General features: G+C 61.3%; 49 protein-coding genes and 1 other RNA gene (1 of these 50 only partly in view). 19 read left to right on the forward strand and 31 right to left on the reverse strand.

All coding sequences use genetic code 11. From position 1 onward, the window contains the following. Window positions 1–82 precede the first annotated feature (82 nt). Together fnr and BM416_RS06750 are read left to right on the forward strand one after the other, a co-directional pair. Window positions 83–817 carry a fumarate/nitrate reduction transcriptional regulator Fnr gene (gene fnr / locus BM416_RS06745; RefSeq protein WP_027603722.1) on the forward strand — a complete coding sequence of 245 codons (735 nt, stop codon included), beginning with the start codon at window positions 83–85 and terminating at the stop codon, window positions 815–817. Window positions 818–896: 79 nt separating this feature from the next. Next, window positions 897–1445 (forward strand): adenine phosphoribosyltransferase, encoded by a 549-nt coding sequence (locus BM416_RS06750; protein ID WP_027603721.1) that lies wholly within the window; start codon window positions 897–899, stop codon window positions 1443–1445. Window positions 1446–1523: 78 nt separating this feature from the next. On the opposite strand, the gene recR is transcribed toward BM416_RS06750, so the two are convergent. The 4 genes from recR to dnaX form a co-directional block, all read right to left on the reverse strand. After that, window positions 1524–2126, reverse strand: coding sequence for a recombination mediator RecR (gene recR, locus BM416_RS06755; RefSeq protein ID WP_027603720.1), 603 nt, complete (start codon window positions 2124–2126; stop codon window positions 1524–1526). A 66-nt stretch (window positions 2127–2192) separates the two neighbouring features. Continuing rightward, on the reverse strand, window positions 2193–3227 hold the full coding sequence (locus BM416_RS06760; protein WP_092486719.1) for an NADP-dependent oxidoreductase: 1035 nt from the start codon (window positions 3225–3227) through the stop codon (window positions 2193–2195). A gap of 133 nt (window positions 3228–3360) precedes the next feature. Then, window positions 3361–3699, reverse strand: a complete 339-nt coding sequence (locus BM416_RS06765; RefSeq protein ID WP_003193199.1) for a YbaB/EbfC family nucleoid-associated protein — start codon at window positions 3697–3699, stop codon at window positions 3361–3363. Window positions 3700–3742: 43 nt separating this feature from the next. Then, window positions 3743–5776: a DNA polymerase III subunit gamma/tau gene (dnaX, locus tag BM416_RS06770; RefSeq protein WP_092486721.1), complete on the reverse strand. Its 2034-nt coding sequence runs from the start codon at window positions 5774–5776 to the stop codon at window positions 3743–3745. Window positions 5777–5909: 133 nt separating this feature from the next. On the opposite strand from dnaX, the gene BM416_RS06775 reads away from it, so the two are divergent. After that, a complete protein-coding gene (locus BM416_RS06775; protein WP_092486724.1) occupies window positions 5910–6671 on the forward strand; it encodes a substrate-binding periplasmic protein in 762 nt (253 codons plus the stop codon). Window positions 6672–6725: 54 nt separating this feature from the next. Further along, window positions 6726–7097, forward strand: coding sequence for a VOC family protein (locus BM416_RS06780; RefSeq protein WP_092486727.1), 372 nt, complete (start codon window positions 6726–6728; stop codon window positions 7095–7097). Here BM416_RS06780 and BM416_RS06785 read toward each other — a convergent pair. Then, complete coding sequence (locus BM416_RS06785; RefSeq protein WP_092486730.1) at window positions 7011–7970, reverse strand: DMT family transporter; 960 nt, start codon at window positions 7968–7970, stop codon at window positions 7011–7013. The two genes, BM416_RS06780 and BM416_RS06785, sit on opposite strands and share 87 nt — an antisense overlap. 102 nt (window positions 7971–8072) lie before the next feature. Here BM416_RS06785 and BM416_RS06790 point away from each other — a divergent pair, with 102 nt between their 5' ends. Further along, complete coding sequence (locus tag BM416_RS06790; protein ID WP_065946879.1) at window positions 8073–8936, forward strand: LysR family transcriptional regulator; 864 nt, start codon at window positions 8073–8075, stop codon at window positions 8934–8936. Window positions 8937–9000: 64 nt separating this feature from the next. On the opposite strand, the gene BM416_RS06795 is transcribed toward BM416_RS06790, so the two are convergent. The 8 genes from BM416_RS06795 to BM416_RS06830 form a co-directional block, all read right to left on the reverse strand. Next, complete coding sequence (locus tag BM416_RS06795; protein ID WP_092486733.1) at window positions 9001–9591, reverse strand: hypothetical protein; 591 nt, start codon at window positions 9589–9591, stop codon at window positions 9001–9003. Between the two features lies 1 nt (window position 9592). Continuing rightward, entirely contained in the window at window positions 9593–10639 is a 1047-nt protein-coding gene (locus BM416_RS06800) for an N-acetylmuramidase family protein (protein ID WP_092486736.1), read from the reverse strand. Window positions 10640–10882: 243 nt separating this feature from the next. Next, window positions 10883–10979: signal recognition particle sRNA small type (ffs, locus tag BM416_RS06805), an RNA gene on the reverse strand. 146 nt (window positions 10980–11125) lie between these two features. Continuing rightward, window positions 11126–12292: a zinc-binding metallopeptidase family protein gene (locus BM416_RS06810; RefSeq protein ID WP_092486739.1), complete on the reverse strand. Its 1167-nt coding sequence runs from the start codon at window positions 12290–12292 to the stop codon at window positions 11126–11128. Between the two features lie 133 nt (window positions 12293–12425). Next, window positions 12426–14792, reverse strand: a complete 2367-nt coding sequence (gene ligA, locus BM416_RS06815) for an NAD-dependent DNA ligase LigA (protein ID WP_092486742.1) — start codon at window positions 14790–14792, stop codon at window positions 12426–12428. Between the two features lie 86 nt (window positions 14793–14878). Beyond that, entirely contained in the window at window positions 14879–15742 is an 864-nt protein-coding gene (zipA, locus tag BM416_RS06820; protein ID WP_092486744.1) for a cell division protein ZipA, read from the reverse strand. A gap of 259 nt (window positions 15743–16001) precedes the next feature. Further along, complete coding sequence (gene smc / locus BM416_RS06825) at window positions 16002–19490, reverse strand: chromosome segregation protein SMC (protein ID WP_092486747.1); 3489 nt, start codon at window positions 19488–19490, stop codon at window positions 16002–16004. 2 nt (window positions 19491–19492) lie between these two features. Further along, on the reverse strand, window positions 19493–20152 hold the full coding sequence (locus BM416_RS06830; RefSeq protein ID WP_092486750.1) for a GntR family transcriptional regulator: 660 nt from the start codon (window positions 20150–20152) through the stop codon (window positions 19493–19495). Window positions 20153–20432: 280 nt separating this feature from the next. Between BM416_RS06830 and xdhA the strand changes: the two genes are divergently transcribed. Genes xdhA through guaD form a run of 4 tightly spaced genes read left to right on the forward strand, consistent with a single transcriptional unit; the run spans window position 20433 to window position 26470 of the window. Next, entirely contained in the window at window positions 20433–21881 is a 1449-nt protein-coding gene (gene xdhA, locus BM416_RS06835; RefSeq protein WP_092486753.1) for a xanthine dehydrogenase small subunit, read from the forward strand. Continuing rightward, entirely contained in the window at window positions 21874–24273 is a 2400-nt protein-coding gene (xdhB, locus tag BM416_RS06840) for a xanthine dehydrogenase molybdopterin binding subunit (protein ID WP_092486755.1), read from the forward strand. The genes xdhA and xdhB overlap by 8 nt, the downstream gene beginning before the upstream one ends. Window positions 24274–24315: 42 nt before the next feature. Next, on the forward strand, window positions 24316–25158 hold the full coding sequence (xdhC, locus tag BM416_RS06845; RefSeq protein WP_092486757.1) for a xanthine dehydrogenase accessory protein XdhC: 843 nt from the start codon (window positions 24316–24318) through the stop codon (window positions 25156–25158). A 7-nt stretch (window positions 25159–25165) separates the two neighbouring features. Beyond that, window positions 25166–26470, forward strand: a complete 1305-nt coding sequence (gene guaD / locus BM416_RS06850; RefSeq protein WP_092486760.1) for a guanine deaminase — start codon at window positions 25166–25168, stop codon at window positions 26468–26470. A gap of 127 nt (window positions 26471–26597) precedes the next feature. On the opposite strand, the gene BM416_RS06855 is transcribed toward guaD, so the two are convergent. Beyond that, a complete protein-coding gene (locus BM416_RS06855; RefSeq protein ID WP_003175499.1) occupies window positions 26598–27362 on the reverse strand; it encodes a GntR family transcriptional regulator in 765 nt (254 codons plus the stop codon). 245 nt (window positions 27363–27607) lie between these two features. Here BM416_RS06855 and BM416_RS06860 point away from each other — a divergent pair, with 245 nt between their 5' ends. Then, the gene (locus tag BM416_RS06860; RefSeq protein ID WP_092486763.1) at window positions 27608–28798 is read left to right on the forward strand and encodes a benzoate/H(+) symporter BenE family transporter; all 1191 of its coding nucleotides are present in this window, start codon (window positions 27608–27610) and stop codon (window positions 28796–28798) included. A 36-nt stretch (window positions 28799–28834) separates the two neighbouring features. On the opposite strand, the gene BM416_RS06865 is transcribed toward BM416_RS06860, so the two are convergent. Beyond that, the gene (locus BM416_RS06865; RefSeq protein WP_010208515.1) at window positions 28835–29179 is read right to left on the reverse strand and encodes a YggL family protein; all 345 of its coding nucleotides are present in this window, start codon (window positions 29177–29179) and stop codon (window positions 28835–28837) included. A 237-nt stretch (window positions 29180–29416) separates the two neighbouring features. Here BM416_RS06865 and dacB point away from each other — a divergent pair, with 237 nt between their 5' ends. Continuing rightward, on the forward strand, window positions 29417–30877 hold the full coding sequence (gene dacB, locus BM416_RS06870; protein ID WP_092486766.1) for a D-alanyl-D-alanine carboxypeptidase/D-alanyl-D-alanine endopeptidase: 1461 nt from the start codon (window positions 29417–29419) through the stop codon (window positions 30875–30877). A gap of 9 nt (window positions 30878–30886) precedes the next feature. Here dacB and BM416_RS06875 read toward each other — a convergent pair whose 3' ends face one another. Beyond that, on the reverse strand, window positions 30887–33286 hold the full coding sequence (locus BM416_RS06875) for a sensor domain-containing diguanylate cyclase (protein WP_092486769.1): 2400 nt from the start codon (window positions 33284–33286) through the stop codon (window positions 30887–30889). 141 nt (window positions 33287–33427) lie between these two features. Then, a complete protein-coding gene (gene rlmKL / locus BM416_RS06880) occupies window positions 33428–35692 on the reverse strand; it encodes a bifunctional 23S rRNA (guanine(2069)-N(7))-methyltransferase RlmK/23S rRNA (guanine(2445)-N(2))-methyltransferase RlmL (RefSeq protein WP_065924769.1) in 2265 nt (754 codons plus the stop codon). Window positions 35693–36224: 532 nt separating this feature from the next. On the opposite strand from rlmKL, the gene rmf reads away from it, so the two are divergent. Further along, entirely contained in the window at window positions 36225–36440 is a 216-nt protein-coding gene (gene rmf / locus BM416_RS06885; RefSeq protein WP_002553055.1) for a ribosome modulation factor, read from the forward strand. Between the two features lie 158 nt (window positions 36441–36598). On the opposite strand, the gene BM416_RS06890 is transcribed toward rmf, so the two are convergent. The 5 genes from BM416_RS06890 to sctC all read right to left on the reverse strand — a co-directional run bounded on the left by BM416_RS06890 (window position 36599) and on the right by sctC (window position 40344). After that, window positions 36599–37618, reverse strand: a complete 1020-nt coding sequence (locus tag BM416_RS06890) for a quinone-dependent dihydroorotate dehydrogenase (protein WP_092486772.1) — start codon at window positions 37616–37618, stop codon at window positions 36599–36601. Between the two features lie 85 nt (window positions 37619–37703). After that, window positions 37704–38165, reverse strand: coding sequence for a transglycosylase SLT domain-containing protein (locus tag BM416_RS06895; RefSeq protein ID WP_092486776.1), 462 nt, complete (start codon window positions 38163–38165; stop codon window positions 37704–37706). After that, on the reverse strand, window positions 38158–38556 hold the full coding sequence (locus BM416_RS06900; RefSeq protein WP_092486779.1) for a winged helix-turn-helix domain-containing protein: 399 nt from the start codon (window positions 38554–38556) through the stop codon (window positions 38158–38160). Before BM416_RS06900 ends, BM416_RS06895 begins: the two co-directional genes overlap by 8 nt. 153 nt (window positions 38557–38709) lie before the next feature. Then, complete coding sequence (locus BM416_RS06905) at window positions 38710–38934, reverse strand: FliM/FliN family flagellar motor switch protein (RefSeq protein WP_092486782.1); 225 nt, start codon at window positions 38932–38934, stop codon at window positions 38710–38712. A 15-nt stretch (window positions 38935–38949) separates the two neighbouring features. After that, the gene (gene sctC / locus BM416_RS06910) at window positions 38950–40344 is read right to left on the reverse strand and encodes a type III secretion system outer membrane ring subunit SctC (RefSeq protein ID WP_092486934.1); all 1395 of its coding nucleotides are present in this window, start codon (window positions 40342–40344) and stop codon (window positions 38950–38952) included. Between the two features lie 306 nt (window positions 40345–40650). On the opposite strand from sctC, the gene BM416_RS06915 reads away from it, so the two are divergent. The 5 genes from BM416_RS06915 to cobA all read left to right on the forward strand — a co-directional run bounded on the left by BM416_RS06915 (window position 40651) and on the right by cobA (window position 46345). Beyond that, window positions 40651–41877 carry a CmpA/NrtA family ABC transporter substrate-binding protein gene (locus tag BM416_RS06915; RefSeq protein WP_092486785.1) on the forward strand — a complete coding sequence of 409 codons (1227 nt, stop codon included), beginning with the start codon at window positions 40651–40653 and terminating at the stop codon, window positions 41875–41877. Window positions 41878–41890: 13 nt separating this feature from the next. Continuing rightward, complete coding sequence (locus tag BM416_RS06920) at window positions 41891–42466, forward strand: ANTAR domain-containing response regulator (RefSeq protein WP_027603690.1); 576 nt, start codon at window positions 41891–41893, stop codon at window positions 42464–42466. A 227-nt stretch (window positions 42467–42693) separates the two neighbouring features. Beyond that, on the forward strand, window positions 42694–43905 hold the full coding sequence (locus BM416_RS06925; RefSeq protein WP_027603689.1) for a nitrate/nitrite transporter: 1212 nt from the start codon (window positions 42694–42696) through the stop codon (window positions 43903–43905). After that, the gene (locus tag BM416_RS06930; protein WP_092486787.1) at window positions 43905–45575 is read left to right on the forward strand and encodes a bifunctional protein-serine/threonine kinase/phosphatase; all 1671 of its coding nucleotides are present in this window, start codon (window positions 43905–43907) and stop codon (window positions 45573–45575) included. The genes BM416_RS06925 and BM416_RS06930 overlap by 1 nt, the downstream gene beginning before the upstream one ends. A 26-nt stretch (window positions 45576–45601) precedes the next feature. After that, a complete protein-coding gene (gene cobA / locus BM416_RS06935) occupies window positions 45602–46345 on the forward strand; it encodes a uroporphyrinogen-III C-methyltransferase (protein WP_092486790.1) in 744 nt (247 codons plus the stop codon). 59 nt (window positions 46346–46404) lie between these two features. On the opposite strand, the gene BM416_RS06940 is transcribed toward cobA, so the two are convergent. From BM416_RS06940 to ppsA, 8 genes are all read right to left on the reverse strand, one after another. After that, window positions 46405–47385, reverse strand: coding sequence for an OmpA family protein (locus tag BM416_RS06940; protein ID WP_027603686.1), 981 nt, complete (start codon window positions 47383–47385; stop codon window positions 46405–46407). A 107-nt stretch (window positions 47386–47492) separates the two neighbouring features. Next, entirely contained in the window at window positions 47493–48083 is a 591-nt protein-coding gene (sigX, locus tag BM416_RS06945; protein WP_003175518.1) for an RNA polymerase sigma factor SigX, read from the reverse strand. A gap of 87 nt (window positions 48084–48170) precedes the next feature. Next, a complete protein-coding gene (locus BM416_RS06950) occupies window positions 48171–48995 on the reverse strand; it encodes a mechanosensitive ion channel family protein (protein WP_003175519.1) in 825 nt (274 codons plus the stop codon). Between the two features lie 2 nt (window positions 48996–48997). Beyond that, entirely contained in the window at window positions 48998–49243 is a 246-nt protein-coding gene (locus BM416_RS06955; RefSeq protein ID WP_015885347.1) for a hypothetical protein, read from the reverse strand. A gap of 86 nt (window positions 49244–49329) precedes the next feature. Next, complete coding sequence (locus tag BM416_RS06960) at window positions 49330–50325, reverse strand: zinc transporter ZntB (RefSeq protein ID WP_027603685.1); 996 nt, start codon at window positions 50323–50325, stop codon at window positions 49330–49332. 25 nt (window positions 50326–50350) lie between these two features. Further along, complete coding sequence (gene rraA / locus BM416_RS06965; RefSeq protein ID WP_092486793.1) at window positions 50351–50842, reverse strand: ribonuclease E activity regulator RraA; 492 nt, start codon at window positions 50840–50842, stop codon at window positions 50351–50353. 188 nt (window positions 50843–51030) lie between these two features. Then, window positions 51031–52020: an alpha/beta fold hydrolase gene (locus tag BM416_RS06970; protein ID WP_092486796.1), complete on the reverse strand. Its 990-nt coding sequence runs from the start codon at window positions 52018–52020 to the stop codon at window positions 51031–51033. A gap of 104 nt (window positions 52021–52124) precedes the next feature. Then, complete coding sequence (gene ppsA, locus BM416_RS06975; RefSeq protein ID WP_027603682.1) at window positions 52125–54500, reverse strand: phosphoenolpyruvate synthase; 2376 nt, start codon at window positions 54498–54500, stop codon at window positions 52125–52127. 177 nt (window positions 54501–54677) lie between these two features. Here ppsA and BM416_RS06980 point away from each other — a divergent pair, with 177 nt between their 5' ends. Further along, the gene (locus tag BM416_RS06980) at window positions 54678–55496 is read left to right on the forward strand and encodes a posphoenolpyruvate synthetase regulatory kinase/phosphorylase PpsR (RefSeq protein WP_065940680.1); all 819 of its coding nucleotides are present in this window, start codon (window positions 54678–54680) and stop codon (window positions 55494–55496) included. Window positions 55497–55683: 187 nt separating this feature from the next. On the opposite strand, the gene BM416_RS06985 is transcribed toward BM416_RS06980, so the two are convergent. Next, window positions 55684–57108, reverse strand: a complete 1425-nt coding sequence (locus BM416_RS06985; protein ID WP_092486799.1) for an aminotransferase-like domain-containing protein — start codon at window positions 57106–57108, stop codon at window positions 55684–55686. Between the two features lie 160 nt (window positions 57109–57268). Here BM416_RS06985 and BM416_RS06990 point away from each other — a divergent pair, with 160 nt between their 5' ends. Beyond that, on the forward strand, window positions 57269–57671 hold the 5' portion of the coding sequence (locus BM416_RS06990) for a DMT family transporter (protein WP_161985727.1). Its footprint extends 491 nt past the window's final position; 403 of the gene's 894 nt are visible here — the first part of the coding sequence; its start codon is at window positions 57269–57271; its stop codon lies beyond the right edge, outside the window.

Raw genomic sequence — 57671 nt, forward strand, 5'->3', positions numbered from 1 at the left:
GTTTTTTGTACAGGCTGGCTTCACTGCCCACCAGTGCGGTACCCTTACGTCTTATGTGTGTTTTCCCACAAGGATTTAAGAAATGTCCGAGCCAGTCAAACTGCGCGCTCACAGCCAGGCTCACTGCAAGGATTGCAGCCTGGCTCCCCTCTGCCTGCCACTTTCGCTGAATCTGGAAGACATGGATGCGCTGGACGAAATCGTTAAACGCGGTCGCCCGCTGAAGAAAGGCGAGTTTCTGTTTCGCCAGGGCGACAAGTTCGATTCCGTCTATGCAGTACGTTCGGGCGCGCTGAAGACCTTCAGCCTGAGCGACAGCGGCGAAGAGCAGATCACCGGCTTCCACCTGCCCAGCGAGCTGGTCGGGTTATCGGGCATGGACACCGAGATTCACCCGGTGTCGGCCCAGGCCCTGGAAACCACGTCGGTGTGCGAAATCCCCTTCGAGCGCCTGGACGAACTGGCCCTGCAATTGCCACAACTGCGCCGTCAGTTGATGCGCGTGATGAGCCGCGAGATTCGTGACGACCAGCAGATGATGTTGCTGCTGTCGAAGAAAACCGCCGACGAGCGCATCGCCACCTTCCTGGTCAACCTGTCGGCGCGGTTCCGTGCCCGTGGTTTCTCGGCCAACCAGTTCCGCCTGAGCATGTCGCGCAACGAAATCGGCAATTACCTGGGCCTGGCAGTGGAAACCGTATCCCGTGTGTTTACCCGCTTCCAGCAGAGCGAACTGCTGGCCGCCGAAGGCAAGGAAGTGCACATCCTCGACCCGATCCAGCTGTGCGCACTCGCCGGTGGCTCCTTGGAAGGCTGATGCAGACGCTTGCGGCCGCGCCAATCGGTGAGGCCGCAGGTATACTTCGAGTCCGTTTTCCGCCCAGGACTCTTCGACGATGACTTTCGATTCGTTCGACATCAAATCCCTGATCCGCCCCGTCATCGACTTCCCCAAGCCTGGGGTGATCTTTCGTGACATCACACCGCTGTTCCAATCGCCCAAGGCCCTGCGCCTGGTGGCTGACACCTTTGCCCATCGCTATGTCGAGGCCGATTTCAGCCATATCGGCGCGATGGATGCGCGCGGCTTCCTGATCGGTTCGATCATCGCCTACCAACTGAACAAGCCGCTGATCCTGTTCCGCAAGCAGGGCAAGCTGCCGGCTGATGTGCTGTCCGAGGGTTACCAGACCGAATACGGCGAGGCCTTCCTCGAAGTGCATGCCGACAGCCTGTGCGAAGGTGATTCGGTGCTGATGTTCGATGACCTGATCGCCACGGGCGGTACCCTGATCGCGGCGGCCAACCTGGTGCGACGCATGGGGGCGAAGATCTTTGAAGCGGCGGCGATCATTGACCTGCCGGAACTGGGCGGCTCGCAACGCCTGGAAGACATGGGTATCCCGACGTTTTGCCTGACCCGCTTTGCCCTCACCGAGCGGTAACGGCTGCGTGGACTGACGCGATCAGGGGCAAGTGGATTCGCCGCACTGCCCCTCCCACATTTGATCCTGCGCTGATCGTCAGAGCGCGATCGGTTTACGACCGGCGAACGAATGCGCCAACGTGCCGCCGTCCACCAACTCCAACTCGCCACCCAGCGGCACGCCATGGGCGATGCGCGAAGTGACCAGGCCTTTGTTGCTCAGCAGTTGGGCGATGTAATGCGCGGTGGCTTCACCTTCCACGGTCGGGTTGGTGGCCAGGATCACCTCGGTAAAGGTGCCCTGCTCCTCGATACGCGCCACCAGCTGCGGAATGCCGATGGCCTCCGGACCCAGGCCATCGAGCGGCGAGAGATGGCCCTTGAGCACGAAGTAGCGTCCGCGATAACCGGTCTGCTCCACCGCGTACACATCCATCGGCCCTTCCACCACGCACAACAGCGTGTCGTCGCGGCGCGGGTCGGCGCATTGCGGGCAGAGTTCTTCTTCGGTAAGGGTACGGCACTGGCGGCAGTGGCCCACCCCGGTCATGGCCTGGCTCAGGGCCTGGGCCAACCGGGTACCGCCGCTGCGATCCCGCTCCAGCAGTTGCAGCGCCATGCGTTGGGCGGTTTTCTGGCCGACACCCGGCAACGTGCGCAGGGCATCGATCAGTTGGCGAATCAGGGGGCTGAAGCTCATGGGCGAGTGGTCCGACAAAACAACGAGACGCGGTTTATACCCGCGCCTCGGATTAGCGTCAAATGCTCAATCCTGCGCGACCCGTACCACCAACTTGCCGAAGTTGCGCCCTTCCAGCAAACCGATAAAGGCTTCGGGCGCCTGCTCCAGGCCCTCGACCACGTCTTCGCGGAACTTGATCTTGCCGTCGCGTACCCACGGCGCCATGGCGCTGAGGAACTCCGGCTGGCGGTCACCATAGTCGTCAAACACGATAAAGCCCTGGATCCGTACACGCTTGGTCAACAACGTGCGTTGCAGCGCCGGCAAGCGGTCAGGCCCGCTGGGGGCTTCATGGGCGTTATAGCCGGCGATCAGCCCGCACAGGGGGATGCGCGCCTTGGGGTTGAGCAACGGCAGCACGGCGTCGAACACCTTGCCACCGACGTTTTCGAAGTAAATGTCCACCCCCTTGAAGCAGGCCTGGGCCAAGTCGTCGGCAAACGTTGCGCTCTTGTGGTCGATGCAGGCATCAAAACCCAATTCGTCCACCACGTAGCGGCACTTCTCGGCACCGCCCGCAATCCCGATCACACGCAGGCCCTTGAGCTTGGCCACCTGGCCGACCACCGAACCCACCGCGCCGGATGCAGCCGCTACCACCAGGGTTTCTCCGGCTTTCGGCTGGCCGATGTCCATCAGGCCCATGTAGGCGGTCATGCCCGGCATGCCCAGCACCCCCAAGGCCATGGACGGGCTGGCCAGGCCATTGGGCACCGGAATCAGGTTGCGGCCGTCGGAAATGCTGTGGCTCTGCCAACCGGTGGCACCGACGACCAGATCACCCACCTCGAATTTCGGATTACGCGATTGCTCGACACGGCTGACAGCCCCGCCGGTCATCACCTCGTCGATTTCCACCGGCGCGGCGTAGGACGGTGCGTCGCTCATGCGCCCGCGCATATAAGGGTCGAGGGAGAGGTAGAGCGTCTTCAGCAGGACCTGGCCGTCTGCCAATTCCGGCAAGTTCACCCGTTCCAGGCGGAAGTTTTCCGGGGTGGGTGCGCCTTGAGGGCGTGAGACCAGGACAATGCGCTGGTTCAAAGTCGGTTCGTGAGGCATGAAGGGGCTCCTTGATCGAATCTATCGGTATAGGGTGCAGACCATGGGTGCCGCGCCAGGGTTCGATTGGATTGGCACAAACAAAAATGCCAGGCACAAGGCCTGGCATTGGAGTCTAGCTAAAGCCTGGCGATCAGAACGGCAGCTTCATGCCCGGTGGCAGTTGCATGCCGGCGGTCACGCCGGACATTTTGTCCTGGCTGTTGGCTTCGATCTTGCGCACGGCGTCGTTGACGGCCGCGGCGAACAACGCCTCGAGCATTTCCAGGTCATCTTCGCCCACGCCTGGCAATACGCTTGGGTCGATGCTCACGCGCTTGATGTCGTGACGACCGGTCATCACCACACTGACCATATCGCCACCGGCTTTACCGGTGACTTCGGCGTTGGCCAGCTCTTCCTGCATCTTGGCCATCTTTTCCTGCATCTGCTGCGCCTGCTTCATCAGGCCGGCCATGCCACCTTTCATCATGGGAATCACCTCAAAAGTACGTGGATCAATGAATAGCCCGGTGTCAGGACGCCTGGGGCACCGGGGCTTCGACAGGTTCAATTGTATCTTGGCGAACGACCGCACCGAACTGCTGCATCATTTGCTGGATGAGCGGATCGCCGTGGATCGAGTCCTCAGCCTCGCGCTGGCGGTTGATACGCCGGCGGGTCGCGGCCTGGGCCGGGGTTTCCTGCTCGGGCTTGATCAACTCGATGGCGATGGTCAGCGTGCGCCCATGGTACTGGTTCAGGGCATCGTTGAGGCGCCGCTGTTGGGTCGCGTTGAACAGGGCGCTGTGGGCCGGGTCCAGGTGCAACAGCCAGTGGTCGCCGTCGATGGCGATCAGGGTGCAGTTGGCGGCGATGCTGCCGGTCATGCCGGAAATCGGCAGTTTCGGGAACAGCTCCAGCCATTGCAGGGCCAGGCCGGTGGCCGGTGCCGCAGCAGGCTCCGCCTCGGGTTCCGGGGCCGGCTCGGCGGTGTGCTCGCTGGCCAGGTCGTCCAGGTAGCTGTAGGCCGAATCCATGTCCGGCTCGATGTAATCTTCGTCCAGCGGCGGTTCGTCGTCGAGGTCGATGCCGGGGGTTGCGGCTTCGACTTGGGCCACGGTCGGCTCGGGAACCGGGGCCGACACCCACTCGGGGGCGGCCGGTACCACGCTGTCCGGCGTCGGCGCAGGCATCGGCGTCAGCTCGGGCTGCTCACCGACGGTTTCCAGGACGGGCTCGACATAGGGCTGCTGTTCGACCTCGGCCTCAGCGTCTACCGGGTCATTCCAGGGCAGGTCGACGACAGGCTCGGGCTCGACAACCGGTTCCGGCTCAACCACCGGTGCCGGCTCAGGCGCCGGTGCAACAGGGGCAGCAACCACTGGCGCGACCACCGCCGCGCCAGCCACTGGTTTGGCGGAATCAACTGTGGCCTGGCTGATCCCCACTGGCTTTAGCGGCTGTCTCGGTGCGTCTGCCGAATCCGCCGGCCGGAAGGCCAGCATCCGCAGCAGGACCATCTCGAAGCCTCCGCGCGGGTCGGGCGCCAAAGGCAGGTCGCGACGACCGATCAGGCCCATCTGGTAGTAGAACTGCACGTCTTCGGCCGGCAACGCCTGGGCCAGGGCCAACACGCGGTCGCGGTCGCCATGGCCGTTGTCGACACCTTCCGGCAATGCCTGGGCGATGGCGACGCGGTGCAGCACATTGAGGATTTCCGAGAGCACGCCGTTCCAGTCCGGGCCTTGCTCCGACAGGTGGCGCACGGCTTCGAGCAACGCCTTGGCATCGCCCTCGATCAGCGCATGCAGCACGTCGAATACCTGGCCGTGGTCCAGGGTGCCGAGCATGGCGCGCACATCGGCGGCCATGACCTTGCCTTCACCAAAGGCAATGGCCTGGTCGGTGAGGCTCATGGCATCGCGCATCGAGCCATCGGCGGCGCGGCCCAGCAGCCACAGTGCGTCGTCTTCGAACGGTACGTTCTCGACGCCCAGCACGTGGGTCAAATGCTCCACCACGCGCTCGGGGGTCATGTTCTTCAGGGAGAACTGCAGGCACCGCGACAGGATCGTTGCAGGCAGCTTCTGCGGGTCGGTGGTGGCCAGGATGAATTTGACGTAGGGCGGCGGCTCTTCCAGGGTTTTCAACAAGGCGTTGAAGGAATGGCTGGAGAGCATGTGCACTTCGTCGATCAGGTAGACCTTGAAGCGGCCACGGCTGGGCGCGTACTGCACATTGTCGAGCAGCTCGCGGGTGTCTTCGACCTTGGTGCGGCTCGCGGCGTCGATCTCGATCAGGTCGACGAAACGCCCTTCGTCGATCTCGCGGCACACCGAGCAGGTACCGCAGGGCGTCGAGGTGATACCGGTTTCACAGTTCAGGCATTTGGCGATGATGCGCGCAATGGTGGTCTTGCCCACTCCCCGGGTACCGGTGAACAGGTAGGCGTGGTGCAGCCGCTGGCTGTCCAAGGCATTGATCAGAGCCTTGAGCACATGGGTCTGGCCGACCATTTCGCGGAACGAGCGCGGACGCCATTTACGTGCAAGAACCTGATAACTCATCGAAAACCGTCGCAACTGGGAAGCGGAAGCGGGTAATGCTAGCGGAGCAAGGGGGAAATTGCATCCGGCACGCTCGCCTAATCTGACTAAGCTCTGCTGACTGGCCCCGAAAAGGCCTGAACCCGGAGAGTGTATGCGCGTAGTCCTGGGCGCTTTATGGATGATGACCACGGCTTGCCTGGCGGCGCCTGCACCGCTGCGTTTCTCGGTTTCCGACAGTTGGGCGATGCCTATGGTGCAGGTGGAGAACGGCCGGCCTACACAGGGGATTTTGTATGATTTGATGCTGAGCCTGGCCACCCAGGTTGGCCAGCCGGCGGAATTCCACGTGCTGGCCCGCGCCCGTATCGCCACAGCCATGGGCCACGGGGATATTGATGTGCGCTGTTATGTCACCCAGGCGTGGCTCGACAACCTGTCCGGCGACTACATCTGGAGCTTGCCTTTAATGGTGCAGCGCAATGTGCTGGTCAGTGTGCGCAACCAGCCGGTGCAGGTGCTCAAGCTGACACCCCAGCCGATCGGCACGGTGCTCAACTATCGCTATGGCGCCCTCGACCCGCTGTTTGCCAACGGCCAACTCACCCGCGACGACGCCCGCAGCGAAGAACAGGTGCTGCACAAGCTGGTGGCGGGGCGATTCAACTACGCAGTGAGCAACGAATGGATCGTCGACCGTTTCAACCAGAAAATGCCAATCAGCCAGCGCTTGCACAAAGTTGCGCTGATTGAGGAGCAAAACCTCGGCTGCATCGTGCGCAACGATCCCGACGTGCCGGCCCAAAAGATCCTGCGCACCTTGCTGCGGATGAAAATGTCCGGCGAAATCGACGACATCATCAAGCTATACACTGGCGAAGACCCGGTGCCCCTGCACGCTCCTGACAAAAACTGACAGGCACTCCTTATAGACTCGGCGCCACACCACGCCCGTTCTCAAGGAGACCACATGAACCCCCTCGCCCATTACTTCCTGCTGTACGTCGACAGCCCAGCCACCAGTGCCAATTTCTACAGCCGCCTGCTGGGCAAGCCTCCGGTCGAATTGAACCCGACCTTTGCCTTGTTCATTCTGGACAACGGGGTAAAGCTCGGGCTGTGGTCGCGTCATACCGTCGAGCCGGCAGCCCGGTTCACGGGCGGTGGCGGTGAAGTGGGCTTCTCGCTGCATGACACGGCCGCCGTGGACGCGTTGCACGACCAATGGGTAGAACGGGGCGCCCTCATCCTCCAGTCACCGACGCCCATGGACTTCGGTTATACCTTCGTCGCCCAGGACCTCGACGGCCACCGCTTGCGCGTCTTCTGCCTGAACGACTGATCGCCAGCGCCCTTCCAGGCTGATGGCCGCCACGCTGGCCGGCACGATCACAGCGCCCAGCATCACCTGCACGGCAATGTGCTCGCCCAGCAACGTCGCGGCCATCACCATTGCCACCGGCGGGATCAGGTACATCGCCACCGACGCGCGGCTGACCTCCACATGCTTCAACACATACCCCCAGGCCAGATACGCCAAGGCGCTGGGGAAAATCCCGAGCACCAGCACCGCCACGTTCTCCGCCAACGGCGCCTGCACCACTGCAGCCGGCAGGCCTGGCAGGTTCACACACAGCATCAGAGTGCCGGCCCAGACCATGTAGCACGCCATGGTCAGCGGACTGTAGCGGTGGGCATAGTGCTTCTGCAGGGCGAAATACACGCTCCACGACACCGCCGCCAGCAGGATCAACAAGCCACGCGGGTCGATCTCACCCAGTCCCTGATCCCCCCAGATCACCACCAGCACGCCGAGCAGCCCCAGCAAGACGCAGCCCCAGCGCCAGGCACTGACCCGCTCCTTCAGGCAGAAAAACGCGATCAACACACTGAACAACGGCGCCGACTGCGCCAGGACGCTGGACGCCGCTGCCGTTACCCACTGCTGTCCGTAATTGATCGCAGTGTGATGCAGGAACACGCCGAAGAACCCCAGCACCAGCAACCACGGAACATCCCGCAGGCGCGGCCGGCCGATGCCCATCACCAGTGCCACACCGCCCATGAACAGCGAGGCAATCAAAAACCTTAACAACGCCAATTGGCCGGGACTGTAGCTGTGCAGCCCCATGTGCACGCCAATCGGCGAATAGGCCCAACACAGGATGACGCTGGCGATGACTAGCGTAAGCTTTACAGGTGAAGGGGCATTCATCGACGGCGTCCAGAAACCGGGAAGGAGTGCCGTCAGTCTTGGCCCGGGCAAGGCGCAGGACAATTAACCGTTTCTGACTTCTGCAATCACTGGAACTGAGCAATGGAACTGGCCCAACTGAAAATGGTGCGAGCCGTGGCACAAACCGGCAGCGTGGCCCAGGCGGCCGTGCTGCTGCATTGCGTGCCGTCCAACATCACCACGCGCATCAAGCAGCTGGAAGGCGAGCTGGGCACACCGCTGTTCATCCGGGCCGGGCGTGGACTGGCCATCAGTGCCGCCGGTGAGATTTTCCTGGATTACTGCGAGCGCATCCTGGCGCTGGTGGATGAGTCCAAACGCGCCGTGGACGCCAATGCCATTCCCCGTGGCACCTTGCGTATCGGCGCGGTGGAGTCCAGCGCCAGCGGGCGTTTGCCGCCCCTGCTGGCGGAGTATCACCGGCGCTACCCCGATGTCAGCCTGGAACTGGTGACCGGCGCCTGGGGCCCGTTGCTCGACGACCTGCAACACCACCGCCTGGATGTGGCGCTGGTGGCCGCCGGCAACAAACGCACCAAGCTCGAACACAGCGTGGTCTACAGCGAGCGCCTGGTGCTGATCGCCAGCGCGTCCAGCGCCCCCATCAGTGGCGCCGAGGACCTCGCCGGCCGCACCCTGCTGGTATGGCCACCCGGCTGCCCCTATCGCGCAGCCCTGGAAAACTGGGTCAAGCCCCATGACTTCAAGCCGACTATCGCCAGTTATGCCAGCTGGGGCACGATCATCGGCTGCGTCAGCGCGGGGATTGGCGTGGCGTTGGCGCCGGAAGGGATCCTGGCCCGCTATGAGCAGGCCAATCAGCTGGCGTCCTATCGATTTGAAGAGCTGGCGGCCGTGGATAACCTGCTGTTCTGGCACAAAGACACCCAGCGGCATCTGGCCAGGGACGCATTTGCCGAGCTGTTGCGGGAGACTTTTGGCTGACACAAATCAAAAAGGTGGAACGGACTTGCGTCCCCCCACCTTTCGATTTCAAGCGTCTGCGCAATCAGCTTTCCGGAGCGGTCAACCGTGTGTACTGATCCTGGCTGATCCAGCCACTGAACGAGCGGTCGTCGGCATTGATGAACTCGACCTGTGCCCAACCGTCCTTGAAGGCCAGCACACCGACCACATCGCGCTTGACGATATACGGACGCTTGGCGGCCTTGGCGCCTGGGGCCTTGAGCAGGTAAGCCTTGTCGGCAGACACCGTCACCAGGCCGATCCACTTTTTGCTGGCGGTCTGGGTCAGGTCCAGGCCGGTGGCAATCTCCGGCATCAGCACATTCAGGCAGCCGGGGTGCTGGCGGCCCTCTTCCACCGTCAGGGTCACGCCATCGGACGAAGGCGCCAGGCTGCCGGGATGAGCCTCGTCAAGCCACGTGGTGAGCGCCTCAGGCTTGCCTTGCAGGTAAAACGCGCAACGGCGGGTGACGCCCTCGCCCATGGCTTCCGAATAGAACCCTTCGACCTGATGCTCCGGCGTCACCGCCAGCATCAGCCCTTCGTACTTGCCCGAATGCAACGCGGCCGAACCGGCCAAGGCAGGGCCCACGGCGCACAACGACAACACACCTATCGCTAGAAAACGGATCATCCTATTTTTTCCCTTCAAGTTTTTCGTAGGCTTTTTGCATAAGGACGTCGTAGTTGCCGTAGTCCTCGCCGTTATAGTTACGCGCCATGCTGGTAAAATCCTTGGCTTTCATGGCCTTCATCAATGCCGGGCTCTTGCTGCAAAAACCGAGGAAGGCTTTTAGTTGGTTGCCGGCATTTACCTTTAATGCTGCGGCGAACTCAAACACCGTCTTGTAACCGCACGACGCGTAGTTGAAGCCCATGATCTGGAACATGCCCCACGACGCCGACATGAGTGCCGCTTCCTGGTCCAGGGCAAACGCGGTGGCCATGGTTTCCCAAGCCTTGACCTGGTCCTTGTTATTGGCCTGCCACTGTGGCCCGGCCTTTTTCTTGTAGGGGTAGGACAGCAGCGGGTGCGCCTGGTCGTAGATGTGCTTGGTGTACTTGCGAAACAAGTGCCCTTCAAACGCGATCACCGGCAACTTGGCCGGCCCGAACCCGGAACGCCCACCTGATTCCACGGTGGCGAAGGCCTTGATGATATTCACCGAAATACCGCTGCCCAACTGCGTGGCCGCATTCTGGAAGTCCGTTTCGCTGAGGGTCATGCCCCCGTCGCACGTGGCCTGGAGCATCAATTGCCGGTTACGCCGCTCGGCCTCGATCATCGCGCGCATGCGGTCCAGGTACACATTGACCGTGGCCTGCACCGCATCGCCCTGGTTGTTGCCGAATGCATTGAGAAAACTCGGTATGCGCATCGTCGGGAAGGCTTTCACCGGCACCTTCACCGCCTCTTCGATCAGGCTGTTGAACGTACGACCGGTGGGGTCGACCACGCCATCGGGATGGGCATACTTGAGGTGGCGAAACTGGTATTGGCTGATGCACTGCACCAACTGGCCATCGCATTTGCCGTTCTCGGCCAGCGGGAAACCCATCTTGGGAATGATCAGATTGAATAAATACTGGATGCACTGCACATCGGCGGGCAAGTTGCGGGCTTTACCCGGCGCACCTACCGAGGCACTGATAAGACGGGGTAACCCTTGCAGGCTTTTCATCACAGACATCCTTGTTAGTTAAAGAAGTGATGGCACTTCAATATCAATTCGGTGCCCTCGTCATACTCTGTAACAAGTGGCCGGCGGAAACTAACAAGGCGGTTTGGGGTTGTCCAGAGGGGTGTTGGAAAGTTGTGAAACAACCATCATCGACCGCGCAATAAAACATCGGCAGTTGACTGAAAACAGGTCATTTGGATTTGAATCGAAGGGGGACGGCAAGGAAGAGCGTTATGGAGGCAACCCCACCAGCCACACCCCGGCACACAATGTTCCCGCTGTGGCTGCTGCCTTCCGGCTCTGACCAGGTTCACGGGTAATCGTTGCGGGGGGACCGATGGGGTCACCATAACGACGCTGGCCTCTCGGCAAGCGGGGCCATTGTACCGATCTCATCGGAAGTTACAACCGTTGGCGAAGGATTAAAAATATGAAGGGGTTCAAGCACTTGCCATGGCCGTCAGCATCCCCTCCCACAGGGGTTCATCATTGTGCCTGCAACACCTCGTCCGCCCGGCCACCCTCTTCCTGGATCACCAGGTGGATGAAGTGCAGCTTGGCAATCACCGCCGGTGGCAGCACGAATGGGTAGAAGTCCGGCTGGCCCATGGCGCGGGACAGTTCATTGAGCATGCCGGCCAGTTCGATCCAGGCGTTGACGAAGGACAGGAATGCCACGCCGCCGGGATGTTCGGGGTCGTAGAGGGTGGTGAGGGGGAATGGCTGGTAATCCAGGTCCATCTCACGGGCGCTCATGCCAAAGCCCAGGGCGGTGTCGACGGCGTCCATCATGTGCAAGTAGTGGGCCCAGGTTTCGGCCCAGTCTTCCCAGGGGTGCATGGTGGCGTAGGCACTGACGCAGGTTTGCTGCCAGTCGGGGCGCGGGCCGTTCTGGTAGTGCTGATCGAGGGCCTCGGCGTAACTGGCGCGTTCGTCGCCGAACAGGCTGCGAAAAGGCTCCAGCCAGTGGCTGTTGGCGATCAGACGGTCCCAGTAATAGTGGCCGACCTCATGGCGAAAATGGCCCAGCAAGGTGCGATAGGGTTCGCGCATCTGCACGCGGATTTTTTCGCGGTGGGCGTCGTCGGCTTCCTTGATGTCGAGGGTGATCAGGCCGTTGGCATGCCCGGTCATGGGCGCGTTGCCTTCCAGATCGATGCCGACGAAGTCGAACGCCAGGCCGCTGTCCTCGTCGACGCTCTTGGGCACCACTTGCAGGCCCAGGCTGATCAACTGCGCCACCAGCCGACGCTTGGCGGTCTCCACCTTGCGCCAGCGCTCAGGGTTCTCCGGGATCGACAGGTCAGGGATGGTGCGGTTGAGGCTGCACGCCACGCACAGCGGTGCGGTGCTGTGGGCGGGGATCAGCCAGTTGCAGGCCGCCGCGGTGTCGAGGTTGGCGCAGCGGCGGAAGGCGCCGGCGTCGAGGTTGTCATCCTGTAGCCAGGTGCCTTCCACGGGCCCAGGCTGCAAGGAGGACAAGCGGCTTTGCTGCGCCTGATAACCCAGCAGCGCCTGGCAAGCCAGGCATTGGCTGTTGCGAAAGAACAGCGCTTGCCCGCACCGACACTGCCACACCTTGCCGTTGCGCGAGGTTTCGGCCATGAACGGTGCGGCGATGCGCGAACTGAGTTGCTCGAAGTAGCGGAACATGGCGATCTCTCCCTGGGTGACTGAGACTAGATCATCTGGGACTCAGGATCGTTCCACTTTCTTCAAGGGCGGCTTCGCAGCCCGGCGCGGGCGGTGCGACGATTCGACAAGCCCGCTCACCACCGGCGCCGCGTCAGACCGAAATGTTGTGTTTGGCCAGGAACGCGACAAAGGCCTCTTCGTCCAGCACCTTCAACCCCAGTTCGCTGGCCTTGGCCAACTTGGAGCCGGCACCCGGCCCGGCCACGACGCAATGGGTCTTGGCCGACACGGAACCGGCCACCTTGGCGCCGAGGCTTTCGAGCTTATCCTTGGCCACGTCGCGACTCATCAGCTCCAGGGAGCCGGTGAGCACCCAGGTATGCCCTGCTTCGGGCAGACCTTCAACCACCTTCTTCTCGCTCTGCCAGTGCATGCCGAAGTCCTTGAGCTGCTGCTCGATGGCCAGGGCATGGCTGGCGTTGTCCGGGTTATCGAAAAACTCGCGCACGGCCTTGGCCTGCTTCTCCGGCAGCGCCTGGCGCATGTCGAGCCAGTCCGCCTTGATCACGCCTTCCAGGCTGCCGAACTTGTCCGCAAGTTTCTGCGCGGCGCCGGGGCCGACGGAGGGTACGTGCAGCTTGTCGAGGAAGCCGCCCAAGGTGGTACTGGCGGCGAACTCGGCGCTCAGCTCGCCCTGATCCTGCAATTGCAGGCCGCATTCATCAGGCGACAGCAACGCGCCGATAACTTCCTGGTTGTGGCTGTCTTCGAAGAAACTGTGGATCTCATGGGCCACTTCCAGGCCCACATCCGGCAGGTACGTCAACACTTCCGGCAAGGCCTTCTGCACACGCTCAAGGGACGCCAGGGAGCGCGCCAGCACCTTGGCCGTCTCTTCGCCCACGTCGGGAATGCCCAGGGCGTAGATAAAGCGCGCCAGGGTCGGGGTCTTGCTGTTTTCGATGGCGGTGATCAGCTTCTTGCTGGAAATATCGGCAAAGCCTTCCAGGTCGATGATCTGCTCGTACTTGAGTTTGTAGAGGTCGGCCGGCGAACCGATGAGTTTTTCATCCACCAGTTGCTCGATGGTTTTGTCACCGAGCCCGTCGATGTCCATGGCCCGGCGCGAGACGAAATGGATAATCGCCTGCTTTAGCTGGGCACCACAGGCCAGGCGCCCGACGCAGCGGTACACCGCGCCTTCGCTGACGGTTTCCTTGCCCTTGCTGCGCTTGACCAGTTGCGTGCGCTCCACATGGGAGCCGCACACCGGGCAGCTTTCGGGGATCTGCACCGCACGGGCGTGTTCCGGGCGGCGCTCGGTGACCACGGAGACAACCTGCGGGATCACATCCCCGGCACGCCGGATGATCACGGTATCGCCGATCATCAAGCCCAGGCGCGCGACTTCATCCATGTTGTGCAGGGTGGCGTTGGACACGGTGACGCCCGCCACCTTGACCGGTTTCAAGCGCGCCACTGGGGTTACGGCGCCGGTGCGGCCGACCTGGAACTCTACGTCGAGCAACTCGGTGAGTTCTTCCATGGCCGGGAATTTGTGCGCGATGGCCCAGCGCGGTTCGCGGGCTCGGAAGCCCAGTTCACGCTGGGAGGCAATGCTGTTGACCTTGAACACCACGCCGTCGATTTCATAGGGCAGGCTGTTACGACGCTCGCCGATATCGCGGTAATAGTCCAAGCACTCCTGGATGCCATTGGCCAGTTTCAACTCATGGCTGATGGGCATGCCCCACTTCTGCAGTTGCTTCAAGTTACCGATATGGGTGTCGCTGATATCCCCGGTTACCTGGCCGATGCCGTAGCAGCAGAACTCCAGCGGACGGCTGGCGGTGATCTTCGAATCCAGCTGACGCAAGCTGCCCGCCGCCGCATTACGCGGGTTGGCGAAGGTCTTGCCGCCGACTTCCAGTTGCGAGGCGTTGAGCCGCTCGAAACCGGCCTTGGACATGAACACTTCGCCGCGCACTTCCAGGGTCGCCGGCCAGCCGCTGCCGTGCAGTTTCAACGGGATATTGCGCACGGTGCGCACGTTGACGCTGATGTCCTCGCCGGTGGTGCCGTCGCCACGGGTGGCGCCGCGTACCAATTCGCCATCCTGGTAAAGCAGGCTGACCGCCAGGCCATCCAGCTTCGGTTCGCAGCTGTATTCCACCGCCGCGCCACCGCCGAACAGATCACCCACGGGCAGGTCGAGCCCCTCGGTGACCCGGCGATCAAATTCCAGCATGGTGGTTTCATCAAACGCATTGCCCAGGCTGAGCATGGGGATCTCGTGACGCACCTGGGTGAAGGCTGACAATGCCGCACTGCCGACCCGCTGCGTCGGTGAATCACGCGTCACCAGCTCCGGATGCTCGGCCTCCAGGGCCTTGAGCTCGTGGAACAGGCGGTCGTATTCGGCGTCCGGAATGCTTGGCTCATCGAGCACGTGGTAACGGTAGTTGTGCTGATCCAGTTCAGCGCGCAGTTCGAGGATGCGGGTGTGGGCGGCGGTCATGGGTGTTCTCTCATAAAGCAAAAGAGCAGCCGAAGCTGCTCAAATGTTGGTGCGCTTATTCTAATGACAACGCTGGAAACCAATCCTCAGCGTTTCTGTGTCAGGGCGCGACGCTCGAACTCGACGATGCGCTGACGGTAGTGTTCGATGGTCTGGGCGGTCAGGACGCTGCGTTGGTCGTCCTTGAGCTCGCCGTTGAGTTCCTGGGACAGCTTGCGGGCAGCGGCCACCATCACGTCGAAGGCTTGTTTCGGGTGACGCGGGCCCGGCAGGCCGAGGAAGAAGCTCACCGCAGGGGTGCTGAACAGGTCGATGTCGTCCAGGTCGAAAGTGCCTGGCTTGACCGCGTTGGCCATGGAGAACAGCACTTCGCCGTTGCCGGCCATGCTTTCGTGGCGGTGGAAAATATCCATCTCGCCAAAGCGCAGGCCGCTTTCGAGGATGTTCTGCAACAGGGCCGGGCCCTTGAAGCCGGCGGCGTCGCGGCAGATCACGCTGATCACCAGCACTTCTTCGGCGGCAGGCTGATCGTTGACGGATTGACGCGGCGCATTCTTGCCGGCGTTTTCATCCGGGAAATCGTTATCACGGCTGCTGAAGCTCGGGCCTTCATCGACATCGAGGTTCAGGTCACCCTGATGGGGTTCGGCAACAGCTGCACTGGCGCGCTTGCCACGCTTGGACGAGGGCTCGCGGGCTTCACGCACCGGCGCACTCATCGACGGCAAGTCATGCTCGTCCAGTTGCGGCTCCTTATGGGTATCCAGCACACGGGGCGGCCCCAGCAGCTCGGCACTGCCGTCGTCGTCGGGCAAGTTGGACAGGTTGCGGTCCAGACGGAATTTGAGCTTGCCCTTGCCACCGCGCATGCGGCGCCAGCCATCAAAAAGAATACCGGCAATGACAATGATGCCGATGACGATCAGCCACTCGCGCAGACCGATTTCCATGTAATCCCGTGCCTCTAATAAAAAATGCTGAAAAATAAGGGGTTTAGCACCGTGCAAACCGCTTTAAAACGTGGCGCCAACTCTATGTTCTGACTGACGTTTTGCCCACGCATACGAAAAATTGACATTAAACTAGCACGACCAAAGATAACTTTACACCGTCTGTCAAAATGCCTTGAACAAATATGTCCATTTGCCACTTTCACTCGGCCGGTAAATCACCTGACATCGCGCTGAAAACTTTCTCTCATGCCGCAGCTCAGGATTCCACCATCGCCATCGCTTCTTCGACATCCACCGCGACCAAACGTGAACAACCCGGTTCATGCATTGTCACCCCCATCAACTGATCAGCCATTTCCATGGCGATCTTGTTGTGGGTGATATAGATGAACTGCACCGTCTGGGACATCTCCTTGACCAGTCGGGCATAGCGTCCAACGTTAGCGTCATCCAATGGTGCATCAACTTCATCGAGCATGCAGAACGGCGCCGGGTTCAACTTGAAGATGGCAAACACCAGGGCCAATGCGGTCAGGGCTTTTTCGCCGCCGGACAACAAATGGATGGTGCTGTTCTTCTTGCCCGGAGGCCGCGCCATGATCGTTACCCCTGTATCGAGTAGATCTTCGCCCGTCAGTTCCAAGTAAGCGCTGCCACCACCGAAAACTTTCGGGAATAACGCCTGTAAACCGCCATTAATCTGATCAAAGGTATCTTTGAAGCGATTACGGGTTTCCTTGTCGATCTTGCGGATCACGTTTTCCAGGGTGTCCAGGGCTTCCACCAGGTCGGCGTCCTGGGCATCCAGATAACGTTTGCGCTCGGACTGCTGCTGGTATTCATCGATGGCCGCGAGGTTGATCGCGCCCAGTCGCTGGATACGTGCGGCAATCCGTTCAAGTTCTTCCTCGGCTTCTTTCTCGCTGGCCTGGGCGTTCAAGGTATTGAGCACGCCATGCAAGTCGTAGCCGTCTTCGAGCAATTGGTCTTGCAGGGCCTTGCGGCGCACGGTGAGGGCTTGCCATTCCATGCGCTGTTGTTCGAGCTGGCCGCGAATCAGCTGGGATTGCTGCTCGGCCTGGGTCCGGCGTTTTTCCGCATCGCGCAGTTCGCGGTCGGCGTCTTCCAGGGCGATCTGTGCGGTTTTGAGTTCCTCGTCGACGGTCATGCGCTTGTCGAGCAACTCTTCAAGCTTGAGGCGCAGCTCTTCCAGCGGCGCTTCGCCCTCCTCCAGGTTGAGGCTCAGTTGCTCGCGTTTTTCGGTCAGGCGTTCGGACTGCATCTCCAGGCGTTCAAGGGCCTGGGCCGTGGACGCGTGCTGGGCCTTGAGCGAACCCAGGCGCACGGCCAACTGATGGGCGTGGTCCTTGTGCTGGCGGGCTTCCTGGCGCACGCGGTCGAGGCGCTCGCGCAGGCTGTCACGCTGGGCCAGCAGCAATTCACGCTGCTCGGTGTCCATGGCCATGCTGTCGAGGGCCTCCTGCAGCTGCAGGCGCGCTTCGCCGATCTGTTCGTGTTCGAGGGCGCGCTGCTCGCCCATCTCGGCCACTTCTTCGTCGAGGCGGGTGCGGCGCAGGGTCAGTTGCTCGGCCTTGGCTTTGCTCGCGGAAAGCTGGGCTTTCAATTCGCCTTGCTGGCGCGCTTCGTCCTGCAACAGGCGCCGCAGGTGTTCGCGGCCGGTCTCTTGCTGGCGCTGGGTGGCGCGCAGGGTTTGCAGTTCGGTTTCGAGGCTTTCCAGGGTGGCTTCGCGTTCTTCGCGCTCGGCGATCAGGTTGACGATTTCCTGGCCACGGGCCAGAACGCCGCTTTCCGCTTCACTGGCGCGGCGCACCCGCAGGAAGTGGCGGCCGACCCAGTAACCGTCGCGGCTGATCAGGCTTTCGCCGCCCGCCAGTTGACCGCGCTGGGCCAGGGCCTGTTCCAGGGACTCCACCGGCTTGACCTGGCCCAGCCACGGCGACAGGTCAATCGCCGCTTCGACCTTGTCCAGCAGGCTGCCCGGCACTCGCGTGCCATCAGCAGCAGGGCTGAGCAGACGCAGATCGCCCTGGGCAAAACCGGCCAGGTCGAAGCCGCCAAAATCATCCACTAGTACGGCTTGCAGGTCGGCGCCTAGAACGGTCTCTACCGCCAGTTCCCAACCGGCTTCAACTTTCAAGCCTTCGGCCAAGCGCGGACGCTCGGCCAGGTGCTGGTCACGCAGCCATTCGGCGGTGCCGGTGCCTGGGTCCAACGCTGCTTGCTGCAAGGCTTCAAGGGACGCCAGGCGGCCGTTAAGCCGCTGCAAATCGCCCTGGGCCTGCTGCTGGGCCTGGGTCGCCTGTTGCAGTTGCTGACGCAATTGCTCCAGGCGCTCCACTTGTTGTTCTTCGCTGGCTTCCAGCTCCTCCAGGGTCATTTCGCTTTCGGCCAGTTGCTCGCTCAGCTCCATGATCGCCGCGTCTTCCGGGTCGGCGGCAAGCAGCACGCGCTCTTCCTGCAGACGACGCTGGCGCTCGGCCAGGCGCTCCATGCTGGTTTCCAGTTGCTGGATACGCGACTGCTGCACCTCGGCCTGGCGCCGCGGTTCGGCGGATTGCAGGTTGAAGGCGTCCCACTGCTCCTGCCAGCCGTGCATGGTGGTTTCGGATTCTTCCAGCGCAGCGGCGGCCTCTTCGGCAGCGGCGTTGGTGATTTCCCGCTCGGGGGTGAGCATGTCCAGCTCTTCGCCCAACGTCAGCAGCAAGGTGCGGTCGTGGCCCAGGTGCGATTCGGTTTCCAGGCGCGCGCGTTCGGCTTCCTTCAAATCGTCCTGCAACTGACGCAGGCGCTGCTGGCCGTGCTGGATGCTTTGCTCGACCCGGGCAATATCACCGCCCACCGAATAGAAGCGGCCCTGCACCAGATTGAAGCGCTCGGACAGGTCATGGTGCCCGTCGCGCAGGCGCTCGATGGCGGCGTCGGCATTGCGCTGTTCGGCCACCAGCGCTTCAAAGCTGATTTCCTGGGTGCCGATGATCGCTTCGCGCTGGCCCACCTGATCGTTCAACGCCTGCCAGCGCAGGGCCGACAGTTGCGCCTTGAGCTGGCGCTCTTCGCCCTTGTATTCCTGATACTTCTCGGCCGCCTGGGCCTGGCGGTGCAGGCGCTCCAACTGGCGCTCCAGCTCTTCGCGCAGGTCGGTGAGGCGGGCGAGGTTTTCATGGGTGCGGCGAATACGGTTCTCGGTCTCGCGGCGGCGCTCCTTGTACTTGGAGATGCCGGCTGCTTCTTCGATAAAGTTGCGCAGGTCTTCGGGCTTGGCTTCGATCAGCTTGGAGATCATGCCCTGTTCGATGATCGAATAGCTGCGCGGGCCCAGGCCGGTGCCGAGGAAGATGTCGGTAATGTCCCGGCGTCGGCACTTGGTGCCGTTGAGGAAGTAACTGTTCTGGCTGTCGCGCGTCACCTTGCGGCGGATGGAGATTTCCGCGTAGGCCGCGTATTCGCCGATCAGGGTGCCGTCGGAGTTGTCGAACACCAGTTCGATGCTGGCCTGGCTCACCGGCTTGCGGCTGGTGGAGCCGTTGAAGATGACGTCGGTCATCGACTCGCCACGCAGGTTTTTTGCCGAGCTCTCGCCCATCACCCAGCGTACGGCGTCGATGATGTTCGACTTGCCGCAGCCATTGGGCCCGACCACTGCCGCCATGTTACTGGGGAAGTTCACCGTGGTCGGGTCGACGAAGGATTTGAACCCCGCCAGTTTGATGCACTTGAGCCGCACGTTTAGGCGTCCGCCAACGCAGCGATGACCAGCGAGCTGCTGCGCTGGCAGTAGGCCGACAGCACCTGGCGGATCTGCTCCAGGTCACGGGCGAGTACGGCGGCGAGCAGTTGCTCGAACAGCGCCAGGTACTCGCTCATGGACGCCTTGCGCTGATCCAGGGCCAGGTAATAGGCACGGTTCATCGCCGGCTGCAGGTTTTCGACGGTTTCCTGCAAATACGGGTTGTTGGCAAAGGGGTACGCGGCGCGCATCACATTGAAGCATTCTTCGACAAAGGCGCGGATGTCCTGGCGCTCGTAATTGCTCACCAGGCGCTGCTGGATCTGGACGAACGGCGCCATGTCGGCCTGGGTCTGCCAGCCCTGGGCGACCGCATTGCCAAGCAGGATATACAACTCGCTCATCAGCGTGCACAGGCTCTGCACCTTGTGCGCCGTGAGCTCGGTCACATGGGCGCCACGGCGCGGCAGGATCGCGATCAGGTGGCGGCGTTCGAGGATCAATAAAGCTTCACGCACGGAGCCACGGCTGACATTCAGCGCCAGCGTGACTTTCTGTTCCTGGATCCGCTCTCCAGGCTTGAGATCGCCGCGAATGATACGTTCGGCGAGGTGGTGAGCGATTTGCTCGGCGAGACTGTCCGGCGCCTTGAACGTCATGTTTTCCCTTCAAAATCGTCTATCGGTACAAGCGCGGCAGTGTAGCGCATTGGCCCGCTGATGGCGCTACGCCCACCGTGGCGAATTTGGCATGAAATAAGCAACGCTGAACACCCACACGCCCCCAAAAACGCCGGTTTCAGAAGACTGAACCATAATTGAAAGTGTTGTGATCGCATTTTCCTGACCTTCTGGTCAGAAAATCATTGACCGAAAAGTCAGACATGACTAGATTCGGCGCAAAGTGGTTAACAACAATAATGAGTCTGCGAGGCCTTCCGTGATCCAGTTTTTACTTAACCAGGAACTCCGTAGCGAGCACGCCCTGGACCCCAACCTGACCGTGCTCAACTATCTGCGCGAGCATGTGGGCAAACCCGGTACCAAGGAAGGCTGCGCCAGCGGCGACTGCGGTGCGTGCACGGTGGTGGTCGGCGAGTTGCACACCGACCCTCAGGGCGTTGAGCAGATCCGTTATCGCAGCCTCAATTCCTGCCTGACATTTGTATCGTCGCTGCACGGCAAGCAATTGATCAGCGTCGAAGACCTCAAGCACCAGGGCCAATTGCACAGCGTGCAACAGGCGATGGTGGAGTGCCACGGTTCGCAATGCGGCTTTTGCACCCCCGGGTTTGTGATGTCGTTGTTCGCCCTGCAAAAGAACAGCGACGCCCCCGATAGCCAGAAGGCCCACGAAGCCCTGGCCGGCAACCTGTGCCGCTGCACCGGCTATCGGCCGATCCTGGCCGCCGCCGAACAGGCCTGCTGCAACAAACCGGTAGACCAGTTCGACAGCCGCCAGGCCGAGACCATCGCCCGCCTCAAAGCCATCGCGCCGACCCAAACCGGTGAACTCAACAGCGGCGACAAACGCTGCCTGGTGCCCCTCACCGTCGCCGACCTGGCGGATCTCTACGACGCCTACCCGCAAGCCCGCCTGCTGGCCGGCGGCACCGACCTGGCGCTGGAAGTCACCCAGTTCCACCGCACCCTGCCGGTGATGATCTATGTCGGCAATATTGAAGAGATGAAGCGCATCGAGGACTTCGACGACCGCCTGGAAATCGGCGCCGCCACTGCCCTCTCCGACTGCTACACCGCGCTGCACCACGAATACCCGGATTTCGGCGACCTGCTGCACCGCTTCGCCTCCCTGCAAATCCGCAACCAGGGCACCCTCGGCGGCAATATCGGCAACGCTTCGCCGATTGGCGATTCGCCGCCGCTGTTGATCGCGCTCGGCGCGCAGATCGTGCTGTGCAAAGGCAACACGCGCCGTACGCTGGCCCTGGAAGACTACTTCATCGACTACCGCGTGACGGCGCGCCAGGACAGCGAGTTCATCGAAAAAATCATCGTACCCAAGGGCCATGCGCTGTTCCGTGCCTACAAGGTTTCCAAGCGCCTGGACGACGATATTTCCGCCGTGTGTGCGGCCTTCAACCTGAAGATCGACAACGGTGTGATCAGTGATGCCCGCGTCGCGTTCGGCGGCATGGCCGCCACGCCAAAACGCGCGAAAAACTGCGAAGCCGTGTTAGTCGGTGCCACCTGGAACGCCGCCACCGTCGAGAAAGCCTGCGCCGCCCTGGCCGAGGATTTCACCCCGCTGTCGGACTTCCGCGCCAGCAAGGAATACCGCCTGCTCAGCGCCCGGAACCTGCTGCGCAAATACTTCATCGAACTGCAAACGCCGCACATCGAGACTCGGGTGACCGCTTATGTCTAACCATCACGCCGTGGAAAAAACCCAGGCCGAACTGGCCGCGCTGTTTGCCCAGGACCTGACCTCCGGGGTCGGCCGCAGCGTCAAGCATGACAGCGCCGCCAAGCACGTGTCCGGTGAAGCGCAGTACATCGATGACCGCCTGGAATTCCCCAATCAGTTGCACCTGTATGCACGCATGTCCGACCGCGCCCACGCCCGGATCATCCGCATCGACACCGCGCCCTGCTACGCCTTCGACGGTGTACGTATCGTCATCACCCACGAAGACGTGCCGGGCCTGAAAGACATCGGCCCGCTGCTGCCCGGCGACCCCTTGCTGGCCATCGACACGGTGCAGTTCGTCGGCCAGGTGGTTTTGGCCGTGGCCGCCCGCGACCTCGACACCGCACGCAAGGCCGCGATGGCCGCCGTGATCGAATACGAAGACCTGGAGCCCGTGCTGGATGTGGTCGAGGCCTTTCGCAACAAGCATTTCGTGCTCGACAGCCACACCCACCAACGGGGTGATTCGGCCGGCGCGCTTGCGACCGCCAAGCACCGCCTCCAGGGCACCCTGCATATCGGCGGCCAGGAACACTTCTACCTGGAAACCCAGATTTCCTCGGTAATGCCCACCGAAGACGGCGGCATGATCGTCTATTGCTCCACGCAGAACCCCACCGAAGTGCAGAAGCTGGTAGCCGAAGTGCTGGGCGTGTCGATGAATAAGATCGTCGTCGATATGCGCCGCATGGGCGGCGGTTTCGGTGGCAAGGAAACCCAGGCCGCCAGCCCGGCGTGCCTGTGTGCGGTGGTGGCGCGCCTCACCGGCCAGCCGACCAAGATGCGCCTGCCGCGCGTCGAAGACATGCTGATGACCGGCAAGCGCCACCCCTTCTACATCGAATACGACGTGGGCTTCGACGACAGCGGTCGCCTGCACGGGATCAACCTGGAGCTGGCCGGTAACTGCGGCTGCTCGCCGGACCTGTCCAACTCGATCGTCGACCGCGCCATGTTCCACGCCGACAACGCGTATTACCTGGGCGATGCCACGGTGAACGGCCATCGCTGCAAGACCAACACCGCGTCCAATACCGCCTATCGCGGCTTCGGCGGCCCGCAAGGCATGGTCGCCATCGAGGACGTGATGGACGCCATCGCCCGTCATCTGGCGCTGGACCCATTGGCGGTGCGCAAGGCCAACTACTACGGCAAGACCGAGCGCAACGTCACCCACTACTACCAGACCGTCGAGCACAACATGCTCGAAGAGATGACCGCCGAACTTGAAGCCAGCAGCCAATACGCCGAGCGCCGTGAAGCGATCCGCCTGTACAACGCCCACAGCCCGATCCTGAAGAAAGGCCTGGCGCTGACGCCGGTGAAATTCGGGATCTCGTTCACGGCGAGCTTCCTGAACCAGGCCGGTGCGCTGATCCATATCTACACCGACGGCAGCATCCACCTGAACCACGGCGGCACCGAGATGGGCCAGGGCTTGAACACCAAGGTCGCACAAGTGGTGGCCGAAGTGTTCCAGGTGGACATCGACCGCGTGCAGATCACCGCCACCAACACCGACAAGGTGCCCAACACCTCGCCGACCGCCGCGTCCAGCGGTGCGGACCTGAACGGCAAGGCCGCGCAGAACGCCGCCGAAACCATCAAGCAACGCCTGGTGGAGTTTGCCGCGCGCAAGTACGACGTGAGCGAAGCGGATGTGGAATTCCATAACGGTCATGTGCGCGTGCGCGAGCAGATCCTGAGCTTTGAAGCGCTGATCCAACAGGCGTATTTCGCCCAGGTCTCGCTGTCGAGCACCGGCTTCTACAAGACCCCGAAAATCTTCTACGACCGCAGCCAGGCCCGCGGTCGGCCGTTCTACTACTTCGCCTTCGGCGCGGCGTGCTGCGAAGTGATCGTCGACACCCTGACCGGCGAATACAAGATGCTGCGCACCGACATCCTCCACGACGTGGGCGCCTCGCTGAACCCGGCCATCGACATCGGCCAGGTGGAAGGCGGCTTTATCCAAGGCATGGGCTGGCTGACCATGGAAGAGCTGGTGTGGAACAACAAGGGCAAGCTAGAGACCTGCGGCCCGGCCAGCTACAAGATCCCGGCGGTGGCCGACATGCCTTTGGATTTGCGCGTGAAGCTGGTGGAAAACCGCAAGAACCCGGAAGACACGGTGTTCCATTCCAAGGCCGTGGGCGAGCCACCGTTCATGCTCGGGATTGCCTCGTGGTGCGCGATCAAGGACGCGGTGGCGAGCCTGGCTGATTATCGCCATCAGCCGAAGATCGATGCGCCGGCGACACCGGAGCGGGTGTTGTGGGGGTGTGAGCAGATGCGCAGGTTGCAGACGGCGACAGCTGTCGAGACTGAAACTGAAATGGCTTCGCTCTAGACCGATGACGGCCGAACTGCCAACAGTAATGTTGAGGTAAACATGAACAACTGGATCAGCGCCCTCGCCGACCTGCAGAACCGGGGCGAACCCTGCGTACTGGTGACCATCATCGAAGAGCTCGGCTCCACGCCGCGCAATGCCGGTTCGAAGATGGTGATCAGTGCCGCGCAGACCTTCGACACCATCGGCGGCGGGCACCTGGAATACAAGGCCATGCAGATCGCCCGCGACATGCTCGTGCGCGGCCAGCAGAACACCCATCTGGAGCGCTTCAGCCTCGGCGCCAGCCTGGGCCAGTGCTGCGGTGGCGTCACCGTGCTGCTGTTCGAACCCATGGGCCAGGTGCAGGCGCAGATCGCGGTGTTCGGCGCCGGCCATGTCGGCCGCGCGCTGGTGCCGTTGCTGGCGAGCCTGCCGTGCCGGGTACGCTGGATCGATTCCCGCGAGCAGGAGTTTCCGGAACATATCCCCCAGGGCGTGCGTAAAATCATCAGCGAAGAGCCGGTGGACGAAATTGCCGACCTGCCGGTGGGCAGTTACTGCATCGTCATGACCCACAATCACGCGCTGGACCTGGAACTCACCGCCGCCCTGCTCAAGCGCAATGACTTTGCCTACTTCGGCCTGATCGGTTCGAAGACCAAACGCGTCAAGTTCGAACACCGCCTGCGCGATCGCGGCTTCGACGCCGCGCAGTTGCAACGCATGCGTTGCCCCATGGGCCTCAGCGAGGTGAAGGGCAAGTTGCCGGTGGAGATCGCCATTTCCATCGCCGGCGAAATCATCGCCACCTATAACGCCAGTTTCGGCCAGCACACCGCGAGCGCCGAACCCATTGCCAAACTGCTGCCGGCCTCGCGCCGCAGCCAAGCTATCAATTGAGACGACCATGCCTTTGACTCGCAAAGCCTACCGTGCCGCCCTCCTGCACAGCATCGCCGACCCCGCTGACGTTGGGATCGAAGCCTCCTACGAGTATTTCGAAGACGGCCTGCTGGTGATCGAAAACGGCCGGATCAGCGCCGTGGGCCATGCCGCCGACCTGCTGCCGAGCTTGCCTGCCGACATCGACATCACCCATTACCAGGATGCGCTGATCATCCCCGGCCTGATCGACACCCATATCCACCTGCCGCAAACCGGCATGGTCGGCGCCTATGGCGAGCAGTTGCTGGACTGGCTCAACACCTACACCTTCCCGTGCGAAAGCCAGTTCGCCGACAAGGCCCACGCCGAAGAAGTCGCAGACATTTTTATCAAGGAACTGCTGCGCAACGGCACCACCACCGCACTGGTGTTCGGCAGCGTGCATCCGCAATCGGTGAACGCATTCTTTGAGGCGGCGGAAAAACTCGACCTGCGCATGATCGCCGGCAAGGTGATGATGGACCGCAACGCTCCGGACTACCTTACCGACACCGCCGAATCCAGCTACCAGGAAAGCAAGGCGCTGATCGAGCGCTGGCACGGTAAGGGCCGCCTGCACTATGCGGTCACCCCGCGTTTTGCGCCGACCAGCACGCCGGAGCAATTGGCGCTGGCCGGGCAACTGCTGGGCGAATACCCGGACCTGTACATGCAGACGCACATCAGTGAGAACAAGCAGGAAGTCGAGTGGGTGAAGGCGCTGTTTCCGGAGCGCAATGGCTATCTGGATGTGTACGACCACTACCAGCTGCTGGGCCAGCGCTCGGTGTTTGCCCACGGCGTGCACCTGTGTGATGAGGAATGCGCGCGGTTGGCGGAGACGGGGTCGGCGGTGGCGTTCTGTCCGACCTCGAACCTCTTCCTCGGCAGCGGCCTGTTCAACCTGCCGATGGCCGAGAAACACAAGCTGAATGTCGGACTGGGCACTGATGTGGGTGGTGGCACCAGTTTCTCGCTGCTGCAAACCTTGAACGAAGCCTACAAGGTCATGCAACTGCAGGGCGCGCGGTTGAGCCCCTTCAAGTCACTGTACCTGGCTACCCTGGGCGGTGCGCGGGCGCTGCGCCTGGAAGACAAGATCGGCACGCTGCAGCCGGGCACCGATGCAGACTTTTTAGTGCTGGACTACAACGCCACGCCGCTGCTGAGCTATCGCTTGAAGCAGGCCAATAACATTGCCGAGACGTTGTTTGTGCTCATGACACTGGGGGATGATCGGACCGTGTTGCAGACCTACGCTGCCGGCCAACTCGTGCACCAACGCTGATCTGCGCCACGACACAAAACAAATGTGGGAGGAGGCTTGCTCCCGATAGCGGTGGATCAGGCACTTAATTCAGTGACTGACACTCTGCCATCGGGGGCAAGCCCCCTCCCACATTTTTTAATCGGGTTTACAGCTTGACTGAAGAACGCCCCGGCTTCTTGGTCTGCAACAGATGCGAGAACACCGCATGCAAATCATCCGACGCACTCTCTTCATCGAGGTTGAGCTTGCTGTCGATGTGATCCATGTGATGCATCATCAAGTTCACCGCCAGCGCTGCGTCCCGTGCTTCGATCGCATCGATCAGCTGGGTGTGCTCATCGTAGGAACAGTGCGAGCGGTTGCCGCTTTCGTACTGGGCGATGATCAACGAGGTCTGGGACACCAGGCTGCGCTGGAAGCTGATCAGCGGCGCGTTTTTCGCGGCTTCGGCCAGCTTGAGGTGGAATTCGCCGGAGAGGCGGATGCCCGCACCGCGATCGCCGCGGGAGAAGCTGTCGCGCTCGTCGTTGACCATCTGGCGCAGTTCGGCCAGTTGCTCGGCGGTGGCGTGCTGCACTGCCAGTTCGGTGATCGCCCGCTCTACCAGGCGCCGGGCCAGGAACACCTGGCGTGCTTCTTCCACGCTTGGGCTCGCCACCACCGCGCCACGATTGGGCCGCAGCAACACCACGCCTTCATGGGCCAGGCGCGACAGCGCGCGACGAATGATGGTGCGGCTGACGCCGAAGATTTCGCCCAGTGCCTCTTCGCTCAATTTGGTACCGGGTGCCAGGCGCTGCTCGAGGATCGCCTCGAAGATATGCGCGTAGACGATATCGTCCTGGGTTCCGCTGCGACCGGCCTTGCCGGCTCGCGGTTGTTTCTTGAGAGGTTGCAACTGTTCGTTCATGGGCACTCGGGTAGGGAGAACGGCGGCGAATTAACGGTAATACGGCAACTTTAAGGTAATACGGCAACACGGGGTCGCTGGCAAGTATCACCTAAAAACAGCGCACATTGTACACAACCCACTGCGCCAACACACTGTACGGCTGTTTGCGGTGCCGTCTGTATTGCAATGAGTCGTTACGTTTGAGTTTAGGCTTGAATCTGCGCCGTCACCGGCAAACACCCAGGTAAAAGGAACACCTCTCCATGACCGACGCCACCCAAGCGCCCTTGCGCCCGCTGGCCGACACTTCTGCCTCCGCCGTTGTCGCCGGCTTTATCGCCATGATGACCGGCTATACCAGCTCCCTGGTGCTGATGTTCCAGGCCGGCCAGGCGGCCGGCTTGACCACGGCGCAGATTTCTTCGTGGATCTGGGCGATTTCCATCGGCATGGCGGTCTGCAGCATCGGCCTGTCCCTGCGCTACCGCACGCCGATCACCATTGCCTGGTCCACCCCCGGCGCGGCGCTGTTGATCACCAGCCTGGGCGGTGTGAGTTACGGCGAGGCCATTGGTGCCTACATCACCTGCGCGGTGCTGGTGACGCTCTGCGGGCTCACCGGCAGCTTTGAAAAACTGGTCAAGCGTATCCCTGCGTCGTTGGCGGCCGCCCTGCTGGCGGGGATCCTGTTCAAGATCGGCAGCGAGATTTTCGTCGCTGCGCAGCATCGCACCGGCCTGGTACTGGGGATGTTTTTCACCTACCTGATCATCAAGCGTCTGTCGCCACGCTACGCGGTACTGGCCGCCCTGGTGATCGGTACCCTGCTGTCGGGGCTGATGGGCTTGCTGGACTTCAGCGGTTTCCACCTGGAAGTGGCGACGCCGGTGTGGACGACACCGCACTTCTCGTTGGCGGCAACCATCAGCATCGGGATTCCGTTGTTCGTGGTGGCGATGACCTCGCAGAACATGCCCGGCGTCGCCGTACTGCGGGCCGATGGCTATAACGTGGCGGCCTCGCCGCTGATCACCGCCACCGGCCTGGCCTCGCTGGTGCTGGCGCCCTTTGGCTCCCACGGCATCAACCTGGCGGCGATCAGCGCAGCGATCTGCACCGGCCCCCACGCCCATGAAGACCGTAATAAACGCTACACCGCCGCCGTATGGTGCGGGGTGTTCTACGGGATAGCCGGGGTGTTCGGCGCAACACTGGCGGCACTGTTCGCAGCCTTGCCCAAGGAACTGGTGCTGTCGATTGCGGCCTTGGCCTTGTTTGGCTCGATCATCAATGGCTTGAGTATCGCCATGAATGAGCCGAAGGAACGGGAAGCGGCGCTGATCACCTTTATGGTCACCGCGTCAGGCTTGACGTTGTTTTCCATCGGGTCGGCGTTCTGGGGGATTGTGGCGGGGGTATTGACGCTGCTGATTCTGAACTGGCGCAAGGCATAAAAAAACGGCGACCCTCAGGTCGCCGTTTTTTCAGTATCACTTAGCCGCGTTGATCGGCTTTTCCGGATACCACACGTCCAGCAGCGGGCTGACTTCAGCCTTGGTCAGCTCGGAACGGGTTTTCAGCCAGGCTTCGACGGCAGCACGCTGCTCTTCGGAGACCGAGCCACGCTTCTGCAGGCAAACCAGACCGTAGTCATCGCCGCCAACATAGCCCAGACCATTGGCTTCCATGGCTTCTTTGATGAATGCTTCGAGGAAAGCGTCGATAGCTTCTTCACTCAGGCCTTCTTTGAAGTCCAGGTTCAGTTCGAAACCCAGCTCTTGAAATTCATCAACGCACAGTTTTTTGCGCAGACGCTGGGAACGGTTAGTCGCCATTGGAACAATCCTCATAAGTAATAACGGGCGGCACTTTAGCAGTTTAAGACGACGATTGCCCGACTCTCTGGGACAGGCGGCACTTTGCTGTTAAAAAAACGCCGATTACCAGCTATCGTTCAGCTACAAGTGCCTTCACCTTGGGGCATAATGCCGACACTTTCATGACCATTGAGGGATTTTTCCTATTTACCCCTCGCCTTTTTCACCCTCCTCAGCAGTAGGGTTTTATTTCTTATGATCAAATCTTTGCGTCCATTGCTACTCGCCGGTTTTCTCCTGCCACTGGCCTTTTCCACTTCCGCTGCCCCGATCAATAACACCCTGCCGCCGAACGTCCAGCAGGCACTGGCCAAAGCCAAGCTACAAAACACTGCGCTGTCCCTGGTGATGATCCCGTTGAACGGCCCCGGCACCCCCACGGTTTTCAACGCCGACGTCTCGGTGAACCCGGCCTCGACCATGAAGCTGGTCACCACCTATGCGGCTCTGGAAATGCTCGGCCCCAACCACCAGTGGAAAACCGAGTTCTACACCGATGGCACCCTCAGCGGTGGCGTGTTGCACGGCAACCTGTACCTCAAGGGCGGCGGCGACCCCAAGCTGAATATGGAAAAACTCTGGCTGCTGATGCGCGACCTGCGGGCCAATGGCGTACAGCAAGTCACTGGCGACCTAGTGCTGGACCGCAGTTTCTTCAACCAGCCGCAGTTGCCGGAATTCAATGATGACGGCAACGACGAGAACAAACCGTTCCTGGTCAAGCCCGACGCCCTGCTGGTCAACCTCAAGGCCCTGCGCTTTGTGACCCGTAACGATTCGGGCCGCGTGCTTGTCTCGGTCGAACCGCCGATTGCCAGCATCCGCATCGACAACCAGGTCAAGACCTCCAACGCCAAGCAGTGCACCGGCGACGTACGCTACAACCCGGTCACAGGCGCCGATGGCAGCATGACGGTCACCGTCAGCGGCCAATTGGCCGATGGCTGCAGCTCGCAGACTTATCTGTCGTTGCTGGACCACGCCACCTACACCGCCGGTGCGGTACGGGCGATCTGGCAGGAACTGGGCGGCACCATCCAGGGCCGCGATATCCAGGCACCGGTGCCCAAGGATGCCAAGGTACTGGCCCGCGCCTTTTCGCCGGACCTGGCGGAAATCATCCGCGACATCAACAAATACAGTAACAACACCATGGCCCAGCAGTTGTTCCTGAGCCTGGGCGCGCAGTTCCGCAACGATGCCGACGGCGACGATGCCAAGGCCGCGCAACGGGTGGTGCGCCAGTGGCTGGCGAAGAAAGGCATCACCGCGCCACACCTGGTGATGGAGAACGGTTCGGGCCTGTCCCGTGCCGAACGGGTCAGCGCCCGCGAGATGGCCGCCATGCTGCAAGCCGCCTGGAAAAGCCCCTACGCTGCGGAATACATCAGCTCGATGCCGATCGCCGGCACCGACGGCACCATGCGCAAACGCCTGAAGACCACCGCCATGCGCGGCGAAGCCCATGTCAAGACCGGTACCTTGAATACCGTGCGCGCCATTGCCGGGTTCAGCCGCGACAACAACGGCAACACCTGGGCGGTGGTGGCGATCCTCAACGATCCGAAGCCGTGGGGTGCGTCGTCGGTGCTGGACCAGGTGCTGCTGGATCTGTACCGCCAGCCAAAACTGGCGGCGGCGGCTCCCGTCCTATAGGAGCGGGCATCAGGCCCGCGCCCTCTCGGCCTCCACCCGGTCCCTGCCCGCCTGCTTGGCCACGTACACCGCAGAGTCGGCACGCAACAACAGGCCATCAATGCCTTCATCCACCCGCCAGCTGGCCACACCAAAGCTGGCGGTGACGATGCCCACAGGCTCCATCGGCAGGTTACGCAGGGATTGCCACAACTCCATGGCCAGGCCATAAGCCTGCTCGCCATCGGTATTGGGGCACAGCACCATGAATTCCTCGCCCCCCAGGCGGCAGAACACGTCGGTGCGGCGCAGACGCTGACTGATGCGCCTGCACAACTCCTGCAACACCCCGTCGCCAACCGCATGCCCGTGCTGGTCATTGATCCGCTTGAAATGATCGATATCGAGCATGATCACCGACAGCGTCCCACTGGTTCGGTTGAGCCTCGCCATCTCGGCCCTGAGGCGGTCCTGGAAATAGCGACGGTTGTGAATCCCGGTCAGGGAATCTGTGATGGACAGCGCGCGCAGCTCCTCTTCAACCCGCTTCAAATCGGAAATGTCCGACACATAGCCATGCCACAGCGTACCGCCCCCCGGTAATTCTTCCGGGGTGGCCTCGCCGCGAATCCAGCGCAAACCCCGTTGCGGCAACTGCACCCGGTACTCTTCACGCCAGTGGCTCAACTGCAATGCCGACAGGCGAATCGAGGCCCGCACCCGTTCCGCGTCCAGCGGGTGGATTCGCTCGAAGACCTTCGTCGCATCCCGCTGCAACGCGCTGACCTCGATTTCATAGATATCGCGCATGCCGTCGCTGGCGTAGATAAAGCGCCAGTTATCCTGGGGTTCAAGGGTGAATTGGAAGATCCCCCCGGGTACGTGGGCACTGAGTTTCTTGAGCAGGCGGTCCCGCGCCGCCAGGGCCTCGTAAGCGCGTTTCTGCTCGGTGACGTCCAGGTAAATCGCGAGGTGCCCGACCCACAGACCATGGTCATCCAGCAAGACGGTGGCCAACATGTTCACAATCAGCTGACTGCCATCCTGGCGGACCAAGGTCCACTCCCGGGCTTCGTGCAGGTTGTCGGGGCTTTCCACCAGCATCGCCTGGCTCGCCGGGATACGCTTGCCCAAGGTCACACTCAGGCTCGCGGAACGTGCCTCCAGCTCCAACGCCAAGTGCAGGCTTTCCAGGGTCAGCTTGCCCACCACCTGGTCGGCCTCGTACCCCAGCATCTGCTCGGCACCGGCGTTGAAGGTGTTGATCACACCGCGCAAGTCAGTGGCAATGATCGCCACTTGGGTAGCGGCGTTGAGTACGCTGCGCAACTGGCCATGGGCACCACGTAGTTCCTGCTCACGCAAGCGCAACTGCACAGTGCGTTGCTCCACCAGTTTCAACGCACGCTGGCGCTGGCTCACCAGCACATAGAGCAAGGCGCTGAGCAGCAGGCTGAGTAGGCTACCCATGGTCAGGATCGTGGACAGCGAGGAATAGTTGGCCTGCTCGAACACCTTGCTCGGGCGCAGGCTCAGGGCGTACACATGGTCGCCCAGGGTCAGACGACGCGCGCCAGCGAGGTCGCTGTTGGCCACGGTATTGCCGGACTCGAAGAGCACGCGCTTTTGCAGGTCGGAGGTGTCGACGATCTGCATCACCAGGTTGTCCCGCTCCGCTTTGGGCAAGCCGTCGGCGACCAGCTGGCGCATGCTGATCACCGCCATCACATAACCGTATGGCTCATTTGGGGACGGCTCGGACGTGGGCAGGTGACTCACCGGCGCGACCAGTAATACACCAGTGGCATAAGCAGGCTCGACCCCCACCAACTGCATGGGTTGGGACACCGCCAGCTTGCCGCTCTTTTGCGCCCGCTCAAGGGCCGAGCGCCGCAGGGGCTGGGCCAGCAGATCAAAACCCAACGGTGTGCCCAGCAGGCTTTGGGTCTGGCTGTAGAGCACCGGCACGTATTCATCACGTTCGGGCGCCGGGGCCAACTCACCGGCCGAATTCAATTCTCGGATCACAAACGGTGCGCCCCGCTGGCGGGTCACCTCTTGTTCAAATTGACTGCGCTGCTCGCGAAGCACCCGCGGCGCCCAGGAGTAGGCCCGGGCGCGCAACAACAACGGCTGGGCAAACCCATCGAACTCTTCGCGGGATACCTCATCAGAGTTGACGAAAAACCGCCGCAGGCTGTTCAGGCGTTGTTCCTGATCCTCGAAGCGTTCCTGCAAGCGGGTGTAACGCTCGTTGACCAGCAACTGAAAGCGCTGGCGAACCTGTTGCTGATAGAGGTCGGAGGCCGCCCAGGCGACGATGGCCGTCAGCGCAAAACCTGCCAATAACACCACCAATGCCACCAGCCAAGCCGACGCCTGTTCACTGATAAAGCCTAGGATTTTCGGGCGAACGGCTTGCAACGGCATAGGCAACACTCACAACGCCAGCGTGCGGGGGGTGTCACTTTGGCTAGGCCTTAAGTTATAGCCATCGGCCCAGGGTTTGACCAGCGTAAAAAAGCCGCAAGCCCGGAATAGTCCAGGCTTGCGGCTTTTTCGTGACGGCGATCAGCGAGCGGTGATTTTCCACGCCCGGTGGATCTTCGCATTACGCGCAAAATCCGGATCGATGGTCTTGTCGCTGATTTCCTCGACCGCATAGCGTTCGCTGAGATTGTCCTCCAGCTGGAACTTGCGGAAGTTGTTCGAGAAGTACAGTACGCCACCCGGTGCCAGGCGCGCCATGGCCAGGTCGAGCAACTGCACGTGATCGCGCTGGACGTCGAAGATGCCTTCCATGCGCTTGGAGTTGGAGAAGGTCGGCGGGTCGATGAAGATCATGTCGAACTCATCGCGGCTGGCCTCCAGCCAGGCCATCACATCGCCCTGCTCCAGGCGGTTCTTGTCGGAGAAACCGTTGAGCGAGAAGTTGCGACGCGCCCAGTCCAGGTAGGTCTTGGACAGGTCGACACTGGTGGTGCTGCGCGCGCCGCCCTTGGCTGCGTGCACACTGGCGGTGGCGGTGTAGCAATACAGGTTGAGGAAACGCTTGCCGGCCGCTTCCTTCTGGATACGCATGCGCATCGGACGGTGGTCGAGGAACAGACCGGTGTCCAGGTAGTCGGTGAGGTTGACCAGCAGCTTCACGCCGCCTTCGCTGACCTCGGTGAACTTGCCCTGGGCACTCTGGCGCTCGTACTGCTTGGTACCGCTCTGGCGCTCGCGACGCTTGACCACCACGCGGCTCTTGTCGATGTTCAGCGCCTGGGGAATGGCCGCCAGGGCATCGAACATGCGGGCCGAGGCTTTTTCCGGGTCGATGGATTTTGGCGCAGCGTATTCCTGCACGTGGACCCAATCGTGGTACAGGTCGATGGCCATGGAGTATTCAGGCATATCGGCGTCGTATACGCGGTAGCAATCCACCCCTTCACGCTTGGCCCACTTGCCCAGCAGCTTGAGGTTCTTTTGCAGGCGGTTGGCGAACATCTGCCCGCCTTCGCTCAGGCGCGCCTGCTCGACCACGGGGGCCGGGGCGGGCTTGATCGGGTTGCCGTTCTTGTTGTACTGGCGCTCTTGCGGCTCGGCCGGGGCCTGGTCGTAAACGGCCTGTTCACGTTCGGCCTGGCGCTGTTCCGGGGTACGGCGCTCGCCGGTGACGAACTGATCCGGGTTGACCTTGATCAACAGCAACTTGCACGGCAATGCGCCGTTCCAGAACGAATACTGCTTGTGGCTGCGGATCCCCATGCGCTTGCCCAGGTCCGGCGCGCCGGTGAACACCGCCGCTTCCCAGCCCATGCAGGCCTGGCGCAGGCGCTCGCCGAGGTTCTGGTAGAGGTACAACAGGCTGGCTTCGTCACCCAAGCGCTCGCCGTAGGGCGGGTTGCAGATCACCAGGCCTTTCTGGTTCTGGTCCGGGCGCGGCTCGAAGGTGCCGACTTCGCCCTGGTACACCTTGATCCAGTGGCTCAGGCCGGCGCGCTCGATGTTGTTGCGGGCGGGCTGGATCAGGCGCGGGTCGGCTTCGTAGCCCCGCACCCACAACGGCGGCTTGTTCATGCCGATGGCCGCGCGTTCAGTAGCTTCGGCGTGGAGTTTTTTCCACAGCGCCGGGACGTGACCGAGCCAGGTGGTGAAGCCCCACAATTCGCGATTGAGGTTAGGTGCCATGTCGGCGGCAATCATCGCGCCTTCCACCAGGAAGGTGCCCACGCCGCACATCGGGTCAGTCAGCGCGCCGCCTTCGGCAGCAATGCGCGGCCAGCCGGCACGAATCAGGATCGCCGCCGCGAGGTTTTCCTTCAACGGCGCGGCGCCCTGCTGCAGGCGGTAGCCGCGCTGGTGCAGGCTGTGGCCGGACAGGTCGAGGGACAGGATGGCTTCGCCACGGTCCAGGCGCAGGTGGATGCGCAGGTCCGGGTTGATCTTGTCGATGGACGGGCGTTCGCCGGTCGGGGTGCGCAGCTTGTCGACGATCGCATCCTTGACCTTCAGCGCACCGAAGTGGGTGTTGTCGATGCCTGAGCCGTGACCGCTGAATTCCACCGCCAGGGTACCGTCGGAGACCATGTGATCGGCCCATTCAATATCCAGCACACCGTGGTAGAGGTCTTCGGCGTCCTTCATCGGGAAACGCTTGAGCACCAGCAACACACGGTTGGCCAGGCGCGACCAGAGGCACAGGCGATAAGCGGTTTCCATGTCGGCCATGCCGCGCACGGCCGAGGTGTGCTCGCGGGCGTCCTCAAGGCCAAGCCCGACGGCTTCCTCGATCAGCAGGCCTTCGAGGCCCTTGGGGCAGGTGAGGAAGAGTTCAAAACGGTCCGACATGGGGCATTCCAGGCTTTTCAGCAATAAGTGAACGGGCGACGCATCGCCGGCTCGGTTTTCAATCAAGCACTTTTCTTGAAGAGTGCCCGCGTGGCACGAATGTGCCGTTCCACTCCGTCTGACGGGCCTTGGAGCCTTTATTGACGGGGCAGAGAGAGAATTTGACGCAACAAAAAGAAATATTCCGACCCTTCGTCGAATAATAACCGACTGCAACCAGCGGGCATTCTCACTAAAGGATTAAACCCGTCCTCTTTGCAGGGTGCATCATAGCTGGCTTTGCCCTACAAATGGGGCGAAAAGCCATCCCAGCTTATGGCTATAGCATCGTTATCGTTACGTGCTTATGACAAAACGATCATTGAATCCATGTGACCTATTGGTTAGAACTCAACACAGGTTGGCGCCGCAACGACGCCGACACATAGGCTCGCCACGCCGGCAGCGAGCCCACCAACGGCAGAAAAACTCTGCCCGGCCTCAGACGAGGCCGAAGGATATCAAGACAGTCAACAAGTGAGGGAAACACCCTATGAGAAGACTTAAGCGTGATCCGTTGGAAAGAGCATTTTTACGCGGATATCAATATGGCGTTCATGGCAAATCCCGTGAGCTTTGCCCATTTACTCTACCGTCGGTACGCCAAGCCTGGATCAACGGCTGGCGAGAAGGACGCGGCGACAACTGGGACGGTATGACTGGCACTGCGGGAATCCACAGACTCAACGAACTTCACGCCGTCGGCTAATCAAGGGCATTTAATTCCGACACCACCTCGAATATGTAGCGACTTAACCACGCACGCCCTATCCAGGCGGCGGGCTTCGGCCCAGGGGCTCCTCTTAAGGAGCCCTTTTTATTGGCGGTGTTTTTAATGACCATTCCCCGCCCAGCGTGCATCTACTATCAGCGCAAGGCCGCAATCGCATCCACTGACTGGCGGATCAGCGCCGGGCCTTTATAAATAAAACCCGAGTACAACTGCACCAGGCTGGCGCCCGCAGCGATCTTCTCGGCGGCATGCTTGCCTTCGGTAATGCCGCCCACCGCGATGATCGGCAAACGCCCGGCCAACTCAGCAGCCAGCACCTTGACGATATGGGTGCTCTTATCACGCACTGGCGCACCCGATAGACCACCCGCTTCATCGCCATGGGCCAACCCTTCGACGCCGACACGGCTGAGGGTGGTGTTGGTCGCGATGACCGCATCCATGCCCGCATCCACCAGGGCCTGGGCCACCAGCACGGTTTCTTCGTCACTCATGTCCGGGGCGATCTTGATTGCCAGCGGCACGCGCTTGCCATGGCGCACGGCCAGGTCTTCCTGGCGTTGGCGCAGGGCTTCGAGCAGTTGCTTGAGCGAATCGCCGAACTGCAGGCTGCGCAGGCCCGGGGTGTTGGGCGAGCTGACGTTGACGGTGACATAGCTGGCGTGGGCGTAGACCTTGTCCAGGCAGATCAGGTAGTCATCCACTGCGCGCTCGACCGGCGTGTCGAAGTTCTTGCCGATATTGATACCGAGGATGCCCTTGTACTTTGCGGCCTCGACGCGCGACAGCAGATGATCGACGCCCAGGTTGTTGAACCCCATGCGATTGATGATCGCCTCGGCTTCCGGCAGGCGGAAGATACGTGGCTTGGGGTTGCCCGGTTGCGGTCGCGGCGTCACGGTGCCGATCTCCACAAAACCGAAACCCAACTGCGCGAAGCCATCGATGGCCGCACCGTTCTTGTCCAGGCCGGCGGCCAGTCCGACCGGGTTGGGGAAGTCGAGCCCCATCACCGACACCGGCATTTTCGCCGGTGCCTTGCATACCAGGCCATTGAGCCCCAGGCGGCCACCGGCGCCGATCAGGTCCAGGGACAGATCGTGGGAGGTTTCCGGGGAGAGTTTGAACAACAGCTGGCGGGCCAGGGTATACATGGGCGGGCTAGACTCGGATGGCGGCGAAAGGTGGCGGCGATTATAGCGGGGTGGCGGGGTGCACGCGAGGCGCGCCGCCCAAACGTCAGTAGCGTTGCTGTACCAGGGCCTCATAACGTGCCCAGATTTTTTCTGCATAGCGCATGCGCAACGCGTCGCGCTCAGGGCCGGAGCCGGGCCCGACATTGTAGGCCCCCACCGCCGTCCAGTTGTAGCCAAAGCGCTGGATAAACTCGGCCAGTATGGACGCCCCGACTTCCACCGACAGGCAAGGCTCACTCAACAACCTTTCCTCGGTGATACCCAGCTTGAGCAGGCGAGGCAAATGGATACTGTTTATCTGCATCAGGCCGATATCCCGTGTGCCGTTACCGTTGGCGTAGTTCATCGCATCCGGGCGAAAATCCGACTCCACGGCGGCGATAGCCTGTAGCAACTCCGGCTCGATATCGTAGCGATGGGCGGTTTCCTCCCAGCAATAGGCCAGTGCCTGATTGCCGCTCGTCACCAGGCCAAGCCACAGCAGCCGGCGCCAGAACTCAGCCATGACTGACTTGGCCACAGGCCGAACACACATGCTGCAGGGTATCCATAGGTCCGCGCCCACGCCGCTCAGCCTTCACCGGGCAGGTAAAGCGATACCCGCGACCATAGATGGTCTTGATAAAGCCTTTGTCAGCGCCAAGATGCTTGCGCAATGAATAAATGCAACGGGTCAGCGACTCCTCGGCGACCTCTCCCTGGGGCCAGGCCAACTCCAGCAAACGATCCTTGGTCATCAGTACACCGCCAGAGACCAACAACAGCCGCAAAACATGCAGCTCCTTGGGTGGCAACTGGACGTCGCTGCCGTCGCCGGTCAGGCGACCATCGCCATGCAGCGTCCACTGGGAAAAGAGCAGGGACGTCGTCGTCAACTCATCATTCACGACGGCCATATCTACCTCGACATCCGACTACTGACATTGAAGTCCTTATTTTCCAGTACAGGCTCTTGTGCCCACATCACGACTATAAAAAACCACCTTGCGGCCCACGCTAGGAAAAACCCCATACAGCCGACGCTTTTTAGCAACACCCTGTAAGACACTTCACTCACATACGTCAGGCGCTCCCCATTTATAGACCTCGTGCAACTCAACGCCCAACCGATCCTCCAGTTGCACCAACTCGCCCAATGCGAGCAACCGGCCATTAACCCGAACTTCCACGCAGTGGATGATGCCCGGCGACAATGGCAGCACCTTTCCAGCAGCAAAGGCTGCCAGGCGCCTGCGGCTGATCAGTTGTTCCTGTAGAAGAATTTCCAAATGCATGGGTCAACACCTTATTCACGGAGAGCTATCGCCACCCGGGCGTACAAACGCACGTTGCACGCGCTCGTATTGCGCTGCACTCAACGGTGGTGCACCCACGCCTGTCGCCAACGCCTTCAACTCGCTACCCGCGGCCCGGGCCTGAATGACAAACAGGCGAACCTTGGCCGAGCCGGCTGGAACGGTGCTGCGCCCCGATTCATGTGCCTCACGGCTGAACGCTCCCAGCCACAGGCGCTTGCTCTGCGCGACCCTCACCACACTGCTGGCACTCACTCGTCCGACCGCGGTCGGTTTGCCGCGCCGCCCCGCCTGGCTCAATTGTCGACCATCCTCGACATGGAGCAGCATCTCGATCTGGTTCGCTTCGGCAAAACGCGGCAGTACGCTGACCTGGGAGCCGTATTGCACGGGCTTCCAATCAGCATGGTCGGCTCCGGGAGCCGGCAGGTAGAAGGTGTGGTTATCCTGGAACACGGCCGGCACATTCTCCTGGGTGAGAATCACCGGCAACGTCATCACCCTTGCTCGCCGCCGGCGCTCCAGCGTGGCGATTTGCGCCATCACGCGGTTATCGTCCATCGGCTCCAGAATGCGCGTGGCCTGGGCCTTCCCATCCTTGTCCCAGTCAAAACCCAGCTTTTTCAGCTCGTCACGGTCCATGTCCACCATCCATAGCGAGACTTCGATAGACCGCTTGGGCGTGTCCAACTCCGCCACCAGGCGCTCGATGAACCGCAACTGCGCAGGTTTACCCTTGATCAGCAGGCTATTGGTATCCGGGTATGCGATCACCACCAGGTTCTTGTCGGCCAGCAATCCCTTCTGTTCAGAACCCAACAGGGTTTCGATCGTCGACGCGATTCCCGGCAGCGTGACCTTTTCGTCACCCATGGCATACCCACGGTCTGCCACGTGGGTGTTGAGTACCTGAACGACAGCAAACGCCTGGTTACCTACTTGTAATTCAGCACGCTCGCGATCCATCAATTGGGCCAGGCGCAAAACGTGGTCGACATAATGAGGTGGCCCGGACACATCGAATGTGCGTGCCCCGCTCACGCGCAGGGGGTAGCGCGTCTCATCAAGCCCCGAACGGCGCATGAGGCCACGAAACCGCTCGACAGATATATGCCGCAGCACCACTGCCGAACGTTTTGCCTCGCTGGCGTTGTAGAGGTAGAGCGCTTGGCCATCGCTGTACCAGATCAAGCCGTACTGCAACGCAAGCGTCTCCAGGGCGTGCAGCGGCATAGCGAGGTCAATGACCTCGCTGATGCGTATGCGCGCCACTTCACTGCTCACGACGATGGGCAGGCCCATGGGCACGGACAAGGCGGTAAAGACGGTATGCAGGCTCTCGTCCTGCGCCTGGTAGGTTTCGCCCCGGGCACCGGCACTTCCCAGCATCAGCGCGGCAAACAGCAGCCAGAGACAGGGAGTGGTTACGGAAAAGTGAGCGTACACCTTGGATTTCCTGGGCGGCCTGGCAGTAAGAAGCGGCCATACTGAGAGGCAGCCGAGTTTCAATCTTGATGAAAAGTTGACGGCTGGCGGCGCCCATCGGCCCGTGGCATGTGCCTTGCTACGGACTCTGTATCAAGGCGCGCACCAACGGCGGAGCGGGCTTACGGACAAAGGCGTCGTTACCCGCAATGGCCTTGCATCGCCATCTGAGGGAACGACGCTTTTTTGTGAAAGAAAAGGTAGGTGTTGATGAACGATTCGGTTGGCAACAGCCCGATGAACGACCCGCTGGCCTGGGTCAACGGCAGTGATGCCCCGGAAAAGAGCAGCCTTGACCTGGGTTTCATGGCCTTGAGCGATTGCGCATCCCTGGTGGTGGCGGCGACTCAGGGTTTCGCACAGCCGTATGGCTTGACCCTCAACCTCAAGCGCCAATCTTCATGGGCCAACCTGCGGGACAAACTGGTCAGCGGCGAACTGGACGCCGCCCACAGCCTGTACGGGCTGGTCTATGCCGTGCACCTGGGCATCGGCGGCGTTGCACCTACCGACATGGCAGTCTTGATGGGGCTGAACCAGAACGGCCAAAGCATCAACCTGTCCCGCAGCCTGCAACAGCAGGGAGTGGTCACTCCTGAGGCACTGGACCGCCACGTGCACCAAAGCCGAACAAAACTGACTTTCGCCCAGACCTTTCCCACAGGCACTCACGCCATGTGGTTGTACTACTGGCTGGCGAGCCAAGGCATTCATCCGCTACAGGATGTGGACAGCGTCGTGGTACCGCCCCCGCAAATGCTCGCGCACCTGCAGGCCGGGCGTATCGATGGCTTTTGCGTCGGCGAGCCCTGGTGTGCCAGTGCCGTCAAGCAAAACCAGGGCTTTACCCTGGCGACCACCCAGGCGATCTGGCCGAACCATCCGGAAAAGGTGCTCGGCTGCACCCAGGCGTTTGTCGACCAGTACCCCAACACCGCCCGCGTGCTGGTGATGGCGATCCTGGAGGCCAGCCGCTTTATCGAGCAAAACACCGAAAACCGTCGCTCCACCGCACAACTGCTCAGTGGCCGCGAGTACCTCGATGCCCCGCTCGACTGCATCGAGCCGCGCTTGCTGGGCGCCTATGACGATGGCCTGGGCAACCAATGGCAGGACCCCCACGCCCTGCGTTTTTTTGCCGATGGCGAGGTCAACCTGCCCTACCTCTGCGACGGCATGTGGTTCATGACCCAGTTTCGACGCTGGGGCCTGTTGCGCGAAGACCCTGACTACCTGGGCGTGGCGCGCCAAGTGCAACAGCTGGCGCTGTATCGTCAGGCCGCCGAGGCACTGGGCCTCGGCGACAACGGCGAGGATATGCGCAGCAGTCAACTGATCGACGGCAAGATCTGGGACGGCTCGGATCCCGCCGGCTACGCGCGCAGCTTCCGCCTGCATGCCATGGCAGACCCTACCAGCCGCCAAGCCTTGCGCTGACAGGAGGATTTCCATGCTGCGAATCCTGTTGATCAACGACACGCCGCGCAAAGTCGGCCGCCTGAGGACAGCGCTGATCGAGGCTGGCTTTGAAGTGATCGATGAATCCGGCCTGACCATCGACCTGCCTGCGCGCGTCGAAACGGTGCGCCCGGACGTCATCCTGATCGATACCGAGTCACCGGGCCGCGATGTGATGGAGCAAGTGGTACTGGTCAGCCGCGACCAGCCCCGGCCCATCGTGATGTTTACCGACGAGCACGACCCCGACGTGATGCGCCAGGCCATCAAGTCCGGGGTCAGCGCCTACATCGTCGAAGGCATTCAGGCGCAGCGCCTGCAACCGATCCTCGACGTGGCCATGGCTCGCTTCGAGAGCGACCAGGCCTTGCGCGCCCAACTCCAGGCCCGTGACCAGCAGTTGGCCGAGCGCAAGCGCATCGAGTTGGCCAAGGGCATGCTGATGAAAATGAAGGCCTGCAATGAGGAAGAGGCCTACACCCTGATGCGCCGCCAGGCCATGAGCCGCCAGCAGAAACTGATCCAGGTGGCGGAGCAGATCATCGCCATGAGTGAACTGCTCGGCTGAACACTCGAAACAACAGGTTGGCACAGGACTTGCCAAGTAATCACCACAGGTAACCAACGGCGGTTGCCCCTTCACGACAAAGACGTCGCACACCCGGTTTGCCCTCGCGAACCCGGTGGCGGCGTTTTTTTGTTTTGGCCCCGGTAGCACGGGGCCGGTGGGGCGGCCTCAGCCGGCGGCTCCATCACCAGGCCTTCTTACAAGACTCCCAACCGTTGAGGTGCGTGATGAAATCAAGCTTCTGGAAATCCGGGCACACCCCGACCCTGTTTGCCGCGTTCCTGTATTTCGACCTGAGCTTCATGGTCTGGTATTTGTTGGGCCCCCTGGCGGTGCAGATTGCCGCCGACCTGCACCTGACCACCCAACAACGCGGCCTGATGGTGGCTACGCCGATCCTGGCCGGCGCGGTGCTGCGCTTCCTGATGGGCATGCTGGCGGACAAGCTGTCGCCCAAGACCGCCGGGCTGATTGGCCAGGTGATTGTGATCGTCGCCTTGTTCAGCGCCTGGAAACTGGGTATTCACAGCTACGAACAAGCCTTGTTGCTGGGGTTGTTCCTCGGCATGGCCGGCGCGTCCTTTGCGGTGGCACTGCCGCTGGCGTCCCAATGGTACCCGGCCGAACACCAGGGCAAGGCCATGGGCATCGCCGGTGCCGGTAACTCGGGCACGGTGTTCGCGGCGTTGCTGGCCCCGGTGCTGGCGGCGGCGTTTGGCTGGAGCAATGTGTTCGGCTTTGCGCTGATTCCGCTGATCCTGACGCTGATCGTCTTCGCCTGGCTGGCACGCAATGCACCCGAGCGGCCGAAAGCCAAGTCCATGGCCGATTATTTCAAGGCCCTGGGCGACCGCGACAGCTGGTGGTTCATGTTTTTCTACAGCGTGACCTTCGGCGGTTTTATCGGCCTGGCCAGCGCCCTGCCCGGCTATTTCAACGACCAATACGGCCTGAGCCCCATGACTGCCGGTTACTACACCGCCGCCTGCGTGTTCGGTGGCAGCCTGATGCGCCCACTGGGCGGCGCCCTGGCCGACCGTTTCGGCGGAATCCGCACCTTGCTCGGCATGTACAGTGTCGCGGCGATCTGCATTGCGGCAGTGGGTTTCAACCTGCCCAGCTCCTATGCGGCACTGGCGCTCTTCGTCTGCACCATGCTCGGCCTGGGCGCGGGCAATGGCGCGGTGTTCCAGTTGGTGCCACAGCGTTTCCGGCGTGAGATCGGTGTGATGACCGGCTTGATCGGCATGGCCGGCGGCATCGGCGGTTTCGCCCTGGCCGCGGGCATGGGCGCAATCAAGCAGAGCACCGGCAGCTATCAACTGGCCTTGTGGCTGTTCGCCAGCCTGGGCGTACTGGCCTGGTTCGGCCTGCATGGCGTCAAGCGTCGCTGGAGAACCACCTGGGGTTCGGCCGCAGTGACCGCTGCGCGCGTCTGATGAGCCTGCAACTGAGCGTCGCCCATGCCAGCGCCATCGGCCCACGGGCGGAAAACCAGGATGCGCTGCGGGTCGTCACCCCCGCAGCGGAACTGGCGGCGAGCAAAGGTTACCTGTGCGCCATGGCCGACGGTGTGAGCCAGTGCGCCGACGGCGGCCTGGCCGCACGCTCGACTTTGCAGGCCCTGGCCCTGGATTACTACGCCACGCCGCAAACCTGGGGTGTGGCACAGGCATTGGAGCGCTTGCTGCTGGCGCAAAATCGCTGGTTGCAGGCCAATGGCGGCGGCCAGCCGTTGCTGACCACCCTCAGTGCCCTGGTCTTTCGCGGCCAGCGTTTCACCCTGGCGCATGTCGGTGATTGCCGGGCGTATCGCTGGCTGGACGGTGAGTTGCAGCGCATCAGCGAAGACCATGTGTGGGAACAGCCGGGCATGCAGCACGTGCTCAAGCGTGCCCTCGGCCTGGATCAGCACCTGGTGCTGGATTTTCTCGACGGTCAATTGCGCGAAGGTGAGTGCTTCCTGCTGCTCAGCGACGGCGTCTGGGCCACCCTGGGCGATCACAGCATCAGCGCGATCCTGCGCGAACAAACCGACCTGGACCTGGCGGTCACCACGCTGGTCAATGCCGCACACCTGGCGGGTAGCCAGGACAATGCCAGCGCCTTGCTGGTGCGCGTCGACACGCTGGGCGCCGCCACTCTCGGCGACGCCCTGGTGCAATTGCAGCAATGGCCCTTGCCACCGCTGCTGAAATCCGGGCAACGCTTTGAAGGCTGGCAGGTGGACAGCGTGCTGGCGCAAAGCAGGCAGTCGTTGCTGTACCGGGTGCGCGATGCCCAACAGCAACCCTGGCTGCTGAAAACCTTGCCACTGAGCCGCGACGACGACAGCGACGCCGGCCAGGCATTACTGTCGGAAGAGTGGTTTTTGCGGCGGGTAGCCGGGCGTGCCTTTCCTGAGGTGCACGCCGCCAGCGGGCGCCAGCACTTGTACTACGTCATGCGGGAATACCCGGGGCAGACCCTGGCCGAGCTGTTCCAGCACCAGGGCCCATTGCCCCTGGCGCAATGGCAGTCCGTCGCCGAGCGTTTGCTGCGCGCAGTCGGCATGCTGCACCGACGGCAGATCCTGCACCGCGACATCAAGCCGGAAAACCTGCTGCTGGGGGATGACGGTGAATTGCGCGTGCTGGATTTCGGCCTGGCCTACTGCCCCGGTCTTTCAGAGGACCGTGCCCACGCACTGCCCGGCACCCCGAGCTTTATCGCGCCCGAAGCGTTCAATGGCGACCGTCCGACAGCCCAGCAGGATTTGTACAGCGTAGGCGTCACCTTGTATTACCTGTTGACCGGGCATTACCCCTACGGGGAAATCGAAGCCTTCCAACGGCCTCGATTTGCCCAGGCTGTCAGCGCCAGCCGCTATCGCCCGGACCTCCCCGATTGGCTTCCCCTGAGCCTGGAGCGGGCCGTGGCTGCCCAGCCGGCGCATCGCTATGAAACCGCCGAGGAATGGTTGCTGGTGCTGGAACAGGCGGACCGCCATGAACTGAGCATCCGCCCCAGGCCCTTGCTGGAGCGCGAACCGTTGAAGGTCTGGCGCACCTTGGGCCTGGTCTCGATGCTGATCAATCTGATTCTTCTGTATTCACTCTTTCACAACTGACGTCAGCTCTAGACGAGGAAAAACCCATGAACGCAAAAGTCTGGCTGGTGGGCGCGGGCCCTGGCGATCCGGAGCTGTTGACCCTCAAGGCTGTACGGGCCCTGCACGAAGCCGATGTGGTACTGATCGATGACTTGGTCAACCCCGCAGTGCTGGAGCACTGCGCCGAAGCGCGGGTGATCACGGTCGGCAAACGCGGCGGCTGCCGCTCGACCCCGCAGGACTTTATCCACCGCCTGATGCTGCGTTACGCCCGCCAAGGCAAGTGCGTAGTGCGGCTGAAAGGGGGTGACCCGTGCATTTTCGGGCGAGGTGGCGAAGAAGCCGTGTGGCTGCGCGAACGCGGCGTCGAGGTAGAGTTGGTCAACGGGATCACCGCCGGGCTGGCGGGGGCAACGAATTGCGCGATTCCACTGACGCTGCGTGGCGTCAGCCGCGGTGTGACCCTGGTCACGGCCCATACCCAGGACGACAGCAGCCTTAATTGGCGCGCGTTGGCCGAGGGCGGGACGACATTGGTGGTGTATATGGGAGTGGCCAAGCTGGAGGAGATTCGCCAGCAATTGCTCGAAGGCGGGATGGCGGCAGATATGCCGGTGGCGATGATCGAGAACGCCTCACTGCCCCAACAGCGCGAATGCCGCAGTGAGCTGTCGCGGATGCATGAAGACGCACAGGCATTTGCCTTGAAGAGCCCGGCGATTCTGGTGATCGGCCATGTTGCGGCCGCCGAGCAGACGGCTTATGTCGCTGCCGCAATCAGCGCCTGAGGCAAATTCCAGGCGAAAAAAAACCCGGCCGAAGCCGGGTTTTTTCTACATCTCAGTAATTACTGAGCGGTAGCTTCAACCGACGCTTCTACGCGACGGTTAACAGCACGACCAGCTTCAGTTGCGTTGTCAGCAACTGGGCGGGATTCGCCGTAACCTACCGCGGTGATGCGGCTAGGCTGAACGCCATCTTTAACCAGGACTTGCTTAACAGCGTCAGCACGACGCTGGGACAGCTTCTGGTTGTAGGCGTCTGGACCTACGGAGTCAGTGTGACCAGCAACTTCTACGTTGGTAGCTGGGTACTGAGCCATGAAGTCAGCCAGGTTTTTCACGTCGCCGTAGCTGTTAGGCTTAACAACGGCCTTGTCGAAGTCGAACTTAACGTCCAGCTCAACACGAACAACCTGGGCAACTGGAGCTTCTGGCTCTGGAGTTGGCTCTGGAGCTGGTGCTGGGGTAGGAGCTGGAGCAGCTGCGCCAGCGTTACCGCCGAAGTTCACGCCCAGGCCAACCAGTGCGGAGTAGTCCCACTTGCCGTTGTCCAGACCGTAGTCAGCTTCAACACCGGCACGAGCGTACAGGTTGTTGGTGAAGTAGTACTTCACGCCGGTACCAACGGTAGCGAAGGTAGTCTGGTCGCGACCGCTGTGGCCGTCAGCCTGAACGTTGGTACGGCTCTGGTGACCGAAGCCGCCTTCTACGTATGGACGCAGGCTGTCTACGCCAGCTTGACCGAAGTGATACTGGGCAACCAGGCTGCCGGTATCGCCTTTGATCTTCTGGTTACCAGTACCGTCGTTCGAACGGGTGTGGTTGGTCTTGTCGTAGGACAGGTTCAAGGACAGGTCGTCGGTCAGGAAGTAACCGATGCGAGCGCCAGGATTGAAGCCGTCTTCGATGTGCTTGACGCTATCGTTGTACTGCTTCTTGTAGAACAGCTCGCCTTCAACTGCGCCTTGGCCTTGTGCCAGAACGCCGAAAGAAGTAGCGGCAATAAGAGAACCAATGGCCAAGCCCAAGGTGTTTTTCAGTTTCATCCGTTAAATCCCCATCTGGTGATTGTAAAGCAGTCCCACAAACCGGGGGACAACTCGGCGACAAGTCTAACAGAACTTGCCTACACGTAAGAGATATTTGCCACGCACTAAGTTTCAGTCTCGCCCGCAAATTTCTCACGTAATTTATCTAGAGCACGCTTGTAACGCATTTTTGTAGCACTCAAACCCATGTGCATGATGTCAGCGATTTCCTGGAACTCCAGCTCTGCGACAAATCGTAGCACCAGAATTTCCCGGTCAATCGGGTTCACATACACCAGCCAGCGATCAAGTCCGCCCTTCTCCTCGGGTGCCGGCGCCTTTTCTTCAGACGCCTCCTCAAGGGGGTCCAGACTCAAGGCGTCCATCAAGCGACGCTTTCGCCGTTCCTTCCGATACTGCGTGATGCACTCGTTGTAGGTGATGCTGTACAGCCACGTCTTGAACTTCGATTTGCCCTCGAAGTTCTTCAGGCCGTACAGCACCTTGAGCATCACTTCCTGACAGACATCATCCGCATCTCTATCGTTCCCTAAATACCTTGAACAAACGTTGAACAGAGTGCGTTGATATCTGCGCATCAATTCTTCATACGCGCGAGTTACGTGAAACAGCTCCGTGTGCGCGCGCGCGACCAACTCCTCATCAGAGAGCTCACGGGGGTCATAGCGCGTGGACAGCGTTTGGGCTTTATTCAAAACAAGTCGTGCCGACAGTCAGGTCAATGTCCGCTACAGCCCGGTCAGCCGGGCTTGCGGCGGCGTACATTAGCAGGGTTTACCGGGTTAGCGGCTACTGACCTGCTGCTCGAGGAGAATCCGATTGGACAGCGACACCAGGTCGCCGTCATCGGTCAGCACCGTCGTCTTGACTGTGCCGATCTCCTCGATTTGCCCTTCGACCTCGCCCACACGCACCTGTTGCCCAACCTGATACAACTCACGCACATAGATTCCCGCGAGAATCTGGCCGGCAATTTCCCGGCTTCCCAAGCCCATGGCCAGCGCAACGGCCAGACCAACGGTAATCAAAACGATGACGATCACGTGGTTGAGCAGGTCAGTCTTGACCTCCAACTGGCTGATCGCGACCGAAATACTGATGATGATCACCAGCCCCTGGGCGATACGCCCCAGGCCAGCGGCATAATCCAACCCCACCCCTTCAGCGGCGCCGCGCACCAGCCCGTTGGCCAGTTGAGCAAGCAAAACGCCTACGAGAAGCACCAGCGCGCCGCCGAAAACCTTCGGCAAATACAGCGCCAGCATGTCGAGCGTAGCTGAAACTCGCTCAAGTCCAAGGGATTGCGCTGCAGAAACCAGAAAAATCAGTAAAACAAACCAATAGACGATCTTGCCGATCAACGTGGAGATCGGCACTTGCAACCCGGCGCGGCCCAACAGCTTGGTCAGGCCAGTGCCGGCCATCAGGCGGTCAAGGCCCAGTTTTGCGAGCAGTTTGGACAGCAGGGTGTCGAGCAGCTTGGCCACGACAAAGCCCAGCAACACCAGGACCAAGGCACCAAACAGGTTGGGAATGAAATTCGCCACCTTGGTCCACAATGCGGTCATCGCGGTGACCAGGCTCTGGGTCCAGAGATCAAGTTCCATATTCAATCAGCCTTATCAGCAGTGCGAGCAAGAGGTTTACGACGGGAGACCGGTGATACATGGGCCGAACCGTTGTTCAGGGCCATCATCAACGCCGGCATCCAGCGGCCGAGCAGACCGAACAGGTCACCCGCGCCCACCTGGCGGTTAGCGGTTTTCAATACGCGGCCCAGGCAGGCATCGTCGTCGCGGTTGGACGGCGAGGCATTGAGCATGTCACGCAAAGACTGTTCGAACGGATCGTGCATAAAGACCTCTCGCAAGTGTTTTAAAAGACGAGGGTAAAATTCCTGGGGTCACATAGGACCCTTCCTACGTTCAGGTCATATTCAGCTCAAACCCAGCGCAATCGTCGAAACAGCCACCATTGTCCGAGTGCCACCGAGACCATCAACAGGCATGCAATCACGAATCCGTAGGGGCTGGCGGAGAACGGTATACCCCCCACATTTATACCCAGCAAACCGGTCAGGAAACTCATCGGCAGGAAGATTCCCGTGATGATCCCGAAGCGGTACATGGTGCGGTTCATGCGCACGCTCAAGCGCCGGTCTTCGGCCTCAAGCACAAGCCCCACGCGCTCCCGGGTCAATTCGAGCTCTTCCAGGTAGCGGGTCAGGCTGTTGTTCAATTCGTTCCAGTAGTCGGCATCGTCGTCACAGAACCACGGCAATTTTATCCGCGTGAGCTGGGCAAAAATATCCCGCTGCGGCGACAGGAAACGCTTGAGCCCGGCCGCTCGGCGACGGATCTGCAAAACACTGCCATGTTCAGGTGTATACCGTTCGTCGGTATCGAGTTTTTCTTCCTCTGCATCGACGATTTCCGACAAATCCGTGACCAGATCCTGGACCTTGTTGGTCAGGTACTGCGCCATATAAAGGATGAGCTCCGAAGCGGTTTTCGGCCCCTTGCCATCCGCCAACTGCACCAGCAGTTCATCGGTGGCGCGCAACGGGCGCAGACGCAGGGAGATCACGCGGCTGGCGGCAGCGAAGATACGTACCGAGACCATGTCTTCCGGCTCGGCCCCCGGGTTGAGGTTGACCCCGCGCAGGAACAGCAGCAACTCGGCATCCGGCAGCGGCAACAGGCGTGGGCGGGTGTTCTCCTCCAGCAGCAGGTCACAGGCGAATTCGCTCAAGCCACTGGATTTGCGCAGCCAGGTCTGGGTCTGGGGATGGCTGCGATCCCAGTGCAACCACAGGCTTTCCTGGGGCTGCAGTTGCAAGTCGTCGAGCTCAGTCCGGGCAATCGAACGCGCACCGCCTTTACCGTCCAGCACCAGGGCATGCACCAGCCCCCATTGCGCGTTTTCTTCCTCGAACATCCTCACCCCTGTCGGTTATTGCGGTTTATTCAGGCATCTGCAGCGGGCTTGGCGAGACGATCACGCCATTATTGTCGGCGTAGATGTACTCACCCGGGCGGAACGTCACACCCGCGAATGTCACCACGACGTTCAGGTCGCCGATGCCGCGCTTATCGGTTTTCATCGGATGACTGGCCAGCGCCTGTACCCCAAGGTCGGTCTGGGCGATCACATCGACGTCACGGATGCAGCCATAGATCACCAAACCTTCCCAACCGTTTTTCGCGGCTTTCTCGGCGATCATGTCGCCCAGCAGCGCGCGGCGCAGGGAACCACCACCGTCGACCACCAGCACCTTGCCGGCGCCCGGCTGGTCGGCCTGCTCCTTGACGAGGGAGTTATCTTCGAAACATTTGATGGTGACAATCTCGCCGCCAAAGGAGTCTCGGCCGCCGAAGTTGCTGAACATCGGCTCGACCACCTGCACCAGGTCCGGGTAGACGTCGCACAGGTCGGGGGTCACGTAATGGTTCATTGAAAAATTCCTTTCCGCCAAAGAAGTGTCTTTCGAAAGAAGCACCAGCCGAAGCCGGTGCGCAACATCCCATCCGCTTCATCGCAACGCAATAACCACTGCGCGACTGAATATGACCAGAAGCGTTTAACGCGTCATATATTAGCCGCAACCACACACGAGCGAAACGCCCTTGGCAGGGCCCTGGGTCAAACTACGACCAATGCCTCGGGCTTGGCACCCAATAAAGGTGTCAGTGGGTCGTTCAACCATTGCTCAACCAGCGGCCAGACCTCGGCCTGGGCGGCCTTGCTGACGAGCATTTCCACATGCCCGAAATCACCGCTGAACCCTTGCTGGCGCCCCAGGCAGAGGTACTGACGGTGTTCGGAGCCGATCTGCTCGAACAGCTTACGGCACGCCCAGTCCGGATCCTGCCGATCGCCCGCCGCGCTGACGGCCAACAGCGGCACATCGACGTCCGCCAGGCCTTTCCACCAATCGCGCTTACCCTCGCCAAAACGGCCGAACAGGCCATTCCAGCGCATGGCTTCGATCAGCACGCCGGCCGGTTCGTCCTCCGGGCCCCGCTTGAGCCGCGAGCCGGACACTGCGCCGAAGCGCTTCAACAGCAGACGGCCGGTCCACTCCACTGGAGGAAGTTTCAATGGCCAGTGGCTGCGACTGACCTGGCAGCCAAACATTGCCACCGAGGCCACTGCCGGCGCACCCAGATGCTGCCCACCCAGGGCAGCCGCCAGGGTTGTAGCGCCGAGAGAATGACCCACCCAATGGGGAATCTGCGCACTTTGCTCACGCACAAAGGCGCCAATGGCCGGCAGATCGTAACGCGCGTAGTCGGCGACGCGGTTGCGGGCGTAGTCCTGGTTGCGCCGGGACAGCCCATGACCGCGCATTTCCGGGATCCACACATCGAACCCCTGGCGTGCCAGGTAGGCGCCCAGGCCGATCCCCTTGGGCGAATACCAGAAACGCCGGTTGGAAAAACTGCCGTGCAACAAAATAACCGGGATGCCCCGGTTTTCCGGGACATCGGCCAGGCCCAAACGGGTCACAGCCAGCTCGACGGTACCGTCGGGGCTGTTACCGGGCTTGAGGCGATACACGTCTTCACTCAGGTCGCCACGACGCTCAGCGCTGATCAGGGCGACAGGAAACAGGTTGCTGCTGCTTTGCATAATGCTCTTGCACAAAAAAGGGCGACGTCCGCAAGGATTCCGCCCTGTACAGATAAGAATGCCGGTCACCCTGACGGGGGACCGGCACTTTTGACATGACGACCTCAGGCGGACGCTTGGCCTTCCGCCAGGAAGAACCAGGTTTCCAGCACGGAGTCAGGGTTCAGCGAGACGCTTTCGATACCCTGCTCCATCAGCCATTTGGCCAGGTCCGGGTGATCGGAAGGGCCCTGGCCGCAGATACCGATGTACTTGCCGGCCTTGTTGCACGCCTGGATGGCATTGGCCAGCAGCTTCTTGACCGCAGGGTTACGCTCGTCGAACAGGTGAGCGATGATCCCGGAATCGCGGTCCAGGCCCAGGGTGAGCTGGGTCAGGTCGTTGGAACCGATGGAGAAGCCATCGAAGAACTCCAGGAACTCTTCGGCGAGGATGGCGTTGGACGGCAGTTCGCACATCATGATCACGCGCAGGCCGTTTTCGCCGCGGGACAGGCCATTTTCGGCCAGCAGGTCGACGACCTGGCTCGCTTCGCCCAGGGTACGCACGAACGGCACCATGATCTCGACGTTGGTCAGGCCCATCTCGTTGCGCACACGCTTGAGTGCGCGGCATTCAAGCTCGAAGCAGTCACGGAAGGCTTCACTGATGTAACGCGAGGCGCCACGGAAGCCCAGCATCGGGTTTTCTTCTTCGGGCTCGTAGAGCTTGCCGCCGATCAGGTTGGCGTATTCGTTGGACTTGAAGTCCGACAGGCGCACGATGACCTTTTTCGGGTAGAACGCCGCCGCCAGGGTGCTGATGCCTTCCACCAGCTTCTCGACGTAGAAGCCCACCGGGTCGTCGTAGCCGGCGATGCGCTTGTCCACGCTTTCCTTGATGTCCAGCGGCAGGCCGTCGTAGTTCAACAGGGCCTTGGGGTGCACGCCGATCATGCGGTTGATGATGAACTCCAGGCGGGCCAGGCCCACACCGGCGTTCGGCAACTGCGCGAAGTCGAAGGCACGGTCCGGGTTGCCGACGTTCATCATGATCTTGAACGGCAGGTCGGGCATGGCGTCGATGGAGTTTTGCTTGATGTCGAAGCCCAGCTCGCCTTCAAAGATGAAGCCGGTGTCGCCTTCGGCACAGGACACGGTCACGCCCTGGCCATCCTTGAGCAGTTGGGTGGCGTTGCCGCAACCGACCACTGCCGGAATCCCCAGTTCGCGGGCGATGATCGCCGCGTGGCAGGTACGCCCGCCACGGTTGGTGACGATGGCGCTGGCACGCTTCATCACCGGTTCCCAGTCCGGGTCGGTCATGTCGGAAACCAGCACGTCGCCAGGCTGGACTTTGTCCATCTCGGACACGTCCTTGATGATCCGCACCTTGCCGGCGCCGATACGCTGGCCGATGGCACGGCCTTCCACCAGTACGGTGCCGGTTTCTTTCAGCAGGTAGCGTTCCATGACGTTGGCCGAGGTGCGGCTCTTCACGGTTTCCGGGCGGGCCTGCACGATGTACAGCTTGCCGTCGTCACCGTCCTTGGCCCATTCGATGTCCATCGGGCACTGGTAGTGCTTTTCGATGATCATCGCTTGCTTGGCCAACTCGCTGACTTCCGCGTCGCTCAGGCAGAAGCGCGCGCGCTCGGCCTTGTCGACGTCCACGGTTTTCACCGAACGACCGGCCTTGGCCTCGTCGCCGTAGATCATCTTGATCGCCTTGCTGCCCAGGTTGCGGCGCAGGATGGCCGGGCGGCCGGCTTCAAGGGTGTGCTTGTGCACGTAGAATTCGTCGGGGTTGACCGCGCCTTGTACAACGGTTTCGCCCAGGCCGTAGGCGCCGGTGATAAACACCACGTCACGGAAGCCCGACTCGGTGTCGAGGGTGAACATCACGCCGGCGGTGCCGGTTTCCGAACGCACCATGCGCTGCACGCCGGCAGACAGGGCCACCAGCTTGTGGTCGAAACCCTGGTGCACACGGTAGGAAATGGCGCGGTCGTTGAACAGCGAAGCGAACACTTCCTTGGCGGCACGGATCACGTTTTCCACGCCGCGGATGTTAAGGAAGGTCTCTTGCTGGCCGGCGAAGGAGGCGTCGGGCAGGTCTTCGGCGGTGGCCGAGGAGCGCACGGCGACGGCCATGTCCGGGTTGCCGGCCGACAGGGTGGCGAAGGCGGTGCGGATTTCTTCGTTGAGCTTCTCGGGGAACTCGGCTTCCATGATCCATTGGCGGATCTGGGCGCCGGTTTTGGCCAGGGCGTTGACGTCATCGACGTCCAGGGCATCCAGCGCGGCGTGGATCTGAGCGTTGAGGCCGCTCAGTTCGAGGAAATCGCGGTAGGCCTGGGCCGTGGTGGCGAAACCACCCGGCACCGACACACCTGCGCCTGCAAGATTACTGATCATCTCGCCGAGGGATGCGTTCTTGCCCCCTACGTGCTCTACATCATGGACGCCGAGCTTATCGAGGGAAACTACGTACTCTACCAAGGTGATCTCTCCACTAACTGTGTTGGAAAAGCTCAGGACGCCGGCTGCTCGTAGGAGCGATTACCTGCGTTTGTGGCCTGGACCTGGAAAATAAGTGAGAATGCGGCCCACTATGGGACGGCAAAATCGCGCCTATCATATCCAAGATTCGTCATCAGCTTAAGGCCCAGGGCTCAAATGAAACGATCTGCTTTCTTTATCTCCGACGGCACCGGCATTACCGCCGAAACCCTGGGTCAGAGCCTGCTCGCGCAGTTCGAAAACAATACCTTCGCCAAATTCACGCGGCCCTATATCGACAGCGTGGATAAAGCGCGGGCCATGGTACAACAAATCAATCTGGCGGCTGAAAAAGACGGCTTTCGGCCGATCATTTTCGACACCATCGTCAATCAAGACATCCGTGAGATTCTCGCAACGTCGAATGGTTTCATGATCGACATTTTCTCGACGTTCCTGGCGCCGCTGGAGCTGGAGTTGAGCGAACACTCCTCCTATTCGGTCGGAAAGTCCCATTCCATTGGGCATAACTCCAATTATATGGAGCGTATCGAGGCGGTGAACTTCGCCCTCGACAACGACGACGGCGCCCGCACCCACTACTACGACAAGGCCGATCTGATCCTGGTCGGCGTGTCGCGCTGCGGCAAAACGCCCACCTGCCTGTACATGGCCATGCAATTCGGCATCCGTGCGGCCAACTACCCGCTGACCGAAGACGACATGGAGCACCTGACGCTGCCCGCAGCGCTGCGCGCCCATTCGCACAAGCTGTTCGGCCTGACCATCGACCCGGACCGTCTCACCGCCATCCGCAACGAGCGCAAGCCCAACAGCCGCTACTCCAGCTATGCCCAGTGCGAATTCGAAGTGCGCGAAGTAGAAAATCTGTTCCGTCGCGAGAACATTGCGCACATCAATTCCACGCATTTTTCGGTGGAAGAGATTTCGGCGAAGATTCTGGTGGAGAAAGGAGTGGAGCGGCGCTTCAAATAATGCCTTGAGACACTGTTTTACTGTGGTGAGCGGGCTTGCCCCGCGCTGGGCTGCGCAGCAGCCCCAATCGAGATAAATGCGGTGTGTCAGCCAGTTCTCGCTGACTGGTTTGGGGCTGCTTCGCAGCCCAGCGCGGGGCAAGCCCGCTCACCACAACGAGCCTGCTCACAGCATGGACGTCCACTCGCTATAGGTGAAACCGCCCTCCCCCTTGCCCCAACGCCGTCGCCAACGCATCAAACCCCGCCCGCAACAACTGATCATCCCCCGAGGTATTGCAGATACTCGCCCGAATGAACTGCGGCACCGCCGTCTGCCCCACGGCAAACGCCTCGGCGGTGGCGATCAGGTAATTATTCTGCTTGAGCTCCGCCTCGATTTCCGACGCGCGCCAGGGCTCCGGCACCTCGATCCAGAAGTGCGGGCTGTTCAGGTGGGTGCGGTACGCCAGGCCCGCCAACAAATCCTGCACCAACGCTTTGCGTCGGCTGATCTCGTTGATCTGTTGGCGCAGCAGGTATTCAGCCGTGCCGTTTTCGATCCACTGCGTCGCCAGTTCCAGGGTCACCGGCGTGGCCATCCAGCAGGTGGAGCGCAAGGCCGCCGAGATACGGCTGACCAGCGCCGGGGGCGCATGCACATAGCCCACACGCAGCCCGGCAGACACGGCCTTGCTCAGGCTGCTGATCAAAATCGTACGTTCGGGGGCGAAATGGCTGAGGGGCGGTGGACGGTCTTCAACCAATACGCCGTGGGCTTCGTCCTCAAGAATCAGCAGATTATGTTCCCGGCATACCTTCACCAGTGCTTCTCGGCGCGCCACGGATAACACCGCCGTGGTCGGGTTCTGGATGGTCGGCGTGCAATACAACGCTGAAACCCGGTGATTACGACAGACTTCATCCAGCGCGCTCGGCAGCACGCCTTCTTCGTCCATCTCCAGGCCGATCAGGCGGATACCCAGCATGCGAGCCGCGGTGATCAGCCCCGGGTAAGTCAATTGTTCGGTGACCACCGTATCGCCGGCGCGCAGCAGGGCCATCATCGCGCACAGCAGGCCATGCTGGCCGCCGTTGACGCAGATCACCTGCTCGGGGATCGGATGAAAATCACACTGCACCAGCCACTGCGCCCCCGCGTCGCGATAACGCGGCAGGCCGGCATCCGGGGTGTAGGCGCTGATGTCCTGGAGGAACTTGGCGTTAGTCGACAGGGTTTGGAAGCTCTGTGCCAGGAAGGTGGTTTCCTGACCCGGGATATGCATGTTGCGACTCATGTCGAAGTACTGGCGCGGCTCCTCGCTGAAGTTACGAAAGCCTTCATCACGCTGGCGCTCCATCCCACGCTTGCGGACGAAAGTGCCGTCACCCACTCGCGCTACCACCAAACCCAGACGCTCCAGCTCACCGTAGGCCCGGCTGATGGTGCCGATGGTCACCCCCAGATTGTCGGAAAGCACCCGATGAGGCGGCAGTTTTCGTCCCGGCTCAATCAAGCCTTCAAGGATGCCCCGTTCCATGACATCGGACAGGCGCTTGTACTTCACGCCCTGCCCGTTGGACAACCCCTCACGCATAATTGACACCATGTCAATATTTGTTTTGACAGCCATCTTTCGCCCTAATAGTGTGCTTTTACGGGTTCAATCGCCGAATTTCATAACTCATTACAAGTTCAATATAGAGTTCAATTCAGGCTCAGGGAAGCAATAAACGATGCCAATGTCCGCCGTTCTTGAAAACACCGCCAAAACCAAAACGCAAAAACAGTGGCTGGCCGGGCTGGTGACCAGCGTGATGTTCCTGATCGTGTGCCTGAGCTGGGGCACCACGTGGCTGGGGATCAAGATCGCCGTGGAGAGCGTGCCGCCGCTGACGTCCGCCGGCCTGCGCTTCCTGATCGCCTTCCCGCTGTTCCTGTGTTTTGCCAAGGTGCGCCGCGAGCCCATCCTGTTTCCCCGCGAGAGCCGCTGGTTCTTCGTGTTCGTGACCCTGTCCTACTTCAGCGTGCCCTACTACCTGCTCAACTACGGCGAGATGCATGTGTCATCCGGTCTTACCGCTCTGCTGTTCAGTTGCATGCCGGTGTTCATCCTGATTTTCTCCGCGTTGTTCCTGCGCGAGCGCATCTACTTTTCCCAGGTGGTCGGCATCGGTATCGGCTTCGGCAGCCTCT

Origin of the sequence: Pseudomonas sp. NFACC42-2 (assembly GCF_900116055.1) — a bacterium.
Classification (GTDB): Bacteria; Pseudomonadota; Gammaproteobacteria; order Pseudomonadales; family Pseudomonadaceae; genus Aquipseudomonas; species Aquipseudomonas marginalis.

Coding starts and splice junctions, on each gene's coding strand:
- fnr (WP_027603722.1), top strand. CDS start 83: ATGTCCGAGCCAGTCAAACTGCGCGCTCACAGCCAGGCTCACTGCAAG.
- BM416_RS06750 (WP_027603721.1), top strand. CDS start 897: ATGACTTTCGATTCGTTCGACATCAAATCCCTGATCCGCCCCGTCATC.
- recR (WP_027603720.1), bottom strand. CDS start 2,126: ATGAGCTTCAGCCCCCTGATTCGCCAACTGATCGATGCCCTGCGCACG.
- BM416_RS06760 (WP_092486719.1), bottom strand. CDS start 3,227: ATGCCTCACGAACCGACTTTGAACCAGCGCATTGTCCTGGTCTCACGC.
- BM416_RS06765 (WP_003193199.1), bottom strand. CDS start 3,699: ATGATGAAAGGTGGCATGGCCGGCCTGATGAAGCAGGCGCAGCAGATG.
- dnaX (WP_092486721.1), bottom strand. CDS start 5,776: ATGAGTTATCAGGTTCTTGCACGTAAATGGCGTCCGCGCTCGTTCCGC.
- BM416_RS06775 (WP_092486724.1), top strand. CDS start 5,910: ATGCGCGTAGTCCTGGGCGCTTTATGGATGATGACCACGGCTTGCCTG.
- BM416_RS06780 (WP_092486727.1), top strand. CDS start 6,726: ATGAACCCCCTCGCCCATTACTTCCTGCTGTACGTCGACAGCCCAGCC.
- BM416_RS06785 (WP_092486730.1), bottom strand. CDS start 7,970: ATGAATGCCCCTTCACCTGTAAAGCTTACGCTAGTCATCGCCAGCGTC.
- BM416_RS06790 (WP_065946879.1), top strand. CDS start 8,073: ATGGAACTGGCCCAACTGAAAATGGTGCGAGCCGTGGCACAAACCGGC.
- BM416_RS06795 (WP_092486733.1), bottom strand. CDS start 9,591: ATGATCCGTTTTCTAGCGATAGGTGTGTTGTCGTTGTGCGCCGTGGGC.
- BM416_RS06800 (WP_092486736.1), bottom strand. CDS start 10,639: ATGAAAAGCCTGCAAGGGTTACCCCGTCTTATCAGTGCCTCGGTAGGT.
- BM416_RS06810 (WP_092486739.1), bottom strand. CDS start 12,292: ATGTTCCGCTACTTCGAGCAACTCAGTTCGCGCATCGCCGCACCGTTC.
- ligA (WP_092486742.1), bottom strand. CDS start 14,792: ATGACCGCCGCCCACACCCGCATCCTCGAACTGCGCGCTGAACTGGAT.
- zipA (WP_092486744.1), bottom strand. CDS start 15,742: ATGGAAATCGGTCTGCGCGAGTGGCTGATCGTCATCGGCATCATTGTC.
- BM416_RS06830 (WP_092486750.1), bottom strand. CDS start 20,152: ATGACGTTCAAGGCGCCGGACAGTCTCGCCGAGCAAATCGCTCACCAC.
- xdhB (WP_092486755.1), top strand. CDS start 21,874: ATGTCTAACCATCACGCCGTGGAAAAAACCCAGGCCGAACTGGCCGCG.
- xdhC (WP_092486757.1), top strand. CDS start 24,316: ATGAACAACTGGATCAGCGCCCTCGCCGACCTGCAGAACCGGGGCGAA.
- guaD (WP_092486760.1), top strand. CDS start 25,166: ATGCCTTTGACTCGCAAAGCCTACCGTGCCGCCCTCCTGCACAGCATC.
- BM416_RS06855 (WP_003175499.1), bottom strand. CDS start 27,362: ATGAACGAACAGTTGCAACCTCTCAAGAAACAACCGCGAGCCGGCAAG.
- BM416_RS06860 (WP_092486763.1), top strand. CDS start 27,608: ATGACCGACGCCACCCAAGCGCCCTTGCGCCCGCTGGCCGACACTTCT.
- BM416_RS06865 (WP_010208515.1), bottom strand. CDS start 29,179: ATGGCGACTAACCGTTCCCAGCGTCTGCGCAAAAAACTGTGCGTTGAT.
- dacB (WP_092486766.1), top strand. CDS start 29,417: ATGATCAAATCTTTGCGTCCATTGCTACTCGCCGGTTTTCTCCTGCCA.
- BM416_RS06875 (WP_092486769.1), bottom strand. CDS start 33,286: ATGCCGTTGCAAGCCGTTCGCCCGAAAATCCTAGGCTTTATCAGTGAA.
- rlmKL (WP_065924769.1), bottom strand. CDS start 35,692: ATGTCGGACCGTTTTGAACTCTTCCTCACCTGCCCCAAGGGCCTCGAA.
- rmf (WP_002553055.1), top strand. CDS start 36,225: ATGAGAAGACTTAAGCGTGATCCGTTGGAAAGAGCATTTTTACGCGGA.
- BM416_RS06890 (WP_092486772.1), bottom strand. CDS start 37,618: ATGTATACCCTGGCCCGCCAGCTGTTGTTCAAACTCTCCCCGGAAACC.
- BM416_RS06895 (WP_092486776.1), bottom strand. CDS start 38,165: ATGGCTGAGTTCTGGCGCCGGCTGCTGTGGCTTGGCCTGGTGACGAGC.
- BM416_RS06900 (WP_092486779.1), bottom strand. CDS start 38,556: ATGGCCGTCGTGAATGATGAGTTGACGACGACGTCCCTGCTCTTTTCC.
- BM416_RS06905 (WP_092486782.1), bottom strand. CDS start 38,934: ATGCATTTGGAAATTCTTCTACAGGAACAACTGATCAGCCGCAGGCGC.
- sctC (WP_092486934.1), bottom strand. CDS start 40,344: ATGCTGGGAAGTGCCGGTGCCCGGGGCGAAACCTACCAGGCGCAGGAC.
- BM416_RS06915 (WP_092486785.1), top strand. CDS start 40,651: ATGAACGATTCGGTTGGCAACAGCCCGATGAACGACCCGCTGGCCTGG.
- BM416_RS06920 (WP_027603690.1), top strand. CDS start 41,891: ATGCTGCGAATCCTGTTGATCAACGACACGCCGCGCAAAGTCGGCCGC.
- BM416_RS06925 (WP_027603689.1), top strand. CDS start 42,694: ATGAAATCAAGCTTCTGGAAATCCGGGCACACCCCGACCCTGTTTGCC.
- BM416_RS06930 (WP_092486787.1), top strand. CDS start 43,905: ATGAGCCTGCAACTGAGCGTCGCCCATGCCAGCGCCATCGGCCCACGG.
- cobA (WP_092486790.1), top strand. CDS start 45,602: ATGAACGCAAAAGTCTGGCTGGTGGGCGCGGGCCCTGGCGATCCGGAG.
- BM416_RS06940 (WP_027603686.1), bottom strand. CDS start 47,385: ATGAAACTGAAAAACACCTTGGGCTTGGCCATTGGTTCTCTTATTGCC.
- BM416_RS06950 (WP_003175519.1), bottom strand. CDS start 48,995: ATGGAACTTGATCTCTGGACCCAGAGCCTGGTCACCGCGATGACCGCA.
- BM416_RS06955 (WP_015885347.1), bottom strand. CDS start 49,243: ATGCACGATCCGTTCGAACAGTCTTTGCGTGACATGCTCAATGCCTCG.
- BM416_RS06960 (WP_027603685.1), bottom strand. CDS start 50,325: ATGTTCGAGGAAGAAAACGCGCAATGGGGGCTGGTGCATGCCCTGGTG.
- rraA (WP_092486793.1), bottom strand. CDS start 50,842: ATGAACCATTACGTGACCCCCGACCTGTGCGACGTCTACCCGGACCTG.
- BM416_RS06970 (WP_092486796.1), bottom strand. CDS start 52,020: ATGCAAAGCAGCAGCAACCTGTTTCCTGTCGCCCTGATCAGCGCTGAG.
- BM416_RS06980 (WP_065940680.1), top strand. CDS start 54,678: ATGAAACGATCTGCTTTCTTTATCTCCGACGGCACCGGCATTACCGCC.
- BM416_RS06985 (WP_092486799.1), bottom strand. CDS start 57,108: ATGGCTGTCAAAACAAATATTGACATGGTGTCAATTATGCGTGAGGGG.